Raw genomic sequence first — 55,822 nt, 5'->3', positions numbered from 1 at the left:
GTGAAGCGTAAATGCACTGAAATACCTACCCCGCCCTGCCGAAGTCCTCGGGAGTGATCGTGTCAAGGAACTCCCTGAACTTCTCCACCTCGTCCTCCTGGTCGTCAGGGATGATCACACCGGCCTCCTGGACCACCTCTTCGCTGGCGAAGATGCGCGCGCCGGTGCGCAGCGCCAGGGCGATCGAGTCGGAAGGGCGGGCGCTGACCTCCACGCCGTTGGAGAACACCAGGTCCGCGAAGAAGATGCCGTCACGCAGGGCCACGATGTTGACCGCGCGCAGCCCGACGCCGAGCGCGCTCAGCACGTCCCTGAACAGGTCGTGGGTGAGCGGCCGGGGCGGCGGCTCCTCGGCCTGCGCCAGGGCGATCGCGGTCGCCTCGGTCATGCCGATCCAGATCGGAAGGAACCGTTCCCCGTGTGCCTCCTTGAGCAAGACGATCGGCTGATTTGTGGGCATCTCAACTCGAACGCCCACGACCTCCATCTGCAACACGGGCTGCTCCGTATTCGGCCGGCCGGTCGCCCGGCACAGCTGTTGACTGGGTCGTTTCTGCTACACGCTTATGCATTTCAACGTAACACCCGGCAGGCCTGGAATGTGCCCCGGCCTTCCAGCTCTGTGCCCTCAGCGGCCCAGGACAGACCTGACGCCGAGGCGCACCAGGGAGGCGTGCAGGTCGAGCAGGAGCGTGGACAACTCCCTGGCGGCCTCGTCGGCCTCGCCGATGGCGCCGGGCGCGCGCCGCTTGAGTATGGGCGCGACGGTCTGCTCGACCAGCCCGCACTCCCGCTCGGCGGCGGCCTTGACCGCGCGCAGGTGGCGGGCGTGCAGGCCGAAGCGGGCCAGGGCGCCGACGCTGCGCGCGATCTTCAGCGCCTCCTCGTCGTAGCGCCTGGCCACGGGGGCCAGCAGGCCGTAGTCCTCCAGCTCGGCGAGGGTCTCCTCGTCGATGCCGGCCGCCTCCAGCAACTGGGCCCGGTCGTAGCGGATCTCCTGGGCCTGCTGCACCGCGCGCGGACGGCCGAAGCTCTCGGCCATCTTGTCCTTGATCACCCGCAGCGGCAGGTAGTGGTCGCGCTGCTCGGTCAGGATGAAACGCAACTGCTCGACGTGGAGATGGGTGAACTTGCGGTAGCCCGAGGGGCTGCGCTCGGGCTCGATCAGCCCCTCACCCTCCAAGAAGCGGATCTTGGACACGGTGACGTCGGGGAACTCGCCCTGCAGCAGGGCGAGCACCTCCCCGATGCTCATGTGCGAGCGTGCCGCCTGTGAGCTCATGCGCCGGCGTTGACCCTCATCAGGAAGACGAGGCGGAACTTGCCGATCTGCACCTCGTCTCCGGAGTGCAGGGGAACCTCCTCGATGCGCTCTCGGTTGACGTAGGTGCCGTTGAGGCTGCCCACGTCGCGTACGGAGAACTGGCCGCCGCGGTGGCGGTAGAACTCGACGTGGCGACGGGAGACGGTGATGTCGTCGAGGAAGATGTCGCTCTCCGGGTGGCGCCCGGTCGTGGTGAGGTCTTTGTCCAGCCGGAACCGGCTGCCCTGGTTGGGCCCCCTGGTGACCGTGAGCAACGCCGTGCCGGGCGGGAGCTGTTCGACCAGCGCCCGTTCGGCCAGGAGCATGTCGCCTGTCTCAGCCTCGTACGCCTCGATTCCCGCGACCGAGATCGTCGACGTGGTGTCCCCGGAGACCTCGGGTCTGGTCAGCGGTGACCCACAGCGGGAACAGAAACGGGCATCCTCGGGGTTGGCGTGCCCGCACTGCGTGCAGTAGACGCTCGGCATCGATCGGCTCGGCCTCCTACCGCGAAGACGCGGCGACGGTGCTGGGGACGCGCCTGCCTTCGCTCTTCAAGTTTGCGAATGCCGCAACTTACGCTGATCAGCGGCAAAGGTCAAGGCGGGGCGCTGGACTGCGGTTCGGACGCTGACAAAGTTACCGCCGCCCCCACCCCGTGGTCCATGCCGCCGCGCGTTTCTACATTACGATCTTGCGGCACTCCGCGCGCACATCTCGGGCGAAGGCTTTTCGGCTACTCTACGTGATCAGACGGCCGCCTGCTCGACCACGCGGGCCCACCGTTCGAGCAGTGCCTGCGCGCCGTCCATGTCGGGGGCCTCGGCCCACAGGTCGGTGACCGGCTCGGCGGCGGCGGGCAGGATCAGCACCCACGACCCGTCGTCGCGGGCGACGCGCACGCCGTCGGTGGTGTCCACGCGCCAGCCGTCGGGCTCGGCCTCGGCGGCCTCGATGACCGAGCGCATCACCGCGCCCTTGGCCGCCCACTGGGTCGGGACGCTCCGCCGCAGCAGCTTGACCTCGGGGATCCTGGCGTCGATCTGGCTGAGCGACAGCCGGGTGCGGGCCACCAGCCCCAGCAGGCGCATGAACGCGGCCAGGCCGTCGATGGCCGGGCTGAACTCCGGCACGACGAACCCGCCGCGCCCGTCGGCCGCGAAGATCATGTCGGGGCCCTGGGCGGCGGAGGTCAGGGCGTCGAGCGCGGTCGAGGTCCACTGCACCTGCACGCCGTGGAAGCGGCAGACCTGCTCGGCGACCCGCGTGGTGGTGACCGGCAGGGCCACCCGGCCGCCCCGGCGCTCGGCCGCCACCAGGTCCAGCACGACCAGCAGGGCGCGTTCCTCGCTGATGAGCTGGCCGGTCTCGTCCACCAGGGCGATGCGTTCGCCGACCGGGTCGAAGCGCACGCCGAAGGCCGCCCGCGAGGAGCTGACCAGCTCCGACAGGCGTTGCAGGTCGCGGCGGCGCTCGGCCAGCGTCTCGGTGGGCGAGACGTCGTCCAGCCGGGCGTTGACGGTGAGCACCTCGACGCCGGCGCGGCTGAGCAGCGTGGGCATCACCAGGGAGGAGGTGCCGCCGGCGCAGTCGACCACGACCTTCATGTCCTTGACGCCGGTGACGCCGATGGCCCGCATCAGCTCGTGCGTGTAGCCCTCGACGGCCCTGGCCGGGTAGTGCAGCTCGGCGATCTCGCCGGGGAAGGCCCGCCGGTACTCCTGGCGGGAGAAGACCCGCTCCAGCTTGCGCTGGGCGGCCGGGGGCAGGTCGGCGCCGCGGTCGTCCATGATGACGATGTCGACGCTCTGCGGGTCGCCGGGCGTGGTGCGCAGGGCGATGCCGCCGGCGGCCGACTCGCGCGCGGTGTGGAAGCGGGCCACCGGCAGCGGCGCGGCCTCCAGGTCCAGGACGTTGATCGCGGCGGCGGTCAGGGCGCCGATGACGGCCCGCTTGAGCGCCCTGGCGGCCAGGGAGCAGTCGCGGGAGGTGACGACGTAGGCGCCCTTGCGCAGGGTGGTGGCGTACGCGCCGGCCAGCCGGACGCACAGCTCGGCGGTGATCTCGACGTTGACCAGGCCGCTGACCCCGCGCGGGCCGAACAGGCTGCGCTGGCCGCGCGACTCCCAGATGACGCTGGTGTTGACGACCGCGCCGGCCTCGATGGTCTTGAACGGGTAGACCTTGACGCCGCTGGAGACGTACGCCTCGGCCTCGATGACGCACTCGTCGCCGATGACGGCGTTCTCCTCGACCCGGGCGCCGCCCATGACGTCGGTGCTCTTGCCGATGACGCAGCCGCGCAGATGGGCGCCGGGACCGACGTAGACGTTGTCGTGGACGACCGCGCGGTGCAGGAAGGCACCCTCGCGCACGACCGCGTTGTTGCCGAGCACGGTGTACTCGCGCAGTTCGGCGCCCGCCTCCACCTTGGCGTAGTCGCCGATCAGCAGCGGGCCCTTCAGGACGGCGTCGGGATCGACCGTGGCCGAGTCGGCCACCCAGACGCCCGGGGAGAGCTCGAAGCCGCCGATGTCGAGGCGGACCCGGCCGGACAGCGCGTCGGCCTGGGCCTTGAGGTAGCTGGCGTGGGTGCCGACGTCCTCCCAGTAGCCGCCCGCGACGTAGCCGTAGATGGGGGCGCCGCGTTCCAGGAGGGCGGGGAAGACGTCGGAGGACCAGTCGACCGGTTCGCCGTCGGCCACGGCGTCGAGGATCTCGGGCTCCATGACGTAGATGCCGGTGTTGACGGTGTCGGAGAAGACCTGGCCCCAGGTGGGCTTCTCCAGGAAGCGCTGAACGCGTCCGTTCTCGTCGAGGATGATGATCCCGAACTCGAGCGGGTTAGGAACGCGTTTCAGGCCGATGGTGACAAGAGCCGAATTTTCGCGATGAAAACGGATCATGTCGGATAAGTCGATATCTGTGAGGGCGTCGCCGGAGATGACCAGGAAGCGGTCGTCGCGCAGGCGGGCGGCGGCGTTCTTGACGCTGCCCGCGGTGCCGAGCGGCAGGTCCTCGGTGGCGTACTGGAGGTTCATGCCCAGCTCGTCGCCGTCGCCGAAGTAGTTGCGCACGAGGGCGGCCAGGAACTGCAGGGTGACCACCGTCTCGGTGATGCCGTGCCGTTTGAGCAGGCGCAGGACGTGTTCCATGATCGGGCGGTTGGCCACCGGGAGCAGAGGTTTGGGCTGGTTGGCGGTCATCGGACGCAGCCGAGTCCCCTCCCCGCCCGCCATGACGACCGCCTTCACCCGATCACTCCTTCGTGGTCGCGGTTACGAGTTGGCGCACCTGCACCACATACAGGATCCCTGCCCACCAATACAGGCCGGTGCCCCAGATCGCGAAGGCCCACCCGGCAATTCGCGCTATATCGGCATACCACCCGGTGTGGGAGGCAAGGAAGAGCAGCGGGAAGGCGTACATGAGGTTGAACATGGCGGCCTTGCCCAGGAAATGCACCTGAAGTGCCTTATATCCGTGTTTGCGAAGTACGGGGAACGAACAGGCGACGAAGAGCTCCCGCGCCACGATGACGGCCACCAGCCACCACGGGATGACCTCGCGCAGCAGCAACGCCAGGATCGTGGCGAAGACGTACAGCTTGTCGGCGGCCGGGTCGATCACCCGGCCGAGCTTGCTGGTCTGGTTGAACGCGCGAGCGATCTTGCCGTCGAGCCAGTCGGTGAACCCGGCCACGATGAGGATGGCGATGGCCCACCCGTCCGCCCTGGGCCCCAGAACCAACCAGAGGAACACGGGCACGCCGAGCAGGCGCAGGAAGCTCAGCAGGTTGGGAACCGTCCAGATCCGGTCCTCGGCGGAAGTTTCGCTCACGCAGAGACCCTACTGCGTGGAACTCCGGCACAGACGCCCCACCAGCGACCATTCCCCGCGGGGCCGGTGGGGGTTGATGGCGTTTCGCGGCATGTGGGGGCGGGAAAAGGCTGGATGATCGATCCCCCCGCGCTGCCGGCCTGCCTTGGGGGGATCGGATGTGGCCCTGGGAGTCCGGCGTGCTGCGGGACGCGCCGGAGATCGCCTTGTTCCTCTGCCTGGCCCTCGGGTTCGCCCTGGGCAGGCTCAGGTTCCGCGGGGTGGCACTCGGCGGCGCGGCCGGGACGCTGGCCGCCGCCCTCGCCGTCGGGCTGCTGACCGGCGGCGTCGAGGTCCACCGGCAGGTGCGGGTGATCGCCTTCTCGATCTTCGCCTTCACCCTCGGCTACACCCTCGGGCCCGCCTTCTTCGCCGCGTTCTCCGCGCGCAACCTGCGGTACCTGTGGTTCACGGTCGTCGAGGTCGTCGGGGCGCTGGCGGTCGCGGCGCTGGTCGCGGACGCGCTCGGGCTCGACCCGGGCACCACGGCCGGGCTGGTCGCCGGGGCGGCGGCCGGGCCGGTGGCCTTGGGCACGGCGGCCGACGCCCTGCGGGCCGCCGGGATCGCGCACCAGGCGCTCGGGCCCGCGTACGTCCTGTCCTACCTCCTCGCCCTGGTCACCGTCGCGCTGCTGACCGTGCGGGCCGCGCCCGCGGCGCTCCGGTTCGACCCACGGGAGGAGGCCGCGGCGCTGTGGCGGCGGCTGGACGGCGCGGAGGAGACGCCGCCGCCGGCGGTGCTGGGCCGGGCCCACCAGGTCACCACCGGCGAGGGCAGGACGGTCGGGCAGGCGGAGATCGCCATGGGCACCCGGGTCTCGGTGGAGCGGCTGCGCAGGAACGGCCGCCCGATCCCCTTCGGCCCCGACACGTTGCTGCAGCGGGACGACGAGGTCGTGGTGGTCGGCGTGCGGCAGGACGTCGTCAACGCCGGCGCGGTGGTCGGGCCCGAGGTGCCGGGCGGGCGGGAGCTCGACCTGGACCTGGAGGTGGCCGACGTCATGCTCGGGGGCCGGCCGCCGGCGACCGTGCGCGACCTGCGCGCCGGGCTGTCCGGCCAGGAGGTGCAGGACCTGCACGTGTGCGAGGTGCGGCGGGTGGGGTGCCGGTTGCCGGTCCGGCCCGGTACGCAGCTGTGCGCCGGTGACGTGGTGCGGGTGACCGGGCTGAAGCGGGACGTGGACCGGGCGGCGTCCTGGCTCGGGGCGCGGGCGGATGCCGGGCGGCGGGCCGACGTCGTCTACCTGGCCGCCGGGCTCGTGGCGGGGCTGGTGGCGGGCCTGGCGGGGGGCCTGACGGCGTCGCTCGGCTGCCTGGCGGCCGGGCTGGTGTTCGGCCGGGCACGGGCGGGACGGGCCGGCTTCGGGCAGTACGACGCCGGCGCCGCGCGGGTGGTGGGCGAGGTGGCGCTCGGCGTCTTCGTGGCGGCGCTCGGGCTGTCGGCCGGGCCGGCGGCGGTGGAACTGGTGGCGCGGCACGCCTGGCAGGTGGCCCTGGGCGCGGTCGCCACGGCCGCCGTGCCGGTGGTGATCTCGCTGGCCATGGGGGCCAAGCTGATGATGTCGCCGCCGCCGCTGGTGCTGGGCGCGGTGACCGGGCAGCACGGCCTGACGACCGTCCTGGGCGGGGTGCGCGCGATGTCGGGGAACGGGACGCCGCTGCTGGCGTACACGGTGGTGCACGCGTTGTCGGGAGCCGTGCTGGCCCTGCTGGGCCCCGCGGCGGTGGCCCTGGCCCGCTGGGTGGGCGCCTGAGCGCCACCGGCTCTTCGGGCCGGTCAGGTGCGCAGGAAGGCGTGGGTGTGGCCCACCGGCTCGAAGCCGAGGCGGGCGTAGAACTCGCGCGGCCAGTCGGCGGCGTCGGCGACCAGGAACGTCAGCTCGGCGCCGGCCGTGGCGGCCAGCAGCGCGGTCAGCAGGGCGCGGGCGAAGCCCTGGCCGCGGTGGCGCTCCAGGGTGTAGACGTTCTCGATCTGGGCGACGCCTTCGTGCACGTAGAGGTCGGCGTGGGCGGCGATCTGCCCGCCGGGGGCGCGTACGGCGTGGAACTCGACCCGGTCCGCGCCGGACACGCGGGCGGCGGCGCGGGCGGCGAGCCCGTCGACCACGCCCGGCGACGCCTGCGGCAGCGACTCGCGCCACTCCTCGCGCAGCACGGGCAGCAGCTCCTCCAGCGTGAGCGGCTCGGTGGCGACGGCGGGCACGGCCGGACGGGCGCCGCGGAAGGCCATGACGACGTTGGTCTCGTGGCCGTAGCCGGCGGCGGCGAAGGCGGGCCGGAACTCCTGGCCCAGCCGGTCGTCGTCGACGCACACCAGGCGGTGGCCGAGCCCGGCGAGCCGCTCCTCGGCGGCCGCGAGCACCGGCCCCGGGCGGCCGCTCCAGACCACGAGCTTGTTGTCGTCGTGGGACATCGGGTAGCGCTCGTCGAGCACCGCGAACCCGCCGGGAACCGGCGCCACGACGGGCGCCTTGCGCCGGGCGAAGCCGTGCACGAAGGAAAGGGCCCGCGCCAGCTCGTCAGCCACCGCGCGCGGCCCGCAGGAAGGCCCTGATCAGGGCGGAGTTCTTGACGCCCGGCGCGGTCTCGACGCCGCTGGACACGTCGACCCCCCACGCGCCGGCGGCCTCGGCGGCCTCGGCCACGTTGGCCGGGTCGAGCCCGCCGGCCAGCATCCACCGGCCGGACGGGCGGCCGCGCACCGCCGCCCAGTTCCACGGCTCCCCCGAGCCGGGACGCGGGGCGTCGACGATGAGCAGGTCTTCGTCGAAGGCGCCGCACCGCAGGTCGGCGGCGGCGTCGACGGCCCGCACGAGCGGCCGGCCGAGGTCTTTCAGCGCGGTGAAGTCGGCGTGGGGGTGGTGGCCGTGCAGCTGCACGGCGCGCACGCCCGAGGCCAGCGCGGCGGCCCGGACCTCCTCGTGGGTCTCGCCCCGGAAGACGCCCACGGTGAGCACGTGGGCCGGGATCGGCGCGGCCAGCTCGGCCGCCCGCTCGGGCGTGACCCTGCGCGGGCTCCGGGTGAGCACGAACCCGATGGCGTCGGCGCCCGCCTCGACGGCGGCCTCGACGTGCTCGGGCTCGCTCAACCCGCAGATCTTCACATACACACCTCAGACCTTAGCGGCGCCGCGAGGCCGACGGCGACCACGACCAGACCAGCAGCGCGCCGATGAGGCCGAACAGCAGCACCCCGTTGGGCAGGTGGGCGCCCAGCCAGAGCCAGGTGACGTGCTGGAGCCCGCCCACGACGAACAGCGCGACGCTGGCCCACACCGGCCAGCCGGCGCCGCGTCCTGGCCGCCAGACCAGGATCGCCAGCACGATCTGCACGAGCGCCACCAGGTGGACGACCATGCCCGCCATGACGTGCGTCTCGGCCACCGGGCCGCCGCCCGCCGACACGGCCTGCCCGGCGAACGAGGCGGCCACCAGCAGCGCGGCCGCCTGGGCGATGATGGCGACGCGCAGACTGTAGAGCAGCCCGGCCGACACCTGCCGGGTCGTGCCGGGACGCGGCATGACCTGTGTCTCCCCCATGATGTGGATCCTTTCTGCGAACGAGGACCCACATCGTGTCGAGGACGGCCACATGCGGTCGTCAGCCTGCGGGATGACCTCCCGGTCCCCCACGTGGCGGACGGACCGGGCGGAAGGCGGCGTCCACGAGACCGGAGCGGTGGGCGACCACGGCGGCCTGGATGCGGTTGCGCAGGCCGAGCTTGTCCATGGCGGCGGCGATGTGCGTCTTGACGGTGGTGACGCCGACGTGCAGCTCCTCGGCGATCTCGGCGTTGGACAGGCCGGTGCCGACCAGGGCGAGCACCTCCAGCTCCCGCTCGGTCAGCCCGGACGGCGGCGGCACGGCGGCCTGCTCCTCGGCGGCCAGGAACCGTTCCACGACCCGGCGCAGCACCGAGGGGGCCAGCAGCTGCTCCCCCGCGGCGGCCCTGCGCACGGCGTCGACCATGCGTTCCGGCTCGTCGTCCTTGACCAGGAAGCCGACGGCGCCGGCGCGCAGGGCGGCGTGCACGTCGGCGTCCTCGGCGAAGGTGGTGAGCACGACCACGCGGGCCGCCGGGCGGGCCGCCAGCACCCGCCGGGTCGCCTCCAGGCCGTCGACGCGGGGCATGCGCAGGTCCATCAGGATGACGTCGGGCACGTGGCGTTCGGCCAGGCGGACGGCCTCGGCGCCGTCCTCGGCCTCGCCGACGACCTCCATGTCCCCCGCGGCCTGCAGCAACATGCGCACGCCCACGCGGACCAGCGCCTGGTCGTCGGCCACCAGGACGCGGATCACGCGGCGCTCCTGGCGGGCAGGCTGGCCAGCAGCAGCCAGCCGCCGTCGCCGTCGGGGCCGGCGCTGAGGGTGCCCCCGAGGGCGCGCACCCGTTCGCGCATGCCGGCCAGGCCACGGCCGGAGGAGGGCAGCCGCTCGATGACGGTGGGCGGGCGGCCGTTGCGGATCTCGATGGACAACCCTTCCTGCGCGGGGGCCACGGTGACGCGGACCCGGGTGCCGGGTCCGGCGTGTTTGAGCACGTTGGTGAGACCTTCCTGGACGATGCGCGCGGCGGAGGCGCGGGCGATGAGCGGGGCTCGGTCGCTGGCCGGATCGAGGTCGAGGTCGACGACGAGGCCGGCGGCGGCCATGCGTTCGGCGGACTCGCGGACCACGTCGGCCGGGTTGGCCAGCAGGTCGGGGCCGCGGTCGGGGTCGCGCAGCAGGTCGAGCAGGTCGCGCAGGTCCTGCAGCACCTGGTGGCCGGTCTCGCGGATGTCGGACAACGCGTCGGCGACCGGCCCGTCGGGCGCGGTGTAGCGGGCGGCGCTGGCGCGCAGCACCATGGCGCCGACGTGGTGGGCCACGATGTCGTGCACGTCGCGGGCGATGCGCTCGCGCTCGGCGAGCTGGTCGGCGCGCACCTGGGCGACCGCGAGCCGGGCCGACTCCTCGGCGCGCAGGCGTTCGGCGGCGGCGGCGGCCTGCCGCATGCCGAGGTAGCGGCCGATCGCGATGGGCGTGGCCACCAGCGTCATCAGCACGCCGACGCGGAGCGGGGTGATCTCGGTGCCGTCGCCGACGACGGCGATGGCGGTCAGCAGGCAGCCGGTGAGGTACGCGGCCCCCGTCCAGGCCCAGGAGGCGACGCGCATGGAGAACACGCCGATCGCGATGAGCGTGAGGATCAGGCAGGTGTTGACGGCGTCGTTGAGATAGGTGTCGGCGGCGATCAGCAGCACGCCCTGCAGCAGCAGGACCAGGCCGGGCAGGCGCCGGGCGACGCCGAGCGACAGCCCGCCGACCACGGCCAGCAGGCCGATCACCCACACGGGCAGGGCGCCGCTGTGCCAGGAGGTCCAGGTGCTGAGCACGGTGATGGCCACGCCGCCGGCGGCCAGCAGCGCGTCGGGCGTGACGTCGCGCTCCTCCAGCCGCTCGGCCGAGCTGCGCAGGTAGGCCCCGAGCACGGTGGGGAAGACGGGCAGCAGCACCGAGTACATCCAGGTGTTGCCGGTCATCGCGATGCCGGGGTCGGCGATGTTGACCGCCGTGGCCAGGACGGTGGCGCCCACACCGGCCATGGCGGGCCGCCACGGGACGCGGAAGCCGACCACGCCGAGCGCGACGCAGATGAGGATCTGCGCGGTGTTGGAGGTGTAGGAGCCGAGCTGGTCGCTGAGCACGAGGAAGACGGCCAGGTAGAGGGTGACGGCCAGCGGCCACCGCCGTACGAGCCCCATGGGCAGGCCCACCAGGAGGGCCATGGGGATGTTCATCGCCGCCGGCAGGTACGCGGTGTCGCCCGCGTGGGCCGTCGTCAACAGATCCAGCCCCACGCCTGATGCCGCGAGCAGGACATCGAGCGGCACACCACGCCAACGCATGGCCTCACGCTATCCACCCTCGGCCGATACCTGATCCTCCGCGCGGAGGACCCCGTCTCCTCCTACTGGCCGCAGGTTCGTCCAGAGGAGGGAGCGCAGCGGGTGATCTTCCCGATACGTTCGGGGCCATGTCCAACGACACCGCGATGTTCCTCGGCCAGTTCCTGCGCGCCCCCGCCGTGATCGGCGCCGTCGCCCCGAGTTCGCGCCGGCTGGCCGCGGCCGTCTGCGCGCCGGTCCCGGAGCGCGGCGAGCCGACCGTGGTGGAGCTCGGGCCGGGCACGGGCCCGTTCACGGCGGAGATCCAGCAGCGGCTGGCCGGGCGCGGCCACCACCTGGCCGTCGAGGTGAACGAGCGGCTCGCGGTGCTGCTCGCGGCGCGCTTCCCCGCCGTGGACGTGGCCCACGCGGACGCGGCGCGCCTGGGCGAGCTGCTGGCCGGACGCGGGCTGAGCCACGCCGACGTCGTGGTGAGCGGCCTGCCGTGGGCGGCCTTCCCCACGGGGCTGCAGCACGAGCTGCTGGACGCGGTGACGTCGGTGATGAGCCCCGGCGCGGCCTTCACCACCTTCTCCTACATCCACGCCATCCCGCTCAGCTCGGCCCGGCGGTTCCGGGCGCTGCTGGCCGAGCGGTTCGAGGAGGTCGTGCCCGGACGCACGGTGTGGCGCAACACGCCGCCGGCCTTCGTCTTCCACGCCCGCAGACCTCGACCCTGAACAGAACGAACTTCTACGATGGCGTGATGGATTTCACCCTTCCCGAGAGCGCCCAGGCCGTCCAGCGCGGCGTCGCCGAGATCTGCGCCCGCTACGACCTCGACTACTGGCAGCGGTGCGAGAGCGACAAGCGCTGGCCGGAGGAGGTCTGGGCCGACCTGGCCAAGGGCGGCTGGCTGGGCCTGGCCGTGCCGGAGGAGTACGGCGGGGGCGGGCAGGGGCTGCTGGAGCTGGCGGTGGCCACCGAGACGCTGGCGAGCTCGGGCGCGGCGGGCGGCTCGGCCTTCACGTACGTGCTCACCCCCGGCTTCGGCGCGCTCACCCTGGCCCGGCACGGCACCGCCGAGCAGCGGGCGGAGCTGCTGCCCCGGCTGGCCACGGGCGAGGTCGAGACGTGCTTCGCCCTGACCGAGCCGGACGCCGGCTCCAACTCGCTGGCGATCACCACCTCGGCCCGCCGCGACGGCGGCGACTACGTGCTCAACGGCCAGAAGATCTGGATCACCGGCGTGCAGCGCGCCACCTGGATGCTGCTGGTGACCAGGACGGTCCCGGCGGCCGAGGCCAGGCCGCGCACCCATGGGCTGACCGTGTTCCTGGTGAACGTGCCCGAGGCGGTCGCCGCCGGGCAGCTGTCCTTCCGGCCGATCCCCAAGATGGGCGCCAACACCACGCCGTCCAACATGGTGTTCGTCGACGACCTGCGGGTGCCCGCCACGAGCGTGGTCGGCGAGGTGGACGGCGGCGCGGCCGTGCTGTGGGACATCCTCAACCCCGAGCGGGTGCTGCTGGCCGCCTCCGCGCTGGGCGGCGCCGAGGTGGCGCTGCGGGTGGCGGTCGGCTACGCCAAGGAGCGCGAGGTGTTCGGCCGTCCGATCGGCGCCAACCAGGCCATCGCGTTCCCGCTGGCGCAGGTCAAGGCCAAGATCGAGCTGGCGCGACTGATGCTCTACAAGGCTGCCTGGTCCTTCGACCGGCGGCTGCCGTGCGGCACCGAGGCCAACGTCGCCAAGCTGACCGCCTCCCAGGCCGCGTGGGAGGCGGCCGACGCCGCGTTCCAGACGCACGGCGGCATGGCGTACTCGCTGGAGTACCCGGTGGCCAGGCTGCTGGCCGACGCCCGTATCGGAAGGGTGGCACCCGTGACGGAGGAGCTTCTGCTCAACTACCTCGCGACACAGGTGCTCGGGTTGCCCCGGAGTTTCTGACGGCTCTCAGGCCCTGCCCGTCGCCTTGCGGATCACGTCACGGGCCCTGTCCATGATCGCGGCGGGCGGGCCCGCCAGCAGGTTCTTCGGCGCGGTCTCGACGCCGGCGTGCGGATGCGTGGGCGCGAGCGCCTCGGCGGCCTTGACGCCGATCGCCATCGCGTGCAGCTCCTTCTCACCGGCGGCCTGCCTCAGCCGGGGGAACTCCTCGCGTTCCTCGGCCTCGGCGTGCTCGACGACGGCCTTGCGCAGCGTGGCCAGGTTGGCCGCGAACTGCGGGTCGTCGACGCCCGCCCGCTCCATCTGGGTGAGCATGTCCTTGGCCGCGTTCTCCTCGGCCAGTCGCTCGTCCACCAGGTCGTCGCCGTCGTCGACGTGGCGGCGCGCGTACGGGTGGACGATCTCCTCCTCTGCTGTCTCGTGGACGGCCAGCAGGCGCACCAGCCTCTGGAAAGCCGCTGCTTTGTCCTCGGGGGCAGCGTTCTCGACCTCCGTGAACTGGCTCTTGATCTGCTCGTGCTGGCGCACCAACAGGTCGACCACATCGTTGTCCGTCATGAAAATGCGCCTACCCCGGGCCCGGACAAGCACACGCGCCCGGCTCAGCCGAAGGCGGGCGGCCGCTTCTCGCGCACCGCGCGCACGCCCTCGACCACGTCGGGGCCGGTGAAGCCGAGGAACTCCATCGCCAGCGAGGCGTCGAAGGACGGGCCGGCCAGGCGCAGCCAGTTGTTGAGCGAGTATTTGGTCAGCCGGATCGCCTCCTGGGAGCCCTGGGCGAGCCGGACCGCGATCTCCATCGCCTTGTCGTGCACCTGGTCGTCGTCGACGCACAGGCTGACCAGGCCCATGCGCTCGGCCTGCTCGCCGGTGACGGGCTCGCACAGCAGCAGGTGGTACTTGGCCTTGGCCATGCCGCACAGCAGCGGCCAGATGATCGCGGCGTGGTCGCCGGCGGCGACGCCGAGCCGGGTGTGGCCGTCGATGATGCGCGCGGTGCGGCCGGCGACCGAGACGTCGGCCAGCAGCGCCACCGCGAGCCCGGCGCCCACGGCCGGGCCCTGGACGGCCGAGACGATGGGCTTGGAGCAGTTGAGCACGTTGTAGACGATGTCGCGGGCCTCGGCGAACACGCGCATCCTGGTGGCGTGGTCGCGGGTCATCTCCTCGATCATCGACAGGTCGCCGCCGGCCGAGAACGCCGTGCCCTCGCCCCTGACCACGATCGCCCGGACGGAGTCGTCGCGGTCGGCCTCGCGCCAGATCTCGCTCAGCTCGCGGTGGCCGGTCATGTCGACGGCGTTGAGCCTGCCGGGCTCGCTGATCGTGACGCGCAGCACGCCCTCGGCCGCGGTGTCGAGCTTGAGCTTGGTGTAGGTCACAGGTGCTCCCGCAGGCGGTCGGCGATGTACTGCCTGGCCTCGGCCGCCTGGTCGAACAGGCCGGGCAGGCCGAAGAAGCCGTGGATCGCGCCGTCGAACCTGCGCGCCTCCACCGGCACGCCGGCCTCGGCCAGGCGGCGGGCGTAGTGTTCGCCCTCGTCCCTGAGCACGTCGCACTCGGCGGTGAGGACGGTGGCCGGCGGCAGGCCGGTCAGGTCGTCGATGCGCAGCGGGCTCAGCAGCGGGTCGGCGGGGTCGGCGCCGGGCGCGTAGCGCTCGGCGAACCAGGCCATCTCGGCGGCGTCGAGCCCGAAGCCCTTGGCGTAGGCGCGGTAGCTCGGGGTGTCCATGGCCGTGTCGAGCACCGGGTAGACCAGCGCCTGGTGGGCCAGCCGGATGCCGGACCCGGCGGCCCGCCAGGCGGCGACGGCGGCCAGGTTGCCGCCCGCGCTGTCGCCGACGACGGCCACGCTGCCGTTGCTCTGGTAGAAGGCGGGCCTGGCGAAGACGTCGCGCACGACGGTCCAGGCGTCGTCGGCGGCGGCCGGGAAGGGGTGTTCAGGGGCCAGCCGGTAGTCGGCCGAGACGACCACGGCCCCGGTGCGCAGGGCCAGGTCGCGGCCGAGCGCGTCGTTGCGCCTGACGCTGCCGAAGACCCAGCCGCCGCCGTGGAAGTAGACCACGACGGGCAGCAGGCCGTCGCCGGGGTCGGCGCGGTAGATGCGGATCGGCACGTCGCCGGCGAGCTCGTCGCGGACGAACGGGAGTTTGGTCAGCGGCCCCCGCTGGGCCGCGAAGCCGTCGTGCGCGCGCATCTCCTGGATCGTGGCCAGGTCGAGCGTGGCCAGGTCGGTGTTGAGGTCCGACGGGTAGAGGGCGACGTAGTCCCGCGCCTGGGGGTGCAGCGGCATGAGCGCAGCCTAGCGGGCCGCCTCGACGAACGCATCGAAGAGCCGATTGTCCCCGCCGCGTTCGGGATGCCACTGGACGCCGACGCAGAACCGGTGGCCCTGGAGCTCGACGCCCTCGACGATCTGGTCGTCGGCCCAGGCCACCGCGAGCAGGCCGCTGCCCAGGCGGCGCACGGACTGGTGGTGCGGCGCGACCGCCTCGACGTGGTCGCCGACCGCCTTGCCGAGCCTGCTGGACACGCTCACCTGGATGTCGTGCACCGCGCCCGGCTCGCCGTGCCGCTCGTGGCCGAGCACGTCGGGCAGCCACGGGATCAGCGTGCCGCCCTGGGCGACGTTGAGGACGTGCAGGCCGCGGGCGATGGCCAGGATCGGCAGGCCGGCCCGGACGGCGGCCCCGGCCAGGGCCAGCTCGTACCGGTCGCGGTGGGGCTGCGGCTCGGGCGCGCGCTCGTCGTGCTCGCCGCCGTAGGCCGCGGCGCCGAGGCCGGCGCCGCCGGCCAGCAGGACGCCGGACAGGCCGCCGACGTGGTCGCCGGCGACATGGGGGTCGAGCGGCGGCAGCAGCACCGGCGCGCCGCCGGCCCGCTCGACCGCCTTGGCGTAGGACGGCGGTGACAGGACGGCCTCGCGCACCCAGTCGCCCCAGCGGGCGGCCTCCAGGTAGGCGGTGATGCCGATGAGCGGTCGGGACATGCGGATCTCCAGGGGCGGGTCAGGGCAGGCGGGAGGCCGTCCCGGCGGTCAGCCGGGCCTCGCCGGGCCGGGGTGGAGGACCGCCATGGCGGGATGCTACGCCCCCGCCGCCCGGCGGGAAACACCGGAATCCGAAAGACGAAAATCACTTTTATTCATTTTCTCCGCCGGAAAAGCCCATATCGCAATTGGGGTGAATCGGTTGTGACGCATCAGAGGTGGTGTAAGACTCATTTCCGAGCGCGCCGGATGTGCCGGGGCACGCAGCGCGTTCACGACCCGGAGCCGTCAGGAGGTGGCCGACGCGGCCGGAATCGATTTTCCGGTCCAATGGGGTGGGGTTGAGTGCATGTCGTTGAATCCGCGACTGGTGAAGGAGAGCTTCTCACTCGTCGAGCCCGTGGCCGACAAGGCGACCGCGTACTTCTACGGACGGCTGTTCGCCGCGAGCCCGCACCTGCGGGGGATGTTCCCGCCCGCGATGGACGTCCAGCGCGACCGGCTGTTCGGCGCGCTGACCCGGATCGTGTGGAGCCTGGACAGCCCGGACGGCCTGGCCGCCTACCTCGGCCAGCTCGGCAGGGACCATCGCAAGTACGGGGTGCTCGCCGAGCACTACACGGCCGTCGGCACCGCCCTGCTGGCCACGATCCGGCGCTTCGCCGCCGAGGTGTGGAACGACGAGATCGAGGCGGCGTGGGTGTCGGCGTACACGGCGGCGGCCAACCTGATGATCGAGTCGGCCGAGTCGCAGGCGGGCGTCTCGCCGGCCTGGTGGCCGGCCGAGGTCGTCGACCACGAGCTGCGCCGTCCCGACATCGCGGTGATCACGCTGCGGCCCGCGCAGCGGCTGCCGTACACGGCGGGCCAGTACGTCACCGTCCAGACCGCGCGCTGGCCGCGGGTGTGGCGCACGTTCTCCATCGCCAACGCGCCGCGCCCGGACGACACGGTCACGCTGCACGTGCGCTCGGTGCCGGGCGGCTGGGTGTCCACGGCGCTGACCAGGCACACCAGCATCGGCGACACGGTCATGCTCGGGCCGCCGATGGGCACGATGACGCCGTGTGAGCACAGCGCCCGCGACCTGCTGTGCGTGGCCGGCGGCACGGGGCTGGCTCCGCTGAAGGCGATCGTCGAGCACGTCATCGCCTCGGGCCGCCGGCCGCGGATCCACCTGCTGCACGGCGTGCGCACCGCCGACGAGCTGTACGACCTGCCCGACCTGCTGGCGATGCAGGCGTCCTTCCCGTGGTTGCAGGTGCTGCCGGTGGTCTCCGGCGACCCGTCCTACGCCGGGATGCGCGGCCACCTGCCGGAGGTGACCGGGCGCTTCCACTCCTGGCGCGAGCACGACGTGTACGTCTGCGGCCCGGGCGGCATGGTGGACGGCACCGTGCGCCGCCTGCAGGCCGACGGCGTGCCACTGGCGCGCATCCACCGCGACGTCGTCACCGGTGAACGCTAGGACCGACCGTCCACGGTGGTCGTCAGGAGGCCGCCGGATCGCGGCGGAAGGCGGCGGCGGTCTCCTCGTCGGCCGGCCAGAACGTCTCGATGGCCAGCTCCGAGACGGTCACGTCCATCGGCGTGCCGAAGGTGGCGATGGTGGTGAACATCGACAACACGCGGTCGCCGTCGGCGATGCGCAGCGGCAGCAGGATGTCGCCCGGTCCCGGCACGTGGGCCACGTTGAGGTTGACGCCGGGGTAGGTGTAGGCGGCCAGCTCGTCGTGCAGCTCGGCCAGGCGGCCGTCGGCCGACGCCTCGGCCTGCCTGCGGAGCTGGTGCAGCAGGTACGCGCGGACCTCGGCCAGGTTCAGCAGCCTGCCGCCCATCGCGTCGGGGTGCAGCGACAGCCGCATCACGTTGACCGGCTCGGCCAGCAGCTCGGCGGGCACGCCGGCCATGAACATGGCGGCCGCCGAGTTGGCCGCCACCAGGTTCCACGCCGCGTCCACGACCAGCGCCGGGTACGGCTCGTGCCCGGCCAGGATCTTGTCCAGCGCCTGGCGGACGACGGCCATCTCCGGGGCGCGCACCTCGCGCTCGGGGAAGACCGGCGCGAACCCGGCGGCGACCAGCAGCCGGTTGCGGTGGCGCAGCGGCACGTCGAGCTCCTCGGCCAGCCGCATCACCATCTCGCGGCTGGGCCGGGCGCGGCCGGTCTCCAGGAAGCTGACGTGCCGGGAGGAGACGTCGGCCTCGATGGCCAGGTCGAGCTGGCTCACCCGGCGCCGCTGCCGCCACGACCGCAACAAATCACCAAAAGTCTCTTCTTGTATCGCTACTGCTCCCATGTCAGGAAATCTAGCGGGGAGAGGGAAGTATCACGATTACCTGTCGGGTAATGCCCGCGCCGTCCCGGCCGTCCGCGGGCGGCCGGGCGGCAGGCGTGCGGCAAATCTCCCAGTCCTCGGCACCGCCGCCGCGCGCGTGGCACGATGGCGGCAAGCGAACATGGGAGCGATGCTATGAGTGACGCAGTCCTCGCGATCGGCACCCGCAAGGGCCTGTTCCTCGCCCGTTCGGCGGGCGGCGGCCCGTTCGAGATCGAGCCGATCCGGTTCTCCACGGTCGCGGTGCCCTCGGTGGCCGTCGACACCCGGGGAGGCACCCCCCGGTTGCTGGCCGGCATCGAGTACGGCCATTTCGGCCCGTCCGTGATGTACTCCGATGATCTCGGCGAGTCCTGGGGCGAGGCGCCCCAGCCGCCCATCGCCTTCCCCGACAAGACCGACGCGACGCTGGCCCGGGTGTGGCAGCTCACGCCCTCGCCGTCGGAGCCGGGCGTGGTGTGGGCCGGCGTGGAGCCGGCCGCGCTGTTCCGCTCGGAGGACAACGGCGTGACCTACCGGCTGGTCGAGGGCCTGTGGGACCATCCCCACCGGCCGCGGTGGCAGCCGGGCGGCGGCGGGCTGTGCCTGCACACGATCGTCCCCCATCCCACCGACCCCGAGGTCATGGGCATCGCGGTCTCGGCGGCCGGCTTCTACCGCACCCGCGACGGCGGCATGTCGTGGGAGGCCGCCAACCAGGGCATCCGGGCACCGTTCCTGCCCGAAGGACAGCAGTATCCCGAGTTCGGGCAGTGCGTGCACAAGGTCTGCCGCGACCCCGCCCGGCCCGACCGGCTCTATCTCCAGCACCACTTCGGCGTCTACCGCAGCGACGACTTCGGCGGCAGCTGGCACGACATCGGCTCCGCGCTGCCCTCCGACTTCGGCTTCCCCATCGTGGTCCACCCCACCCGCCCCGACACGATCTTCGTGCTGCCGCTGACGGCCGACATCGACCGCACCCCGGTCGGCCACCGCTACCGGGTCTGCCGCAGCCAGGACGCCGGCGCCACCTGGCAGGAGCTGGGCGAGGGCCTGCCCGAGGGGCCCGTGCACGCCACCGTGCTGCGCGACGCGATGACCGCCTCCCCCGCCGGGCTGTTCTTCGGCACCCGCGACGGCGAGGTCTACTGCTCGCGCGACGACGGCGAGAGCTGGTCGCAGGTCGCCCGCCACCTGCCCGACGTGCTGAGCGTGCGCGCGGCGGTGCTCTGACCGATGGCCAGGTCATTCACCAAGCCCGTGACGATGGTCGTGTTCGTGCTGCCCAGCTCGCTGCGGCGGTGGGTGAGCGGGCGCACCGAGGTGAAGGTGTTCGCGGTCGGCGCCGACCGCGACTCCCCGCCCACGCTCGGCTCGGCGCTCGACATGCTGCGGCGCACCCATCCGCTGCTGGAGGAGCGGCTGCGCGACGACTACGGCCGCATCCGCCGGCACATCAGCATGATCGTGTGCGGGGAGAACGCCCGCGGGCTCGGCGACCTGGACTGCGCCCTGCCGCCGGGCGCCGAGGTCTACGTGCTGCCCGCGCTCGCCTGACGCCTCAGACCTTGCGCCAGCCCGGCACCCAGGCCCCGTCCTCGACGACGTAGTCGCCGAACAGGGCGGGCGCCTCCTTGCGCATGAGCTCGCCGATGCGCTGGAAGAGCAGGCGGATCTCCTCCTCCGCGCCGACGGCGGTGCGGGCCTCGATCGTGTGCCGCAGCGTGCGCACGTTGGCCGTCCAGACCAGGCCGGTGGCCAGGCCCTCGGGGGCGAAGCGGCGCATGAACGACGTGCGGTGCTTCTTCTCCGAGAACGGCACGCCCTCCTCGTCGAGCCCGAAGTGCCCGGCCATCCAGAGCTGGAACTGCTCCAGCTGCTCCAGCACGGCCGTGGCCCGCTTCATCAGCTCGGGGTCCTGCTGGGCCCACTCGGGGAACCAGAACGGCAGCTCGTCGAGCCGGACGAAGCGCAGCGACTCCTGGGAGATGGCCACGCCGGGCCGGTGGCGCACCAGCTCGTGCGTCAGGACGCGGCTGACGTTGTGCAGCACGAAGCTGAAGCTGACGTGTTCGAGGACCGAGCCGTGCGCGCTGGCCAGGATGTTGCGCAGGTAGTCGTCCTGGTTCTCCCTGATGCGCACCACGTTGGGGTTGAGGCCCGGCTCGAAGGAGCGGTAGCAGAGGCGGCCGGCGAACTCGGCGAGGTTCTGGGCGTCGAGGTCGCCGCGGTCGAGCCGCTCCAGCCAGCTCTCGCCGCCGACCTCGCCCAGGTATCGGGCGAGCTCGTCGTAGTCAAGCTCAGGACGGGCGACGATGAAGACCTCGGGTTCGACACTGCGCATAAGGGAGCCCCCCGCTCGGGTTCTGTGGTTTGTGACGGGCTCAAGCAAACCAGCTCGCGGGGCTGCGCGCGACTCGGCGCCCGCCGTCCCCCTCCGGAGGCACGGCGGGCGCCGGGCGGACGCCCTTGCCAGGTCAGCAGCGGTGCGCGGGCCTGTCGCGGGTCACCAGGTCGGTGTCGCCGGCGGTCCCGTCCAGCCACAGGACGCGACCCGCCGCGCCGGCGGCGAACAGCGCCTGCTCCCCGCGGTTGCAGGAGTAGCGCTCAAGGGCCCCGCCGGTGACCGGAACCTGGTAGATCTTGGTCAGGTTCGCGTTCTCCAGCGTGGTCCCGTCGGGCTGCACGCCGACGGTCACCCGCGACTCGCTCGCGTCGAGCCAGGTGGCGTACGGCGCCTGCGGCCCGTCCGGCACGACCGGCGTCTGGCCGGTGCCGTCCAGCGCGGCCCGCATGACGCCCATCCGGCCGTCGCGGTCGGCGTCGTAGAGCCAGACGACGTGCCCGGCCGTCAGCGCCGGGCGGATCGACAGCGACGGGATCGCGCCGGTCGGCGGCACCTCGGGCACCACGACCTCCTTGCCGGTCGCCAGGTCGTGCACGACGGGCGTGCTGTGGCTGCCGCCGGAGACGAAGCTCACCCGCACGTAGACCAGCCGGCCGCCGGTGACCGAGGGCATGTACCCGGCCACGCCCTTGTCGGCGGTGAGATTGACCGGGGCGGCGTTCCCGCGCTTGAGCCACAGCTCGACCTCGCCGGTCGCGGGGTCCTCGCCGGACCAGGCCACGGCGTCGCCCGAGACCGCGGCGGCGTAGACGTAGCCGGTGGTCTCGTGCAGGACGGTGGACGGCGCCGAGGCGTCGAGCGGCCGGGAGCGGACCTGGAAGCGGCCCGACTCGGGGTCGAGGGCGACCCACACCGCCCGCCTGCCGTCGGTGGCCGGCGTCCAGTCCCAGCGGCCGTCGTCGGAGACGGTGGTCGCGGGGCCGCCGCTCACGCGTCCGGTCCTGATGACGGTGGGGCCGTTCGCGTCGGGGGTGCTGTCGGTGACGGCGTACCGGTCACCGGCCAGGGCGGGCGGGTCGAGGGAGTCGGTGAGGCCGTCCAGGACGACGCGGCTGTCGGTGCGGATCAGCCGCTCCCAGCCGGGCCTGATGCCGTGCCGCTCGAAGGCCGCCGCGACCGCCAGCCGGTCGCGCCCCGACAGCCCGGCGGCGCGGGCGGCCGACTCGACGGCGCGGCGGCCGTCGGCGAAGTCGTCGAGCGGGGTCATGTACTCGGTCAGCGCCTTGTAGACGACTTTGTCGAAGCCGGCGCCGAGCTGCTCCCTGACGTCCCACAGGGCGCCGGAGAAGATCGTGGAGTTGAGGTGCACGCCGCCGGCGTCGATCGCGGTGGTGACGCCGAGGTAGTCCTTGGCGGCGTTGCGGTCGTCGTCGAGGTCGCGGGTGGCGCACTGGGCGGGCGGCAGGCTCTTGCACAGGTCCTCGCCGAGCAGGCTGGCGTCGGGGTCGCTCATCGGGATGCCGAGCGCGCCGGTCTGGATGGCGTTGCCGAAGTAGTCGGCCAGGCCCTCGTTCATCGCGCCCGACTGGCCCTGGTAGACCAGGTCGGCGCTGTGGGTGATGACGCCGTGGGTCATCTCGTGGCCGACGACGTCGAGGCTGGCGGCGAAGGAGTGCAGGTCGGCGCCGCCGCCGCCGTAGACCATCTTGGTGCCGTCCCAGAAGGCGTTCTCGAACGGGCTGCCGTAGTAGGTGACGTTGACGACCGAGTACATCGTGCCGCCCTTGCCGTCGAGCCCGTCGCGGCCGAGCCCCTTGTAGTACTCGTAGACCTTGCCCGCGCCCCACTGGGCGTCCACGGCGCCGCTCTCGGTGTGCTCGGGGCCGAAGGCGGGCGTGGGCGACTTGGCGAGCTCGGTGCCGGCCGGCACGCCGGGTTCGAGGAACTGCTGCACGTCGGCGCCGGCGGCGTCGTAGGTGAGGATCTCGCCGGTGGTGCCGTTCCACATCGGGCGGGCGCGGTCGCGCAGCTCGTACGCGCCGTCGGCCCGCTGGTAGACGTTGAGCGGGACGGTCCTGCCGTGCGCGGTCTGCCCGCTGCCGGTCGCCGGGCCCTCCATGCGCAGCCGGTCCAGCGCGAACAGCGGCCGGCCGGAGTGGGCGTCCACGTAGGCGTCCAGCAGGACGGGCCGCTTCCTGGCCGCGTCCGCGCCGGTCAGGGTGACGTGCCAGGCCAGCACGCCCTTGCCGCGCGGCAGCACGACGAGCTCACCGGGCGTGGCCTTGACCGTGGCGCGGACCTGGTCGTCCCGGACGAGCCGGGCGCGGGCCAGCCGGGCCGCCAGCGCGGGGGTGACCGTGGGCGTGGTGTTCACGTCGAGCTCGGTGAGGAAGCGGCCGCCGGCGCCGGTGACCTCGCGCTTCGCGCCGTCCTTGCGGAAGCGGACCAGGTACTGGGCGCCGAAGACGGGCAGGTTCCGGTACCGCTGGGCGAACCTGACGGTCTCGTCCTGGCCGTTCGCGACCGTGCGCAGCGGTACCAGGTCGGCGGGGTCGAGGTGGTAGCGCGGGTCGGCCAGGTGGGCCTTGGCCGCGGCGACGGGGTCCGCTGCGGCGGCGGGCTCGGCCAGCCCGCTCACCTCGGCGGGGGCCCGGGTGCCGGCCCGGGACTCCACCTGCGGCTGCGGCGGGTCGTCGGCCGCCGCGACACCGGGAACGGCCAGCGCGAGTGACAGGGCTGCGGCCGTGAGGACGAAGGGACGCCAGGACACGACACCTCCAGGTGTGGCGTAGGGGTTCTGGCGTCCACGATCATCACAGCAATATTGACAAATAGACAAATCACAATTTGATTACCGGAAATGTAAATTTCCGATTAGTGAGGGAAATGTCGTGAATTAATGGCATTCCGTTACGGCGACAACGCGCACCGCCGCCACCGGCGCGCATCGCCGCCGCCAACGGGTGCCCGCCGGGCGGCCCGCAGGCGCCGCCAGCGGGCGTCGCCCTGAGCCGCCACCGGCGCGGGCGGGCGTCAGAGGCGGTACACCCGGCGGGCGTTGCCCGAGCCGATCATGTGGGCGATCCGGGCCGCGTCGGCCGGGCTCCACTCCCCCGCCTCCAGCCTGGCCAGCAGGGCCGCGCCCAGCGCCTGCCGGTGGTACAGGGCGCCGAGGTAGCCGGTCTCGGCCACGCCCCGGCAGCCGGAGCTGAACAGCTGCTTGTGGAACGGCGCCAGCTCCAGCAGCTCGTCCATGACGCGGGCCGAGGCGGCGGCGGTGTGCGGCAGGGCCGGGCCGACGTCGACGTAGACGTGCGGGTAGACGCCCGCCAGGTAGGCGGCGGTGCGGTGGTAGGGGTAGCAGTGGAGCAGGATGACCGGCACGCCGAGGGGCTGCAACGCGTCCATGAGGGCGCTGAGCCTGGCCGGGTCCGTACGGTGCAGGTCGGGGCCGCGCCCGCCGAACCCGGCCTGGAACTGCACCGGCAGGCCCCGCTCGCGGGCCACGTCGATCGCGCTCCACAGCAGGTGGCGCAGCAGCACCGGGTCGGTCAGCGGCCGTTTGGGGTCGGCCAGCCGGCGGTTGGCACCGGCGATGACCGAGCCGGTGCTCGGCCTGGCCGGGTCGAAGTCGAGCCCGCAGCGGCCCGCGATGACCGTCTTGAGGCCGACCGCCCTGGCGGCCCTGGCCGACAGCTCGTCGGCCAGGCCGTCGAGGTAGTCGACGGCGAGCTGCGCCGACTCGGCGACGTCCTGCTCGATCTGCTCGATCCGGACGATCTCGTCGGCGGCGGCTCCGCCGTGGCGGCCCATCTCGGCCGCCGACAGCAGGTCGATGTCCTCGTCCCCGGTGTCCACCAGGAACGCCACCACCCCCGCCCCGGCCAGCAGGCGCCGGTTGACCTCGCCCGCGCCCAGCTCGGCCCGCCGGGCTAGGTAGACGGCCGGGGGCGCGTGCGGCTCCAGGCCGAGCAGCGGGGCGCACCAGCGGCGCAGGCTCATGCCGACCGGCGAGTCGAAATGCGTGGTGCCGGGCGGGGCCGGCGCGCCGCCGGCGTTGATCAGCGGCTCGAACTGGGCCCGGGTCAGGTCGTCCCGGCGAACCCCGTGACAGTGGTGGTCGACGAGCGGGGCGAGCAGCGCGTCACGCACCGTGTCGGGCAGGGCTACGGGGAGCATGCGGAGACTCTAGGGGAGCCCCGCACGCCCCCGCGGACGTTTTGCCCTACGACAGGAACACCCTGCCCCTTCCCAGACGAAACCGGCCCGGGTCAGCGCCGGGTGAGGCGCAGCACGTTCGCGATGATCTTCGCGCCCGCGCCGCCCTCCTGGGTGAGGATCGACTCGGGGTGGAACTGCACGGCGAAGCGCCGCCGCTCGACGTCCTCGATGGCCATGACGTTGCCGTCGGGCGTGAGCGCGGTCGGGGTGAAGCCGACCACGCCGGGCCGCTTGGCGTGCAGCGAGTGGTAGCGGGCCGCGGTGAACTCCTCGGGCAGCCCCTCCAGCAGCGCGCTGTCGCCCAGGCGGCTGACCTGGCCGCGCTTGCCGTGCTCGGGGTAGTCGAGCAGCTCCAGCGAGCCGCCGGCGTGCTCGACCATGGCCTGCAGGCCCAGGCACACGCCGAAGACGGGCAGGTCGCGGGCGTAGATCTCGTCGATGAGCGCCGCCATGCCGAAGTCGGACGGCCAGCCGGGGCCGGGCGAGAGCACGACCAGGTCGGGCGCGACGTCGTCGATGGTGTGGGCCGGGAAGCCGTGGCGCAGCGTCACCACGTCGGCCCCCTCCTGGCGGAAGTAGTCGGCCAGCGTGTTGACGAAGGAGTCCTCGTGGTCGACGAGCAGCACCTTCATGCCGGCCCCCGGCTGCTCCCTGACCACGGCGGGCGGGACGGCGTCGGGCTGGTTGACCGAGGCCAGGGCGCCGAGCAGGGCGCTGGCCTTGAGCTCGGTCTCGCGCTCCTCGGCCTCGGGGTCGGAGTCGAACAGCAGGGTCGCCCCAGCCCGGACGGTGGCCACGCCGTTCTTGATCTGGGCGGTGCGCAGGGTCAGGCCGGTGTTCATGGAGCCGTCGAAGCCGATGAAGCCGATGGCGCCGCCGTACCAGCGGCGGGTGGTGGCCTCGTGGTCCTCGATGAACTGCATGGCCCACGTCTTGGGGGCGCCGGTGACGGTGACGGCCCACATGTGGGTGAGGAAGGCGTCGAGGGCGTCGAACTCGGGACGCAGGCGGCCCTCGATGTGGTCGACGGTGTGGATCAGGCGCGAGTAGAGCTCGATCTGGCGGCGGCCGATGACCTTGACCGTGCCGGGGACGCAGATGCGCGACTTGTCGTTGCGGTCGACGTCGGTGCACATGGTCAGCTCCGACTCCTCCTTGACGCTGCTCAGGAGGGTGCGGATGGCCTCGGCGTCCTCGACCGGGTTGCTGCCGCGGGCGATGGTGCCGGAGATGGGGCAGGTCTCGACGCGGTCGCCGTTGACCCGGACGTACATCTCGGGCGAGGCGCCCACGAGGTGCTCGCCGTCGCCGAGGCTGATGATGAACTCGTACGGCGCCGGGTTGCTGTGGCGCAGGCCGCGGTAGAAGGCCGACGGGTCGGTGCAGACGGCGTGGAAGACCTGGCCGGGCACGACCTCGAACAGGTCGCCGCGCTTGAACCGCTCCTTGGCGGCGGCCACGACCTTGGCGTACTCGCCGCGCACCGGGTCCTTCGGCAGCTCGCCGGGGACCACCTGCGGGACGGAGCTGCCGGTGCGCTCCAGGCCGCGGGTGGTGGCGCCGTCGACGGTGAACTCGTAGCGGTACTCGACGCTGGTCTCGCGCTGGCGGTCGATGACGACGATCCGGTCGGGCAGGTGGAGCACCAGGTCGCGCTGGTCGTCGGGACGGGCCAGCTCCTGCCGGATGGGCTCGAACTGGAAGGCCAGGTCGTAGCCGAAGGAGCCGTAGAGGCCGAGGTGGGGGTCGTCGCCCGCGAAGGCGGCGATGACCTCGCGGATCGCGGTGAACACGGTGGGCCGGCGGCTGCGCATCTCCTCCGGCAGCAGGTCTTCGGACTCCGGGACGTGCACCTCGACGCGGTCGGGCGTCGGCTCGCTGACCGGCTTGCCCGCGGCGAGCAGGCAGGAGGCCACGGCGGGCAGCACGACCCTGCCGCGCTCGTTGAGCGCGGTCGCCGAGATGACCCGCCCCTTGGCGACCAGCTCCAGGCAGGGGTCGACGTAGCCGAAGGCCCATCGGCTGTAGCGGCCCGGGTAGTCCATGCCCGACGAGAAGGCGCCGCCGCGCCGTTCGCCGAGCGCGGTCACGATCTCTTCGAGCGCCTCTTCCGACACGTCGCGTGCCTCGCGCTCGACGCCGACGCCCCCGGCGGTGGTATATCCGCTGGTCTCCACTTGCTGCCCCTTACCACGTCACATCATGAGGCCCCGGGGGCGGACACGAGAAAGGCCGCCATCCGGGGCGGCCGTCCTTTGAGAGGAATGCGAAAACGCGCCGCCTAGGAGCGGCGCCACCACTGGATCTGAGGGCGATTTCGCATGCCCCCAGGTTAACCGCCGGACCAAGATCGCGCAACGCGACACCCGCTCAGGCAGTGACAAAGGGCGGGCAATGGATCTAGCCTCGACGTCCATGGAACGGCCCTGGGCGTGGCGTCCGGTGACGGTGACCGCGGTCCTGACCGCCGGCGTGGCCCTCGCACTGAGCCCCTGGTACGGCTACCACCGCGACGAGCTGTACTTCCGGGTCCTGGCCGGCCACCCGGCCTGGGGGTACGTCGACCAGCCCCCGCTGACGCCCATGCTGGGCAAGGCGGCGCTCGGGCTGTTCGGCGACACGGTGACGGCGCTGCGGGTGTTCCCCGCGCTGGCCGCGGCGGCCGTGGTCGTGCTGGTGGCGCTGGTGGCGCGGGAGCTGGGCGGCGACCGGCTCGCCCAGACGATGGCCGCCGTGGGCGCGGCGACCGGGGCGTACACGCTGATCGCGGCGCACACGCTGCTGACGGTCAGCTTCGACCTGCCGCTGTGGACGGCGGCGATCCTGTTCGCGCTCCGGGCGCTGCTGCGCGAGCAGCCGCGCTGGTGGCTCGCGGCGGGCGCGGTGATCGGGCTGGCCACCTACAACAAGCACCTCATCGCGCTGCTGGTGCTGGGCCTGGCGGCGGGCCTGCTGATCGCCGGGCCGCGGCGGGCGCTGGGCAGCCCGTGGTTGTGGGGCGGCGCGCTGGTGGCCGCCGCGCTGGCCGCGCCGAACCTGGTCTACCAGGCCACGCACGGCTGGCCGCAGCTGTCGATGGCCGCCGCGCTCAGCGCGGACAAGGGCGCCGAGATGCGGGTGATGTTCGTGCCGATGCAGCTCACGCTGTTCGGGCCGGTGGTCTCGGTGGTCGCGGCGCTGGGGTTCGTCCGGCTGTGGCGCGACCGGCGGGTGCGGGCGGTGGCGGTGGCCTATCCGGTGACGGCGGTGCTGACGCTGGTCAGCGGCGGGCGGTTCGACTACACCGCGGGGCTGATCGTGGCGCTGTTCGCGGCCGGGTGCGTGAGCGTGTCGCGGGCCGGGCGGGTGCGCGCGGCGTGGGCGTTCCTCGCGGTCAACGCGGCGGCCTGCGCGGTGCTCGCGCTGCCGCTCGTGCCGGTCGGCGCGCTGGCCGCCACGCCGGTGCCGGCGATCAACGAGGTGGCCCGCGAGTCGGTCGGCTGGCCGCGCTTCGCCGCCGCCGTCGGCGGCGTGCTGCGGGCGCTGCCGCCGGACGAGCGGGCCCGCGCGGTGGTCGTGACGGGCAACTACGGCGAGTACGGCGCCCTCGACCGGGCGGGCCTGACCCGGGTGTACTCCGGCCACAACCAGCTCTGGGCGTACGGCCCGCCGCCGGACGACGCGACCGTGGCGATCCTGGTGAACGCGGGCGGCCGGGCCCGCGCGCTGTTCGGCTCCTGCGAGCAGAAGGCCCTCGTGGACAACGGCGTGGACGTCGACAACGAGGAGCAGGGCCTGCCGGTGTGGCTCTGCCGGGATCCCGTCCGGCCGTGGTCCGCCACCTGGCCGATGTGGCGACATTTCAGCTGACCACATTACATTTCGGGACTTATCCGAGCTTGTTAGGATCAGCGCCCTTGCTTTCCCGACAGGATCTCTTCACCCTTCTCGACAGAGGCGGAAAGATCACCTCTTCCTCACCGTCGTGAACGTCGTGAAGGAGAGCACGTGCGCAACACCCTCACCTGGCGTGCGATCCTGACCGGGATCGTCACCGCCGCCGCCCTGGCCGTCCCCCAGGCCCCGGCGCACGCGGCGCCCGATCCCGGCAAGATCTCCCAGACCGTCCAGGCCGAGCTGGACAAGGACGGCAAGGCCACCTTCTGGGTCCGGATGAAGGGCACCGCCGACCTCGGCGCCGCCCGCCGGGCCGCCACCAAACGGGCCAGGACGCAGCTGGTCTACCAGGCCAAGACCGAGCGGGCCAAGACCTCGCAGGCCGGGCTGGTCAAGCTGCTGGACGCCCAGAAGGCCGACTACACCTCGTACTGGATCGTCGACGCCGTACGGGTGACCGCGGACGCCAAGCTGGCGTCGGCGATCAGCGAGCTGCCCGAGGTGGACCGGATCGACCCGGTCACCGTCGTCGCGCTGCCCAAGCCGGTGACCGGCCGGGCCGAGCCCAGGGCCGGCGCGGTCGAGTGGAACGTCGACCGGATCGGCGCCCCGCGGGTGTGGAGCGAGCTGGGCGACCGGGGCGAGGGCATCGTGGTCGCCTCCATCGACTCCGGCGTCCAGTACGACCACCCCGACCTGGCCGCGAGCTACCGGGGCAGGAACCCCGACGGCTCCTACACCCACGACTACAACTGGTTCGACCCGGCGCGCATCTGCCCGTCGGCGGCGCCGTGCGACAACAACGGCCACGGCACGCACGTCATGGGCACGATGGCGGGCGCGAACGGCATCGGCGTGGCGCCCGGCGTGCGCTGGATCGCCGCCAAGGGCTGCGAGGTCAACACCTGCACGGACGCCTCGCTGCTGGCCGCCGGCCAGTGGGTGCTGGCCCCGACCGACCTGAACGGCCGCAACCCGCGTCCCGACCTCGCGCCGGACATCGTCAACAACTCCTGGGGCGGCAACGGGTTCGACCCCTGGTACGTCGAGACCGTCCAGGCGTGGGTGGCGGCGGGCATCTTCCCCGCCTTCGCCAACGGCAACGAGGGCCCGGCCTGCCGCACCAGCGGCTCCCCCGGCCAGTACGCGATCAGCTACAGCGCGGGCGGCTTCGACGTCGACAACGTGCTGTACAGCAGGTCGAGCAAGGGCGAGGGCCAGGACGGCGAGATCAAGCCGAACATCGCGGCCCCCGCGGTGAACGTGCGCTCCTCGGTCCCGGACGACGACTACGACTCCTACACCGGCACCTCGATGGCCTCGCCGCACGTGGCCGCCACGGTGGCGCTGATCTGGTCGGCCGCGCCCCGGCTGCAGGGCGACGTGGCCGCGACCCGGCCGCTGCTGGACCGCACGGCGATCGACGTGGCCGACACGAGCTGCGGCGGCACCGCGGGCGACAACAACGTCTGGGGCGAGGGCCGGCTGGACGCCTACGCCGCCGTCCAGGCCGCGCCGGACGAGGGGCTGGGCGAGCTGCGCGGCACGGTCACGGCGGCCGGCGAGCCGGTGCCGGGCGTGACGGTCAAGGTGACCGGGCCGCTGGCGCGCGCGGTCGTCACCGGGCAGGACGGCTCGTACACGATCCCGCGCCTGCTGCCCGGCGAGTACGCGCTGACGGCGGAGAAGTTCGGCTACGACCGCGGGACCGCCACCGCCACGGTGACCGCCGAGCAGGTCACGACCGGCGACGTGACGCTCGTCCGGCAGCCGTCCGGCACGCTGTCGGGCACGGTCAGCACGGCCGGCGTGCCCGAGCCGGGCGCGACCGTGGCCGCCGGCGGCACGCCGGTGAGCGCGGTCACCGACGCCTCCGGCCGGTACACGATGACGCTGCCGCGCGGGACGTACACGCTGACGGTCACCCCGGTCTCGCGCTGCTCCAGCGGCGCGAGCGCGCAGGTCACCGTGGACGGGGACGACGGGAGCACGGTCAGGGACGTGGAGCTGCCGCTGCGCGGCGACGGCTTCGGCTACACCTGCCGGGCCGCGGCGCAGCCGTACGTCGCCGGGACCGAGAAGCTGGCGCTGACCGGCGACGACGAGGCCGTGCAGGTGACGCTGCCGTTCGCGGTCCCGTTCTACGGCACCGGGCAGTCCAGGGCGTGGATCAGCACGAACGGGTTCGTCACCTTCGCCGCCGACCGGGTCACCACGGGCAGCAACAGCCGCCTGCCGGGCACGGGCACGCCGAACAACGCGGTCTACCCGTACTGGGACGACCTGAAGGTGGACGCCGAGGCGGGCGTCTACACCGGCGTGGCAGGCACGGCCCCGCACCGCCAGTACGTCGTGGAGTGGCGCAACGTCACCTTCTACAGCGGGACCGGCGAGCGGGTGTCGTTCGCGGCGCTGCTGGGCGAGGACGGCTCGATCTCCTTCCGGTACAAGGACGTCGAGAGCGAGCGCGACCAGGGCTCCAGCGCCACCGTCGGCATCGAGAACGCGGCCGGCACGGACGCGCTGCTCTACTCCTACGAGGAGGCCGCGCTGGCCACCGGCCGCGGCGTGACGTTCACCGCGAGCCGGCACGGCCTGGTGACCGGCGTGGTCACCGACGCCAACGACGGCGAGCCGCTGGCCGGGGCGTCGGTGAAGCTGGGCGACGTGGCCTCGTTCACGACCGGCGCGGACGGGTCGTTCTTCGGGCAGGTCCCGGCGGGCGACCACGACGTGGTGGTGGCCAAGGAGAACTACGGCACCTTCACCAAGCCGGTCACGGTCGCGCCCGGCACGCTGACCAGGATCGACACCGCCCTGGTCACCGGCCGGGTGAGCGCCTCGGCCGCCGAGCTGACCGCGGTCATGCCCGCCGGGGCGACCAGGACGCGCACGCTGGAGCTGACGAACCTGGGCTCCCCCACCGCCTACACGGTGACGAGCGACGCCGACTGGGCGTCGGTCACGCCGCAGGCGGGCGAGCTGGCCAAGGGTCAGAAGGCGACGCTGCGGGTGACGCTCTCCGGCGCCGGGGTGACGCCCGGCGGGATGCGCACCGGCAAGCTGGTCGTCAAGTCGGCCAGCGGGCGGCAGCCGGCCATCGAGATCAAGGTGACCGTGGTGGTGCCCAAGTTCCAGGTGGCCGTCGACGCCGGCGGGACGAAGGCGCTGACCGACGCCGACGGCGACGCCTGGGCGCCCGACCGCCGCTGGGCCCAGGGCGGGTACGGCTACGTGGCGACCTCGACCAAGACGGCGAGCACGTCCAGGACCATCGCGGGCACCGCCGACCAGGCGCTGTTCCGGACGGCCAGGGAGGGCATGCTGGAGTACCGGTTCGACGGCGTGCCCGCCGGGACGTACACGGTGGAGCTGGACTTCGCCGAGGTGAAGAGCACGCAGATGGGCAAACGGGTCTTCGACGTGCTCGTCGAGGGCCAGCTCGCGATCCCGGCGCTGGACCTGGCGCTGGAAGCGGGCACGTACACGGCGGTGGCCAGGCAGTACACGGTGAAGGTGACCGACGGTCAGCTCAACGTGCGCTTCGCCGCCCGGCAGGGGGCCACGCTGGTCAACGGCGTGCGCGTCTCCGAGCGCCCGGACAAGGCGCTGCCCTGACCGTCCGGGGTCCCGCCGTTCCTGGTGCGGCGGGACCCCGGGCCGGGCCGGGATCGGCGGCGGGGATCGGCGGCGGGGATCGGCGGCGGGGATCGGCGGCGGGGATCGGCGGCGGGCCGGGAAGCGGGCCGGGGCCGGGAGCGGGGTCAGCGGCCGGCGGTCGGCAGCGGGGCGAGGTCGGGGCGCTTGGGCGCGACGCCGTCGCCCGAGGAGCGCCGGTTGATGCGCCTGCCGATCCACGGGCCGAGGTAGGTCCTGGCCCAGCGCAGGTCCTCGCGGCGGGCGGCCGTCCAGACCGGCGGCCGCCTGGCCGGGTACGCCTCGCGCCAGTCCTCCGCCACCGGCACGCCGAGCACCTCGGCGGCCCGCAGCGCCACCCGGCGGTGGCCGTCGGGGCTGAGGTGCAGGCGGTCGGCGTTCCAGGCGCGCGGGTCGCGCAGGACCGGCATCGGCCACAGGTCCACCAGCAGCGCGTCGTAGCGGCGGGCGATGTCGTGGATGTGCAGGTTGTAGACCTCGATCTTGGAGTGGGCCAGCCGCATCACCGGCACGTGCCGCAGGTCGAAGCCGGTGAACATGAGCACCCGGCTGCCCGCCTCGGTGAGCGTCCTGACGCCCTCCTCCAGCCGCCTGGCCACGGACGCCGGTCCGCTGCCCGGCCGCAGGATGTCGTTGCCCCCGGCGCACAGCGAGACCAGGTCGGCGCCGAGCTCGACCGCCTTCGGCACCTGCTCCGACACGATCTGCTCGATCAGCCGGCCGCGGACGGCGAGGTTGGCGTACCGCAGTCCGGGCTCCCCGGCCTGGCGGCGGTCGGCCTCGATGTGCTCGGCCAGCCGGTCGGCCCAGCCGCGGAAACCGTGGTCGGCCGGGTCCTCAAGTCCTTCGGTGAAACTGTCCCCTAGGGCGACATACGAAGTGATTCGTCCCATGACCGGATAGTTTGCCAAGGACCTTTGTCCCTACGCGACCGTAACCCCCGGCTACCACCCGTCCCGCCCGATCTGTTACTGGTTAGGACATGAGACGCGTGCGGCTCCGGCGGGACATCCCCGTCCCGATGCCCGACGGTGTGACGCTGCTGGCCGACCACTACGCCCCGGCTCATGGGCGGCCGGGCCCGGCGGTGCTGATCCGTTCGCCGTACGGCCGGCGCGGCCTGTTCGGCTGGATGTACGGCCGCGGCTTCGCCAGGAACGGCTTCCACGTGCTGATCCAGAGCTGCCGGGGCGGCTTCGGCTCCGGCGGCAGCCTCGACCCGCTCGGCGACGAGCACGACGACGGCCTGGCCACCATCGCCTGGCTGCGCGAACAGCCCTGGTACGGCGGCTCGTTCGCCATGTTCGGCCCCTCCTACCTCGGCTACGCCCAGTGGGCCGTCGCCGCCGAGGCCGGGCCCGAGCTCAAGGCCATGGCCACGCAGATCACCGCCTCCCAGTTCAGGGACGCCGCCTACGTGGGCGGCGCGTTCGCGCTGGAGTCGACGCTGAGCTGGACCACGCTGACCGACACCATGACGCGCCGCTTCGTCGGCGGGGCCGCGATGCTGACCGCCCCCAGGGTGACCCGCCGGGCCGTGTTGTCGGGGCGGCCGGTGGCCGAGCTGGACGTGGCCTCGGCGGGGCGGCCGCTGCGGTTCTTCCGCGACCTGCTGGCCCACCACGCCGACCCGGCCGTGCCGTACTGGCACAAGCGCGACTTCTCGCTCAAGGTCGGCGAGGTGGAGGCGGCGGTCACCATGCTCGGCGGCTGGTACGACGTCTTCCTGCCCTGGCAGCTCAAGGACTACGCGGCGATGCGGGCGGCCGGGCGGCGGCCGTACCTGACGATCGGGCCCTGGTACCACGTCGACTCCCGGCACGGGAGGCCCTCGAAGGCCGAGGCGCTGGCCTGGTTCCGCGCCCACCTCATGGACGACCCGTCCGGCCTGCGGACGGACCCGGTGCGGCTCTACGTCACGGGGGCCGGCGAGTGGCGCGACTACCCCGACTGGCCGGTGCCGGGCGTGCGGGAGCAGCGCTGGCACCTGCGGCCGGGCGGCGGGCTGGACCCGCGCGAGCCCGAGGAGGCCGGGTCCGACCGGTTCCGCTACCACCCCGCCCATCCGACGCCGGCGATCGGCGGGCCCGTGCTGCTGGCCGACTCCAGGCCGCGTGACCAGCGGCGCCTGGAGGCCCGGCGCGACGTGCTGGTCTACAGCTCCGCGGCGCTGGAGGCCGACGTGGAGATGATCGGCCCGGTGCACGCCGACGTCTACGTCCGGTCCAGCACGCCGTACGTGGACGTCGTGGTCCGGGTCTGCGACGTGCACCCCGACGGGCGCTCGCTCAACCTGTGCGAGGGGGTGCGCCGGCTGGGCCCGCACACCGCCGATGACGGGAACGGTGAAGGGAACGGCGACGGTGTGCGCCGGGTACGGGTGGAGTTGTGGCCGATCGGCCACCGGTTCCGCCGCGACCACCGGATCCGGGTGCACGTGGCGGCCGGCGCGTACCCGACGATCGCCCGCAACCCGGGCACCGGCGAGCCGGTGGGCGCGCCCGGCGGCCCGATGATGCCGGCCGACGTCGAGGTGTTCCACTCCCCCGCCCGCCCCTCAGCCGTGGTGCTGCCGCTGTGCGCGCCGCGCGGCTGATGTCGCTGGTCCTGCTGCTGCAGGCCAGGGGCGGGATGACGGCGGCCGAGCTGGCCAGGGAGCTGGAGGTCTCCGAGCGCACGGTGCACCGCGACGTGCTGGCGCTGTCGGAGGCGGGCGTGCCGGTCTACGCCGACCGCGGGCGCGGCGGCGGCTACCGCCTGCTGGACGGCTACCGCACCCGGCTGACCGGGCTGGACCGGGCCGAGGCCGAGGCGCTGTTCCTGTCGGGGGTGCCCGCGGCGCTGCGCGAGATGGGGTTGCAGGAGGTGGCCGCGACGGCCCGGCTCAAGGCCGCCGCGGCGCTGTCGCCCTCGCTGCGCGACGCGCCCGCCACGGCCGCGCAGCGTTTCCACCTGGACGCGCCCGGCTGGTACGCCGCCGACGCGCCGCCGCCCCCGGCGCTGGCCCCGCTGGCCAGGGCCGTGTGGAACGACCTGCCGGTCACGGTGGTCTACAAGGAGCGCACGCGGGAGCTGGAGCCGTACGGGCTGGTGCTGAAGGCGGGCGCCTGGTACCTGGTGGCCCGCCTGCGCGAGCGGTTCCTGATCTTCCGGGTGGACCGCATGGGGGACGTCCGCGCGCGCGAGCCGCGTTTCGAGCGGGACGCGGACTTCGACCTGGCCGCGTTCTGGGCCGGGCAGGCGGCCGAGTTCAGCCGCTCCCTGCTCAGGGACGTGATCACGTTGCGGCTGACCCCGGCCGGCCGGCGCATGCTGCGGTACGTCGCCGACCCGGCGGCCCTGGACGACGCGCTGGCCTCGCTCCAGCCGGACGGGACCGTGCGGCTGGCCGTGGAGTCGACGCGGGTGGCCTTCACCCAGGTGCTGCGGTTCGGCCCGGAGGCCGAGGTGCTGGCGCCGGAGGAGCTGCGCGCCCAGGTCGCCGACGCCGCCGCCCGCATGGCCGAGCTCTACCGGCGCTGAGGACGCCCGCGTGACCGGGCTCCACCTGCTTTGAGAACGGCCCGGCCGCGCGGCGGGTGTCAGCGGTAGTCCTCCCAGCCGCCCTCGCCGCCCTTCTCCATGACCTCGGCGATGTAGCGCCACACCTGCGGCCGGCTGCCGTCCACGTCGGTGACGCCGTACGCCTCGGCCAGCTCGCCGCTGGTCACCGAGGACCCCGACCACCGGTGCCGGTCGGGGTCCTGGGCGAGGGCGGCCACGCCGCGACCGGCGTAGGCGGGGGTCTCGGAGACCCTCCACGCGCTGTCCGCCTTCGCCTCGCGCCAGTTCTCCTCGGTGACGCCGAAGCCGTCCAGCATCGCCTCCGAGCGCAGGAACCCGGGCGTGACGGCCACCGCCGTCCCGCCGTACGGGCGCAGCTCGTGGGACCAGGCGAAGGCCAGCCGGTTGACCGACAGCTTGGCCAGGTCGAAGTAGACGTTCTCGCGGTAGCGGGTCCGGTGGAACTCCCAGGTGCCGTCGGTGACCTCCACGACCAGTCCGCCCTCGTGCCGGATCAGCAGCGGCAGCAGGTGGCGGGCGCTGATGAGGTGGGTGTCGACGGCCAGCCTGAGCAGGCGCAGCCCGTCGTCCAGGTCCTGCTCCCAGACGGGGGTCTCCCACTTCCACAGGTGGTCGCCGCCCCACACGTCGTTGACCAGCACGTCCAGGCGGCCCTGTTCCCGTTCGACGCGGGCGGCCAGCCCGGCCACCGCCGCCGGGTCCAGGAAGTCGACGGGGACCGCGATGCCCGTCCCGCCGGCCGCGCTCACCAGCTCGGCGGTCTCCTCGATCGTCTCCGGACGGTTCATCTCCGAACGGCTCTCGCGCGTGCTCCGTCCGGCGCAGTAGACCGTCGCTCCGGCCGCCCCCAGGGCGACCGCCATTCCTCGTCCCGTTCCGCGGGTCGCGCCCGCCACCACAACAATCACGGGCACGATCGTGGCCCGGATACCCGCCACCTCCTGTCATGTTTTCCGCAGGAACGCTGTGATAAGTAGTTGATTACCATGAACAGCGAATTCGAGCTCCGCGGGGTCAACCACATCGCGCTGGTCTGCTCGGACATGAAGCAGACCGTCGACTTCTACTCCGGCGTGCTGGGCATGCCGCTGATCAAGACGATCGAGCTGCCCCTGGGCTGGGGCCAGCACTTCTTCTTCGACTGCGGCGGCGGCAACGCGCTGGCCTTCTTCTGGTTCCCCGACGCGCCCGAGGGCGTGCCGGGGGTCTCGGCGCCGAAGAACCTGCCGGACCGGGGCGAGCTGCTGTCGGCGGTCGGCTCGATGAACCACATCGCCTTCGACGTGCCGCCCGAGCGCATCGAGGAGTACCGCGACCGGCTGGTGGCCAAGGGCATCGACGTGGGCGTGCTGCTCAACCACGACGACAGCGAGTTCGGCGTGGCGCCCGCGATGCACGAGGGCGTCTTCGTCCGGTCCATCTACTTCAAGGACCCCGACGGGATCCTGGTGGAGTTCGCCGCCTGGACGCGGCCGGTCGGGCAGCCGGGCGACGTCCGGCACGAGCCCAAGACGGCCGCCGATCGGACCGTCTGATGCCGCGGCTGCGGCGGGTGCCGCCCGAGGAGGTGACCGACCCCGTCGTCCGGTTCTTCCACGACCGGCTGCTGTCCCCCGACGGCACGGGGACCGCGACCGGCTCGCCGGGCGACTGGTGGACGGTCTTCGCCCTCGATCCCAAGATCTTCCGCCACTGCGTCAAGGGCTTCCAGATCTACCGGGAGTCGCGGCTGGACCCGGTGCTGCGCGAGCTGGGGCAGACCAGGGCAGGCTGGGCGCGGCAGAGCCAGTTCGTCTACTCCCAGCACTGCAAGCAGCTCAGGGCGCTCGGCGTGTCCGAGGAGAAGGTGCGGGCGGTGGCCTCCTGGCAGGTCAGCGACCAGTTCGCCGAGCTGGAGCGGGCGGTGCTGGCCTACACCGACGGCCTGGTGCTCGACGGCGGCCGGGTGCACGACGAGGTGTTCGCCGTGCTGCGCGCCCACCTGCCCGACGAGCAGATCCTGGAGCTGACCTACATCGTCTGCCTGTACGAGATGCACGCCACCATGGCGCGGGCGCTGCGGCTGGAGTTCGACGACCGCCCCGACCCGATCACCGAGGTGCCCGCCCCCGAGGGGTACGGGACGCGCGACATCGCCGACGAAGTGACCGTTCGTCGCGAGTAGCCGACCATTCGCCGCTCGCCCGGTTCCGCGCGGCGCGCGAGCGACTTAACGTGCCGTTGGCGAGGGGTGGCTTGGTCTCACATATTGAGATTTCATCTCGACATTTAGGCCAAACCGTAATGTTCCGGACATTGGGTTTAATACCCCCGGAAAGCTAATCTCCCTCCATTGACGACGTTGTCAGGAGCCGGTCAACACGCCGCTCCTGATCCCCCAATCGGAGGGCCGATGACTACCGGGGAATCCGGGCAGCCGCCGCGTACCGACCGCAGCCCGTGGAACTGGCTGCTGGTCGTGCCGATCGTGCTGCCGCTGCTGACGTTCCTGTTCAACTCCGACGAGCCGCGCCTGCTCGGCTTCCCGCTGTTCTACTGGCTGCAGCTCGCCTTCATCGTGGTCGGCGTCGGCTGCACCACGATCGTCTACAGGATGACCAAATGAGCGGGCACGTGACCGAGCTGGTCGTCTTCGGGCTGCTGTTCGTCCTGGTCAGCGGCATGGGCTTCGTGGCGGCCCGCTGGCGGCGGCCCACCGACCTGGCCAGCCTCAACGAGTGGGGCCTCGGCGGCCGCAGCTTCGGCTCCTGGGTCACCTGGTTCCTGGTCGGCGGCGACCTCTACACCGCCTACACGTTCGTGGCCGTGCCCGCGCTGGTGTTCAGCTCCGGCGCGCTCGGCTTCTACGCGCTGCCCTACACCGTGGTGGTCTACCCGCTGGTGTTCCTGGTGCTGGCGCGGATGTGGTCGGTCTCGCACGTGCACGGGTTCGTCACGCCCGCCGACTTCGTCCGGGCCCGGTTCGGGTCGCCGACGCTGGCGCTGCTGATCGCCATCACCGGGCTGGTGGCCACGATGCCGTACATCGCGCTGCAGCTCGTCGGCATCGAGGCCGTGCTGAAGTCGATGGGCATCACCGGGCACCTGCCGATCATCATCGCCTTCGCGATCCTGGCGGCCTACACCTACCAGTCGGGCCTGCGGGCGCCCGCGCTGATCGCCTTCGTCAAGGACGCGCTGATCTACATCGTGATCCTGGCCGCGGTCATCTACATCCCGGCCAAGCTGGGCGGCTGGGGCAACATCTTCGACATGGCGCAGGCCAAGTTCGACAAGACCCCCGCGCCGGGCGACGGCATCCTGCTCAACGGCGCCAACCAGCTCCAGTACGTCACGCTGGCCTTCGGCTCGGCCCTGGCGCTGTTCCTCTACCCGCACAGCCTCACCGGCGTGCTGGCCTCCAAGAACCGCAACGTCATCAAGCGCAACATGTCGGCGCTGCCCGCCTACAGCTTCGTGCTCGGACTGATCGCGCTGCTGGGCTTCATGGCCATCGCGGCCGGCACCAAGCCGGTCGGCGGCGACCCGAACACGATCGTGCCGAACCTGTTCGACCAGCTCTTCCCCGACTGGTTCGCCGGCGTGGCGTTCGCGGCCATCGGCATCGGCGCGCTGGTGCCGGCGGCGATCATGTCGATCGCGGCGGCGAACCTGTTCACCCGCAACATCTACCGCGAGTACATCAACAAGCAGGCCACCGACGCCCAGGAGGCCAACGTCTCCAAGGTCGTCTCGCTGGTGGTCAAGGTGGGCGCGGTGCTGTGCATCCTGCTGCTCGACCCGCAGTTCTCGATCGACCTGCAGCTCATCGGCGGCGTGATCATCCTGCAGACGCTGCCGTCGGTGGCGCTCGGCCTGTACACCCGCTGGTTCCACAAGGGCGGCCTGATGGCCGGCTGGGCCGCGGGCCTGGCGGCGGGCATGTGGATGCTCTACCTCATCCCCAACCCGGCCAAGGGCAAGGAGCACTTCGGCGGCTCGGCCTTCGGCCTGTCGAACCTGGGCCTGGACACCAAGATGACCCTCTACGCGGGCTTCCTCGCGCTGATCGTCAACCTGGTCGTGGCCGCGGTCGCCACGCTGATCTTCCGGGCGGCCAAGGTGGCCGACGGCGCGGACGCCACCCGGCGCGGCGACTACTTCGCCGACGAGGGCGACCCGGACGTCAAGGACCTGGACCTGGCCGGCTCCCACTGACGCTCACGGCCGCTGGAGGTAGCCGGGATCGGCCACCTCCAGCTTGGCCCGGACGGCCTGGACCAGGGCGGCGGTGAGCGCGTCGTCGCCGTCGAAGCGGCCCGCGCGGACGGCGGCGGCCAGCTCGGCGTCGTCGGCCACGCCCAGCGCCGCCAGCCGCGCGGCGTGCTCGGCGGCCTGGTCCTGGCCCAGCTCCATCTCCCGTTCGACCATGGCGAGCACGTTGATCGCCACCCGCGTGTGGAAACGCACCCGCCCCTCGACCGCGGGCAGCACGTCGTCCCGCAGGAACCCGCGGACGGCCGCGACGAGCTGCGCGGCGGTGGGCACGTCATGGGGCTGCGCCATCGGCGGCACTCCCGTCACCTCGGCTCCGGAGCCGTACGCCCGCGCACGGCCAGTCGTGAGCCCAGGCATATGGATCACCGCCCCGCCTGTCAAGGCCCCCGGCCCACGGATGACCTTTCTCCACCCCCGGGACGACAGACCTCCGCCCACGATCGGCGTGTCTCTACCGAGCCGCCCGTACCGGCGGTGGCGGGCCCCCGCGCGACGATGGCACGCTTCCCGAGCGGCCCGGCCCTCCGGGGTCACGCGGACGGCCCGGACGGCTGGGAAAGTCGCCCGGCGCAGCTCCCGGCCCCCGGCCTCCCGGGCCGCTCAGCCGCAGTCAACACCCGAGGGAGCGCAGCATGAACGACGACGTACGCGTCAAGGCCTGCCGCATCAACGACCACGTGGAGCTCATCCACGACTCCTCCCCGGACGTCGTCCTGGAGATCCCGCGCCGCGACTGGCAGCACTTCCTGGAGGCGGTCAGGTCGGGCGCGTTCGAGCTGGAGGTCCTGCCCCGCAAGGCCGAGGAGAACGCGGCCTGACCCCGTCCCCTCCGAAGGGCCCGGCGGCCGCGGATGCCCTGCGGCCGCCGGGCCCTTTCCCGTGCCGCGGCGCGTCCGCGCGGGCCGGGCGGCCGCGGGCGGCACGACGGGAGCCGGTTCTGTCGGTGGGCACGCGTACGGTCGGTCCAACCGGACGGTGGGTGATGTCGGTGACCGAGGAGCAGGCCGCGGTGCTCGCCCTGACCAGGGCCACCGCCGGGCCGTGGCACCACACCGCGCGGGTCGTGGAGGCCCGGGGCAGCGCGCTGCGGCTGGCCCGCGGCGACCTCGGCGGGCTCGGCGAGCATGACAGGGCGCACGCGGCGCGGGTCGTCGCGCGGCTGCGGCCGGGCGACCTCGGCCGGGCCGAGGCGCTCATCGCCGCCTGCCCCGCCGCGCTGGTGACCGTGCTCGACGACGGCTATCCGGGCAACCTGGCCTGCGCCCACAACCTCCAGCCGTTCCTGTGGGTGCGCGGCCGGCTGGGGATCGGCGACCACCGGTCGGTGGCGGTCACCGGCGACGCCCCCGGCGCCCGCGCCGCGGCCCGCGCGCTGGCCGCGGCCGGCCTGACCGTCGTGTGCGACGCGCCACGCACCGCCGGTGCGGCGGCGACGGCCGGCGGCCGCGCGATCGTGGTCGGCCCGGACGACGGGCGGCCGGAGGCCCTCGTGGGCGGTCCGGACGGCGGGCGGCCGGGGGCCGGCGGGCCGACGGCCGTCGTGGCGGTGTCGCCGTTCTGGCCCGGCACGGCCGCGACGGCCCGGACGCGGGCGGTGACCGGGCTGGTGACCAGCGGGCTGGCCGCCGCGCTCTACGTCACCGGCGACGGCGACGGCGAGCGGGCGGCGATGGCGCTGTCCCAGGGCAAGCACGTCTTCGCCGCGCCCGGCCTGCCCTGGACGCCCCGGCTGGCCTACCGGGGAGGAGTCACTGTCGTAGCGGGCATTGACGAGCTGGCGCGCCAGGCGGTCAATCTTGTAGATGTGACCCGGCTGACGACCGTCTTCTGACCATGGGCGACGCCCGCGCGGTGACCGAGGCGTACCTGCAGATCTTCCGCAACGTCCCGGCCGCCGGCCCCGGCGTCTGCCGGATCTGCCACACCGGCGCCGGCGGGCCGTCCGGGCTCTGCGTCACCTGCGCGGTCACCACCCAGGGCCTGTACCGCCACACCGAGCACGTCGTGCCGGTCTCGCTGTGCGTGCGCGACGGCGACGGCGCCCAGCTGCACGCGATCGTGACCCGCCGCAGGGACCCGCCGGGCAGCGTGCGCCGGGTGCCCTTCCTGGCCGCCACCGTGGCGCGTTTCCACCGGGCCCACGCGACCTGCCTGACCCGGCTGGCCGGCGGCCCCTTCACGATGGTCACCACGCTGCCCGGCACCCGGCTCGACCGGCCCGTCGAGGTCTTCGGCCCGATGCCGCGGATCGTGGACATGGTGGGCGACCTGCGCGGGCTGCACCGTCCCGTGCTGATGGCGGGGTCGGCGCAGGCGGCCGAGAACCTCGCGCGGCGGCGTTCGGACGAGCGGGCCTTCCAGGTGCTGGGCCGCGTCGACGGCGCGCGGGTGTTGCTGGTGGACGACCTGTTCGTCTCCGGCGCGCACGTCCAGAGCGCGGCCTCGGCGCTCTACCTGGCCGGGGCGCGGGCGGTGGTCGCGCTGGTGATCGCGCGGCTGGTCTTCCCGCGCGCCGGCGGCGACACCGCCCGGCTGTGGGAGCGGGCCTGCGCCGAGCGGTTCGACTTCGATCGCTGCTGCCGCGCGGGCGCGCCGACCGTTGACCGCGCAACGGATTTCGGTTGAGATCACCCCATGAGCTTCGCCGTACCCGAGCACGTCCGGCCGATCCGCGACGCCGTGCGCGCGTTCATGACCGAGCGCGTCGAACCGGCCGAGGAGGTGCTGCACGAGGGCGGGCCGCAAGCCGCCGCCACCATGGCCGGGCTGCGGGACGAGGCCAGGAAGGAGGGCCTGTGGGCCCTCGGCCACCCGAGCGAGCTGGGCGGCGGCGGGCTGCCGTTCCTCGACTACGTCTACGTCAACGAGGTCCAGGGCCGCAGCGAGTACGGGCAGCTCGCCCTCGGCACGTTCACCCTGCAGGACTCCCTCATGCTGCACGAGCACGCCTCCCCCGAGCAGCGCGAGCGCTACCTGGAGCCGCTGGTGCGCGGCGACATCTCGCCCAGCTTCGCGATGACCGAGCCGGAGGTCTCCAGCAGCGACCCCACCCAGCTCACCACCTCCGCCGTGCTCGACGGCGACGAATGGGTGATCAACGGGCACAAGTGGTTCACGACGGGCGCGTCGGTGGCGGCGTACACGACCGTGATGTGCCGGACCGAACGGGACGCGCCGCCCCACCGGGCCTTCTCCATGATCCTCGTGCCGACGGACACGCCCGGCTACACGATCGTGCGTGAGACCCCCGTGCTCGGCCTCGGCGGCGCGCACTGCGAGGTGCGCTACGAGGACGTGCGGGTGCCGGCCGCGAACCTGCTGGGCGAGCGCGGGCACGGCTTCGTCATCGCCCAGCGGCGTCTCGGGCCCGGCCGGATCTTCCACTGCATGCGCTGGCTCGGGCAGGCGCAGCGGGCCTTCGACCTGATGTGCCGGCGGCTGCACGCGCGCACCGCCTTCGGCGAGCCGCTGGCGGCCAAACAGCTCATGCGGCAGCACGTGTTCGACTCCTACACCGAGATCCAGGCCGCCCGCCTGCTCACGCTCCAGGCCGCCGAGGCCGTGGACGCCGGCTCGCAGGCCCGCGTCGAGATCGGCGCGATCAAGGTGGTGGGGGCGCGCATGCTGCACAACGTCATCGACCGGGCCGTCCAGGTGTACGGCGCGGCCGGCCTGACCCCCGACACGCCGTTGGACCGCATGTACCGGCACGCCCGCGCCGCGCGCGTCTACGACGGCCCCGACGAGGTGCACGTCGACGCGGTCGGCCGCCGCCTCCTGGGCGCGTACGCGGCCGGCGGCGCCTGGGAGTTCGGCCCCCGATGAACCGGGTCGAGACGATCGTCCGCGAGGTGTACGGCCCGGACGCGGCCGTCCCGTACGCGGTCAGGCTGCCCGGCGGGGCCTCCAGGGAGACCTGGGCCCTGGACGTGGTCGTCCCCGGCGGCGACCGGCACGAGCTGGTGCTCCGGCTCGACGGGCCGGGGGCCGCCCTGGAGGCGGGGACGGGGCTGGCCGAGGAGGCGCGGCTGATGCGGGCGGCGGCCGACGCCGGGGTCCCTGTCCCGCACGTCGTGGCCGCCGCCGGACCGCCCACCGGACCGCCCACCGGCCCACCCACCGACTCGCCCACCGGCCGGCCCCCTGGGCCGCCCGCGCGACCGCTGGCCGAACCGCCCGCCGGACCGTCCGCCCCGCCGTCCGCCCCGCCGCCCGCCCGGCCGCCCGCCGGGCCGTACGTCCTGATGAGCCGGGTCCCCGGCGAGACCATCCCGCGCCGGATCCTGCGGGACGAGGCGTACCGGGAGGCCAGGCCGAAACTGGCCGCCCAGTGCGGGCGGGCGCTGGCGGCCATCCACCGCATGCCGCTGTCCTGCCTGCCCGAGACCGGACCCGCGACCGAACCCGAGACCGGACCCGAGACCGGACCCGAACCCGCGACCGCGCCGCAGGCCGTGCCCGCCGACCCGCTGCGCTTCTGGCGTGACGTGCTCGACCTGACCGGCCAGCCGCACCCGGTGTTCGAGCTGGCCCTGCGCAGGCTGGAGGCCGACCGGCCGCCCGCCGTCCCGGCGAGCGTCGTGCACGGCGACTTCCGCAACGGCAACCTGATCGTCGGCCCGGAGGGCGTCAGGGCCGTGCTCGACTGGGAGCTGGCCCACGCCGGCGACCCGCTGGAGGACCTGGGCTGGCTGTGCGTCAAGGCGTGGCGGTTCGGCTCGCCGCTGCCCGTGGGCGGGTTCGGCGGCTACGCCGAGCTGACCGCCGCCTACGAGGAGGCCGGCGGCCGGCCCGTCGACCTGGACGCGCTGCGCTGGTGGGAGACGTTCGGGGTGCTGAAGTGGGGGATCATCTGCGTCATGCAGACCATGCGGCACCTGCGCGGCGGCGCCTCCTCGGTGGAGCTGGCCGCCCTCGGCCGCCGCGCCTGCCAGAACGAGTGAGACCTGCTCGGCCTGCTGACCTGACCTGACCTGACCTGACCTGACACGGCCGCCCGCCGGTCGGCCCGCCGGAGCCCTCAGCCCCCGGCGACGGCCGCCGCGATCACGTCCACCAGCCCCTCCACCACCTGCGATCGGTCGACCTCCGGATGCTCCAGCCACCAGTCGCCCGTCGTCTGCACCATGCCGACGAACGCGTGGCCGAGCACCTGCGCCCGCACCGGGTCGGCCACCACCCGCTCGTCGGCCAGCACCCGGCCCAGCTCCTCGCCCAGGCCGCGCACGAGCGAGGTCATGTGGGAGCGGATGCGGGTGTCCTCGGCGCTGGCCCGGTGGAACAGGAAGCGGTAGAGGTCGAGGTTGGCCGAGATCAGGTCGAGATAGACGCCGATGGCGGCGCGGGCACGGGCCCGCAGGTCGGTGCCGGGCCCGGCGAACTGCGGGCGGAGCTGGGCGATGACCGTGCGCACGTGGCGGTCGGCCAGCGCCTGGTACAGGCCGCTCTTGTCGCCGAAGTGGCGGTAGAGGACGGGTTTGGTGATGCCGGCCTCGGCGGCGATGGCCGCCATCGACACCTCGGGGCCCTCGGCCAGGATGGCCCGGTCGGCGGCGTCGAGCAGCGCCCTGCGCCGGTCGGGGTCCCGTCTGCTCATCTGCTCAGGATAGATCGCAGACGACGCGGCAGCAGCGCCGAGAAGACCAGTAACGCGCCGGTGTAGGCGTACAGGCCGGTCGCCCCGGCGAGGGTGCCGGGCGGCTCGGCCCACGGCGGCTCCCACAGGCCGGGCAGCGCGCCCGCCAGGCCGATCGCGGCCCGCAGGTCGAGGGCGAACAGCACGCCCGCCACCGCCAGCGGCACCCCGCAGGCCAGCGCCGCGGCGGGCCAGGCGGCCAGCACCGCGACGATCAGGGCCGCCGCCGCCAGCATGCCCACCCCGGCGGGGGCCGGGGCGAAGGCCGCCTGCCCGGCCCGCAGCGCTCTGGCGCCCGCCTCGGTCAGGTAGTAGACGGGGGGAACGGCGGCCAGGCCCACGCCGACGCCGATCAGAACTCGTACCTCACCGGTCACAGAGGCCATCGTCCCCCGCTCACGGACGGCTCACGCGGCGGTTAGGTTTTTGGGCATGAAGAACACCGGCACAGGCCCAGGCGCCATCACCCCCGACGGATCCCCGGTCGAGTTCTACACCCTCCTCCAGCCCGGCCGCGACGCCGACGTCGTCATCCAGGAGACCCCGCCGGGCGGGTCCGTCCTGGAGCTCGGCGCCGGCGTCGGCAGGGTCACCCACGCGCTCGTCGAGGCCGGGTTACAGGTCGTGGCCGTGGACGAGTCCACCGAGATGCTGGCGCACGTGCGCGGGGCCGAGACCGTGCACGCGCGGCTCCAGGACCTGCGGCTCGACCGGCGCTTCGACACCGTCACGCTGGCCTCCCAGCTCGTCAACGTCGTCGACGTGGAGGTCAGGCGATCCTTCCTGGCGGCGTGCGCGCGGCACGTCAAGCCGGGCGGGGCGGTGCTCGTCCAGTGGATGACGGCCGAGCGGCACGACGGCTGGCGGGCCGGCTCGGGCAGGAAGGACGGCGACGTCACGATCACCCTGGCGGAGGTCGAGGAGATCTCCCCCGGCGTGTTCGCCGCGACCATGCGCTACGAGCACGGCGACCGGGTCTGGACCCAGTCGTTCACCTCGCGGCGCATGACCGACGACGAGCTGGCCGACGCCCTGGCCGCCGAGGGGCTGCGGCTGGAGCGGTTCGTCACCGAGGACCGCATGTGGTTCCTGGCCCGCCCCTTTACATCGTAGATTTCGGTGTAAATACTGGGAAATACTGGAACTGTTGATACCCTCGCGCCATGAGTGACCCGCTGGACGAGCTGGAGCGGCGGATCGACGGGCTCCGGGCCGGCGTGCGCAAGGCCATGCGCGTCAGGGACGGCGCGACGGCCCGCGTCCTGCGTGCCGAGCTGCGCGCCGCCGAGCGGGCCTGGGACGCCCTGGTGAGCGGCGAGCAGCCGCGCGCCAAGGCGGAAGGGCCCCGGCTGGTCACCGTGCGCGAGCAGGTCCACCAGGCGCTCGCGCTGCTCGGGGCCGCCGCGCAGCCGCGCCTGGTGGTGGCGGTCAGCGGCGCGTTCTTCGCCGGCACCATCCGCAGCGCCCAGCTCACCAGCCTGCGCCGCGACGAGGAGCGCTCGTTCCGGTCCACGCCCCACGGCAGGCCGTACTACCTGTGCGCGGCGCTGACCGACCGCCTCTCCCCCGCCCGCGGCCTGCTGACGCTCAGCACCTGGCCGCTGGAGCGGCGGGTGGTCGGCCCGCTCAGCCCCCGCGTCGACTTCCTGACCTGCGCCATCGCGGTGGCCTCGCACGACGGCGAGGACGAGCGGGCCCTGCGCTTACTGGCGCGGATGGCCAGGAACGTGCCCGGCGCCACGGCCACCGACCTCGGGCCGCCCGACCGCCGGCGGATCGCCGAGGCGGCCAGGGCCGAGCTGGCGGTGCACGCAGAACGCGACACGCGCGACCGCGCCGAGCTGGCACGACGCGCCACATCCCAGCTCGGTGACGTGGCCAGGCTCTTCGGCGCCGCTACGCTGGGCACGATCAAGGAGGAGACAGCGACGTGAGCGGCTTGAGACGCGAGGACGGCCCGGCCCACCGGCTCGACGCGCTGCGCGGCACGACGCCGCCCAAGCCGCACGACGCCAGAGCGATCGCGGCCCTGGCCGCCAACCCCGGCTGCACCCGCCGGGCCCTCATGGACGGCGCCGGCGTCGACAAGGACGCCGCCGCCCGCCACCTGGGCTTCCCGGCGCCGTTCGGCCAGTCGCCGTTCGCGATCACCCGCGGGAACGCGTTCGAGGCGCTGGTCAAGGCCGACGGCTGCGCCGAGCTGCTGCGCCTGCTGCGCGAGGTGCTGGACCTGCCGGTCGCCGAGGTGGCCTACCACGACGTGGAGAACGTCGGCGCCCACCTGCGCCACACCCACACCCGCGCGCTGTTCGACCGGGCGGCGCGCGGCGACCAGGACGCCGGCACGCTGTTCGACCACCCGCTGCTCAGCCTGGAGATCGCCGGCCACACCGCGTTCCTCGAACCCGACGTGGTGGCCTTCCAGCTCGGCGGGCGCTTCCACGTGGTGGAGATCAAGTCGTTCGCGGTGGTCGACGGGCAGGCCGAGCCGGCCGCGGTGGCCGCCGCCGCCCGCCAGGCCGCCGTCTACGTGCTGGCGCTGCGCACGATGCTGGCGGAGCTGGGGCACGACCCGCTCACCGTCTCCCACGACGTGGTGCTGGTGTGCCCCGAGAACTTCGCCAACCGGCCGGTGGCGACCCTGGTCGACGTGCGCAGGCAGCTGGCCGTGCTGCGCCGTCAGCTCACCCGGATGACCGGCCTGGACCGGCTGCTCGCCGCGCTGCCCGAGGACCTAAGCTTCGACCTGCGGCCGGGCGAGGACGGCCGGCCCACCCGTCCGGCGGCCGAGCTGGCCGACGCGCTGCGCAGGACCACCGCCCGCTACGCGCCCGACTGCCTGTCCGCGTGCGACCTGTGCTTCTTCTGCCGCGACGAGGCCCGCCAGGAGGGCGCCTCCGACCTGCTCGGCCGCCAGGTGCGCGACGAGCTGGGCGGGGTCGCCTCGGTCGCCGAGGCGCTGGGCCTGGCCGACGGCCTGCGCGACCCGGCCGACGGCCAGGAGGAGATCGCCGGCCTGCTCCGCAACGCCGAACGCCTGCGCAGGGAGTGCCTCAGTTGAGCCTGCTCACCTCGCTCGCCCGGCTGCGCGCCCTGCGGGAGGGCATCGCCCAGCCCGTCGCCACGGTCCGCCACTGCCACGTGGGCGCGCGGCCGATGGTGTTCATCCCGCTCAAGCTGTCGGGCGAGGCCGCCGCGCCGCTGGCCGCCATGCTCGGCACCGACCGCGACCGGCCGCGCCTGCTCGTCGTCACCCAGCCGCGCAACCGTGAGCTGCGCTTCGCCTGGGCCGCCGAGCTGGCCGGGGTGCTGCTGCCGTACGTCGAGGGGTTCACCGCCGACACCGAGACGGTGGAGCGCAAGAACGCAGACCCCTACGAGCGGGCGCTCGACGCGCCGCAGCTCGTCCTGCCGAACCAGGCGGGCGTCGGCTTCACGAGGCTGCTCGGCCGCTCCACGCGCTTCCGCAGGCCCGACGGGCCCTACCCGGTGCCGCCCGAGGTGCCGCTGCTGGGGCGGTGGCTGACGTACTTCGCCGAGCGGGCGGCCTACCCGGGATCGTCGCTGACGCTGGCCGCGACCGAGGAGCTGGGCCGCCACTGGGCCAGCGGGCAGAGCGCGCTGGAGGACGCCAACCTGGCCGCGCTGCTGTCCTGGATCACCCAGGGCCCTTCCGACGACGCCGAGGACCCGCTGATCTGGCCGCCCGCCGGGCCCGCGACCGATCCGGGCTTCGACGCCGAGGTGCTCGCGCCGGCCATCGACAGCGAGTCGCCCGAGCGGGTCGCCGAGGCGCTGCGCACCCAGCTCGAACCCACCTGGCGGCTGATGTGGCAGGCGCTCGACCTGCTGGCCGGGCTGGAGCCGGGCGCGAGCGTGGCCCAGCGCTGGGAGCAGGACCGCGGCTCGTTCAGCGCCATGGCCGCCCACATCGCCGAGGGCGCGCCGCCGCAGGCCAGGCGCGACGGCGCGGTGGCGGCCGCGGCCAAGCTGTCCCGCATGGAACGTGCCCAGGCCGCCTACGACGTGCAGCGCGCCTACGACGACCCGCTGGTGATGGCCGAGTACCGGCTGACCGGCGAGGCGTTCGCCGGCGAGGTGGTCGAGACCGTCCCCGACAACATCGAGGGCGAGGGCCGCTCGCGCAAGCTGCGTCCGCTGGTGGTGCTGAAGACCGACGACCCGGTACGCCTGCCGCCCGGGGCCGCGCTCGGCACCCCGCAGCGCCGCGGCCAGGGCGCCGAGCTGGTGGAGGCGCACGGCGGGCTGATCACCCTGAAGATCACCAAGGGCATGGGCCGGGGGAAGACGCCCGCCCCCGGCGCCGTGCCGGAGATCGGCGAGCGGGTCTGCTACACCTCGCTGACCGACGACTTCCAGGGCTCGCCGGCGCTGCCCGAGGCCGAGGCCACGCCGTGGACGCACGGCGGGCCGCCGCAGGAGTACATCCCCGACGACGAGGACGCCCAGGAGGAATGGTCGTGAGCGAGAGCCCGGAGCAGGTGATCGCGAACGTCCTGGCCGACCTGCCCAGGAACCGCGGCGTCGTGGTCGACTCCCCGCCGGGCGCCGGCAAGTCCACGCTGGTCGTGCGAGCCGCCGCGCACATCGCCGCCACCGGCGAGCCGCTGATGATCGTCGCCCAGACGAACGAGCAGGTCGACGACCTGGTGGCCCGCATCTCCGACAAACACCCGCACCTGAAGGTCGGACGGCTGTCGGCCGGCGGGTACGTGCCCCACCCGCGCATGCTGGAGCTGGCCGGCGTCACGATCGGCACCAGGATCCAGGACCTCGGCGACCCCGACATCGTCATCGCCACGGCCGACAAGTGGGCGTGGATCTCCGGCCGGGTGTGGCCGTGGGCGATCGTGGACGAGGCGTACCAGATGCGCTCGGACAAGCTGCTGCGCATCGCGGGGCTGTTCGAGCGGGCGCTGTTCGTGGGCGACCCCGGGCAGCTCGACCCCTTCTCGATCGTCGACGGCGACCGCTGGTCGGGGTTGTCGTGGGACCCGTTGCAGAGCGCGGTGGCGGTGCTGCTGCGGCACAACCCGGAGCTGCCGGTCCATCGGCTGCCGGTGTCCTGGCGGCTGCCCGCCTCGGCCGCGCCGGTGGTGTCGAAGGCGTTCTACCCGTTCACCGGGTTCCGGTCGGGCACCTCGGCGGGCGACCGGCGGCTCGAACTGACCGCGGGCGGCATGGGCACCGTGCACGACCGCGCGCTGGAGGAGGCCGCCCGGTCGGGGTGGGCGCTGCTGGAGCTGCCCGAACGGCACACCGTGCGCACCGACGGCGAGGCCGTGCAGGCCGTGGCGCTGCTGGCGGCGCGGCTGCTGCAGCGCGGCGCCGTGGCCGCCTCCGAGCAGGGCGAGCGGCCGGTGACCGCCGACCGGATCGCGGTCGGGGCGGCCCACCGCGACCAGGTGGCCGCGATCAGGAACGCCGGGCTGCCGCCGGAGATCACCGTGGACACCGCCAACCGCCTCCAGGGCCGCGAGTACGACGTGACGATCGTGCTGCACCCGCTGTCGGGCCGCCGCGACGCCACCGCCTTCCACCTGGAGTCGGGGCGGCTGTGCGTGCTGGCCTCCCGCCACCGGCACGCCTGCGTGATGGTGGCGCGGGCGGGCATCGCCGAGCTGCTGGACGCCCACCCGTCGGCCGAGCCGGTGCAGCTCGGGGTGCCGGTGAAGTTCCCCGACGGCTGGGAGGCCAACCAGTCGGTGCTGGAGCACCTGGCCCGCCACCGGGTCTAGCGGGAGCCGGTGACGGGACGGCGTCAGAGGCGGCGCCGCCAGACGTCGATGGCCAGCACGCGGCGCATGCCCGCCGACTCGTACAGGCCCAGGGCGGGGGTGGTGTTGTTGCTGTCCACGTGCAGGATCGTGCCCTTGCGGCCTCTGGCGGCGTCGGCGGCGAAGGCGTGCCGGAGCAGGAAGCGGCCCAGGCCCCGGCCGCGGAAGCGCGGGTGCACGGCGAGCGTGGCGACGTAGCCGCAGTCTTCGTCGGGGACGAACTGGTTGTTGCCGATCAGCACGCCGGCGGGCTCCCCGTCGATCCTGGCCAGGGTGAGCTGGCTCCAGTCGGTGACGCTCATGGCCTGGCGGCGCTCGTACCAGTGGTCGTAGTCGACCGAGATGAAGCCGAAGTGCTCGGCGAAGCCGATCTGGTGCACCTCGTGCGCGGCGCGGCGGGTCTCCTCGTCCTCGCCCGTGTGCAGGGTGAGGCCGGGCGGCGGGGCGGGCGCCTCGACGGGGGCCGTGTGGTCGGCGCGCATGCGGTGGAAGCTGGTACCGGGCTCGAAGCCCTGCTCCTTGGCGTAGGACTGCTTGTCCTGGTCGGCGCGGTAGATGCCGATGTCGAGGGTGACGCCGTCGTGGCCGCGCTCGGCGCCGAGCTCGCGGGCGCGGGCGGTGACCGTGCGCCACAGCTCCTGCCGCAGGTCGTCCAGGCCGGGCAGGCCGGGGCGGGTGATGACCTCGATGTTGACCAGGTCGCTGTCGCCCACCCGGCAGGCCCAGGCCCAACCGGTCAGGCGGCCGGTCTCGTCGTGGGCCAGCCAGCCGTCCCTGTCGAGGTCGAAGCCCGGCTCGGCCAGCTCGTCGGCGATGTCGTCGAGCGTCATGTCGGGCGAGCCGATGACGTCGGTGTCGTGGGCCGCGACCAGCTCGTGGATGGCCGCGGCGTCGTCGACCCGGGGGCGGCGCAAGATGTGCATGGGGAGGATTGTGCACACTTCGCCCACCCCGGCGCCTCCCATTTTTCCCGGGGTGGCTAGGCTGGCCGGGTGGTCGACAGGAAGCCGCTGCACATCGAGGTCGCCACCCCCGGCGCGACGACCGTCGCGCTCGCCCTGTCCGGCGACCTCGACTACGAGTCCGTCAGCCGGCTGGGCGACCTCCCCGTCCCCGCGGGCTGCACCGCGATCGACGTCGACCTGTCCCGGCTGACCTTCGTCGACTCCTCCGGCCTGGCCGGGCTCGTCCGCCTCCAGCTGCGGGCCGCGGACGCCGGCGCCGTGGTGCGGGTGGTGGCGCTGACGCCCTATCTGCGCAGCCTGTTCCAGCTGACGGCGATCGACCGGCTGTTCAGCCTGCCGCCGGGCTGACCGCCTCCTGCGGGGCCGCCTCCGCGGGAGCGCCGCCACGCAGCGGGATCTCCTTGATGAAGGCCGCCAGCAGCGGCACCACGACGGCGAAGGCGATGGCCCACCAGAACACGCCGGAGATCGAGGTCGCCAGCGACTCCAGGATCCCGGTGCGCATCTGCACGGGGAGCTGTTCGAGCTGCTTGGGGTCCATCCTGGCGCCGCCGCCCGAGGTCATGCGCTCGGCCGCCTGCGCGCCGAACCGGCCGGTCAGCTCCGACAGGTAGTGGTTGTTGAAGATCGCGCCGAACAGCGAGACGCCGAACGAGCCGCCGATCGACCGGAAGAACGTGGTGGCGCTGCTGGAGACGCCGAGGTCCTTCTGCTCGACGCTGTTCTGCGCGATGAGCATGGTGGTCTGCATGAGGAAGCCCATGCCGAGGCCGAGCACGGCGATGTAGAGGCCGGTCTGCCAGGAGGCCGTGTCGACGCCCATCGTGGACAGCAGCCACATGCCGGCGGCCATGCCGACGCCGCCGACGATCGGGTAGATCTTGTACTTGCCGGTGCTGGTGATGGCCTTGCCGACGAACAGCGACACGACCATGGCCGCGGCCATCATGGGCAGCAGCAGCAGGCCGGAGTTCGTCGCCGTGGCGCCCTGGACGGTCTGCTGGAACAGCGGCAGGAAGTTGATCGCGCCGAACATGGCGAAGCCGAGCAGGAAGCCGATGCCCGAGATCAGGGTGAAGTTGCGGTTGCGGAACAGCTGCAGCGGCATGATGGGCTCGGCCACGCGGCGCTCGACCACGATGAAGCCGGCCAGGAAGACCACGGCGACCGCGATCAGGGTGAGGATCTGCCAGGAGCCCCAGGTGTACTCGTTGCCGCCCCAGGTGGTGATGAGCACCATCGCGGTGATGCTGACCGACAGCAGGACCGCGCCCGCCCAGTCGATGCGCACCTTGTTGTGCGTGCGCGGCAGGTGGAGGTTGAGCACGAGCAGGACCAGCGCGACCGCGCCGACCGGCAGGTTCACGTAGAAGGCCCAGCGCCAGTCGAGGTGGTCGGTGATGAAGCCGCCGACCAGCGGGCCGGCGATCATCGCCAGCGACATGACGCCGGCCATGATGCCCTGGTACTGGCCGCGCTCGCGGGGCGGCACCAGGTCGCCGATGATGGCCATGACGTTGACCATGAGACCGCCGGCGCCGAGGCCCTGGATCGCGCGGAAGGCGATCAGCTCGGTCATGCCGTCGGCCGGGCCGCCCAGCATGGAGGAGCCGGCCATGCCGCACAGCGCGGAGCCGATCATGAAGATGACGACCGAGGTGATGAAGATGGTCTTGCGGCCGTACAGGTCGCCGATCTTGCCCCAGATCGGCGTCGAGACCGTCGTGCCCAGGACGTAGGCGGTCACCACCCACGACAGATGGGTCAGACCCCCTAACTCGCCCACGATGCGCGGCATGGCCGTGCCCACGATCATGTTGTCCAGCATGGCCAGCACCATGGCCAGCATCAGGCCCGGCAGGACGACCATGACCTCGCGGCGCCGTCCGACTGCCTCCGCCACTGCACACCCCCAGTTGTGATCTTGCTTACTTGCCGACCGGCAAGCTTAGAATAAGCTAGATACTTACTTGCCGACCGTCAAGTCGAAATCAAGGTGCAAAGTGCGGGAAGACACGCGGGCGCGGATCCAGGAGATCGCGCTGAAACTCTTCACGGAGCAGGGTTACGAGGCGACCTCGCTGCGCGAGATCGCGGAAGAGCTGGGCGTGACCAAGGCCGCGCTGTACTACCACTTCAAGACCAAGGAGGACATCATCGGCAGCTTGGTCGACCTCCGGGTCGCCGAGCTGCAGGAGCTGCTGGAGTGGGCCAGGAACGCGCCGAAGACCCCCGAAACCCGCCGCGAGCTGCTCGAACGCTACGCCGAACGGCTGCGCCAGCCCCGCTACCTGGCCGTCGCCCGCTTCCTGGAGAGCAACCAGACGGCGATGCGCAACCACCCCCAGCTCGCCAAGATGCGCGACACGATGATGGAGCTCACCGCCGAGATGAGCGACCCCGGCGCCACGCCCACCGAGCGCATCAGCCGCTCGCTGGCGCTGTTCGCGCTGCACGCGGGCAAGTGGCTGTCGATGGCCGGCGAGGGGCTGACCGAGGAGGAGATCGACAAGGCGTGCATGGAGGTGGCGCTGCGGCTCGTGGAGCAGTAGCGACCTCTGTGGCACTTCGGCGGCGCGACGGACGATTGGTGCGCGGGATCCGGGGCAGAAGGCTCGCACGCATCCAGACGGGAGGAGACGCAGTGGAGGCGACGATAGCGCTCCGACTGCCCAGGGATGCGGCGAGCGTCCCGCTGATCAGGCAGATGCTGGACGGCACGCTGCGGTCGCTCGGCGTCGAGGCCCAGATTCGCGACGACATCGAGTTGATGCTGACCGAGGCGTGCGCGAACGTGGTCAAGCACGCGACGCCCAGCGACGACTACACCGTCAGCGCCTGCGTGCACGACGACCTGTGCGTCATCAAGGTCGTCGACACGGGGGGCGGTTTCGATCCGAACAAGGTGATCGAACCCGGCCCGGGGGCCGAGCACGGCCGCGGACTGCAGATCATGCGCGCGCTCGCCGACGACATCCGGTTCACCAACGTGCGCGAGAACGGGGCGATGGTCTGCCTGGAGAAGAAGCTGCGCTTCACCCCCGGGGCGGCGGGACAGCATCTCATCGCCAGGTGACCCGCACACCGGGGCCGGGGGGGGGGGGGGGGGGGGGGGGGGGGGGCGCGCCGGGGGGGGGGGGGCGGGGGGTGTGGGGGCGGGTGGTGGGGGGGGGGGGTGGGTGTGGGATTTGGTG

General features: G+C 73.1%; 53 protein-coding genes. 27 read left to right on the top strand and 26 right to left on the bottom strand.

Annotation, left to right across the window (positions count from 1 at the left end):
- Positions 1-25: 25 nt before the first annotated feature.
- From ACIBQ6_RS11010 to ACIBQ6_RS10990, 5 genes are all read right to left on the bottom strand, one after another.
- Entirely contained in the window at positions 26-496 is a 471-nt protein-coding gene (locus ACIBQ6_RS11010; protein ID WP_090771501.1) for a bifunctional nuclease family protein, read from the bottom strand.
- Positions 497-628: 132 nt separating this feature from the next.
- Positions 629-1,255: a MerR family transcriptional regulator gene (locus ACIBQ6_RS11005; protein ID WP_397211266.1), complete on the bottom strand. Its 627-nt coding sequence runs from the start codon at positions 1,253-1,255 to the stop codon at positions 629-631.
- Positions 1,256-1,278: 23 nt separating this feature from the next.
- Complete coding sequence (locus tag ACIBQ6_RS11000) at positions 1,279-1,791, bottom strand: FHA domain-containing protein (protein WP_352325615.1); 513 nt, start codon at positions 1,789-1,791, stop codon at positions 1,279-1,281.
- Between the two features lie 261 nt (positions 1,792-2,052).
- Positions 2,053-4,557, bottom strand: a complete 2,505-nt coding sequence (locus tag ACIBQ6_RS10995) for a sugar phosphate nucleotidyltransferase (protein WP_397211264.1) — start codon at positions 4,555-4,557, stop codon at positions 2,053-2,055.
- 4 nt (positions 4,558-4,561) lie between these two features.
- Positions 4,562-5,143: a CDP-alcohol phosphatidyltransferase family protein gene (locus ACIBQ6_RS10990; protein WP_352350843.1), complete on the bottom strand. Its 582-nt coding sequence runs from the start codon at positions 5,141-5,143 to the stop codon at positions 4,562-4,564.
- 158 nt (positions 5,144-5,301) lie between these two features.
- On the opposite strand from ACIBQ6_RS10990, the gene ACIBQ6_RS10985 reads away from it, so the two are divergent.
- Complete coding sequence (locus tag ACIBQ6_RS10985) at positions 5,302-6,936, top strand: hypothetical protein (RefSeq protein ID WP_397211262.1); 1,635 nt, start codon at positions 5,302-5,304, stop codon at positions 6,934-6,936.
- 23 nt (positions 6,937-6,959) lie between these two features.
- Here ACIBQ6_RS10985 and ACIBQ6_RS10980 read toward each other — a convergent pair whose 3' ends face one another.
- The 5 genes from ACIBQ6_RS10980 to ACIBQ6_RS10960 all read right to left on the bottom strand — a co-directional run bounded on the left by ACIBQ6_RS10980 (position 6,960) and on the right by ACIBQ6_RS10960 (position 11,071).
- Positions 6,960-7,709, bottom strand: coding sequence for a GNAT family N-acetyltransferase (locus tag ACIBQ6_RS10980; protein ID WP_397211260.1), 750 nt, complete (start codon positions 7,707-7,709; stop codon positions 6,960-6,962).
- Positions 7,702-8,292, bottom strand: a complete 591-nt coding sequence (locus ACIBQ6_RS10975; RefSeq protein WP_397211258.1) for a phosphoribosylanthranilate isomerase — start codon at positions 8,290-8,292, stop codon at positions 7,702-7,704. Before ACIBQ6_RS10975 ends, ACIBQ6_RS10980 begins: the two co-directional genes overlap by 8 nt.
- Positions 8,293-8,302: 10 nt before the next feature.
- Positions 8,303-8,722, bottom strand: coding sequence for a hypothetical protein (locus ACIBQ6_RS10970; RefSeq protein WP_397211256.1), 420 nt, complete (start codon positions 8,720-8,722; stop codon positions 8,303-8,305).
- Between the two features lie 61 nt (positions 8,723-8,783).
- Positions 8,784-9,482: a response regulator gene (locus ACIBQ6_RS10965; protein WP_397211254.1), complete on the bottom strand. Its 699-nt coding sequence runs from the start codon at positions 9,480-9,482 to the stop codon at positions 8,784-8,786.
- On the bottom strand, positions 9,479-11,071 hold the full coding sequence (locus tag ACIBQ6_RS10960; RefSeq protein WP_358286514.1) for a histidine kinase: 1,593 nt from the start codon (positions 11,069-11,071) through the stop codon (positions 9,479-9,481). Before ACIBQ6_RS10960 ends, ACIBQ6_RS10965 begins: the two co-directional genes overlap by 4 nt.
- 128 nt (positions 11,072-11,199) lie before the next feature.
- On the opposite strand from ACIBQ6_RS10960, the gene ACIBQ6_RS10955 reads away from it, so the two are divergent.
- A complete protein-coding gene (locus tag ACIBQ6_RS10955) occupies positions 11,200-11,790 on the top strand; it encodes an SAM-dependent methyltransferase (RefSeq protein WP_358286512.1) in 591 nt (196 codons plus the stop codon).
- Between the two features lie 26 nt (positions 11,791-11,816).
- Complete coding sequence (locus ACIBQ6_RS10950; protein WP_358286510.1) at positions 11,817-12,998, top strand: acyl-CoA dehydrogenase family protein; 1,182 nt, start codon at positions 11,817-11,819, stop codon at positions 12,996-12,998.
- Positions 12,999-13,004: 6 nt separating this feature from the next.
- Here ACIBQ6_RS10950 and ACIBQ6_RS10945 read toward each other — a convergent pair whose 3' ends face one another.
- From ACIBQ6_RS10945 to ACIBQ6_RS10930, 4 genes are read right to left on the bottom strand one after another with little or no spacing between them, the layout of a single operon-like run.
- Positions 13,005-13,556, bottom strand: coding sequence for a hemerythrin domain-containing protein (locus ACIBQ6_RS10945; protein ID WP_358286508.1), 552 nt, complete (start codon positions 13,554-13,556; stop codon positions 13,005-13,007).
- A 44-nt stretch (positions 13,557-13,600) separates the two neighbouring features.
- Entirely contained in the window at positions 13,601-14,380 is a 780-nt protein-coding gene (locus ACIBQ6_RS10940; RefSeq protein ID WP_397211252.1) for an enoyl-CoA hydratase/isomerase family protein, read from the bottom strand.
- Positions 14,377-15,291 carry an alpha/beta hydrolase gene (locus ACIBQ6_RS10935; protein WP_358286504.1) on the bottom strand — a complete coding sequence of 305 codons (915 nt, stop codon included), beginning with the start codon at positions 15,289-15,291 and terminating at the stop codon, positions 14,377-14,379. Before ACIBQ6_RS10935 ends, ACIBQ6_RS10940 begins: the two co-directional genes overlap by 4 nt.
- A gap of 9 nt (positions 15,292-15,300) precedes the next feature.
- Positions 15,301-15,987, bottom strand: coding sequence for a gamma-glutamyl-gamma-aminobutyrate hydrolase family protein (locus ACIBQ6_RS10930; protein ID WP_397211249.1), 687 nt, complete (start codon positions 15,985-15,987; stop codon positions 15,301-15,303).
- Positions 15,988-16,336: 349 nt separating this feature from the next.
- On the opposite strand from ACIBQ6_RS10930, the gene ACIBQ6_RS10925 reads away from it, so the two are divergent.
- The gene (locus tag ACIBQ6_RS10925; RefSeq protein ID WP_397211247.1) at positions 16,337-17,455 is read left to right on the top strand and encodes a globin domain-containing protein; all 1,119 of its coding nucleotides are present in this window, start codon (positions 16,337-16,339) and stop codon (positions 17,453-17,455) included.
- 22 nt (positions 17,456-17,477) lie between these two features.
- On the opposite strand, the gene ACIBQ6_RS10920 is transcribed toward ACIBQ6_RS10925, so the two are convergent.
- Positions 17,478-18,287: a helix-turn-helix transcriptional regulator gene (locus tag ACIBQ6_RS10920; protein ID WP_358286498.1), complete on the bottom strand. Its 810-nt coding sequence runs from the start codon at positions 18,285-18,287 to the stop codon at positions 17,478-17,480.
- A gap of 174 nt (positions 18,288-18,461) precedes the next feature.
- Here ACIBQ6_RS10920 and ACIBQ6_RS10915 point away from each other — a divergent pair, with 174 nt between their 5' ends.
- Positions 18,462-19,541 carry a WD40/YVTN/BNR-like repeat-containing protein gene (locus tag ACIBQ6_RS10915; protein WP_397211245.1) on the top strand — a complete coding sequence of 360 codons (1,080 nt, stop codon included), beginning with the start codon at positions 18,462-18,464 and terminating at the stop codon, positions 19,539-19,541.
- 3 nt (positions 19,542-19,544) lie between these two features.
- Positions 19,545-19,865: a hypothetical protein gene (locus tag ACIBQ6_RS10910; RefSeq protein WP_357975558.1), complete on the top strand. Its 321-nt coding sequence runs from the start codon at positions 19,545-19,547 to the stop codon at positions 19,863-19,865.
- A gap of 4 nt (positions 19,866-19,869) precedes the next feature.
- On the opposite strand, the gene thyX is transcribed toward ACIBQ6_RS10910, so the two are convergent.
- The 4 genes from thyX to ACIBQ6_RS10890 form a co-directional block, all read right to left on the bottom strand.
- Positions 19,870-20,652: an FAD-dependent thymidylate synthase gene (gene thyX, locus ACIBQ6_RS10905; RefSeq protein WP_352350875.1), complete on the bottom strand. Its 783-nt coding sequence runs from the start codon at positions 20,650-20,652 to the stop codon at positions 19,870-19,872.
- Positions 20,653-20,785: 133 nt separating this feature from the next.
- A complete protein-coding gene (locus ACIBQ6_RS10900; protein WP_397211243.1) occupies positions 20,786-23,425 on the bottom strand; it encodes a M4 family metallopeptidase in 2,640 nt (879 codons plus the stop codon).
- Between the two features lie 263 nt (positions 23,426-23,688).
- On the bottom strand, positions 23,689-24,834 hold the full coding sequence (locus ACIBQ6_RS10895) for an amidohydrolase family protein (protein ID WP_358286492.1): 1,146 nt from the start codon (positions 24,832-24,834) through the stop codon (positions 23,689-23,691).
- A gap of 92 nt (positions 24,835-24,926) precedes the next feature.
- Positions 24,927-27,053 (bottom strand): anthranilate synthase component I, encoded by a 2,127-nt coding sequence (locus tag ACIBQ6_RS10890; protein WP_358286490.1) that lies wholly within the window; start codon positions 27,051-27,053, stop codon positions 24,927-24,929.
- Positions 27,054-27,291: 238 nt separating this feature from the next.
- On the opposite strand from ACIBQ6_RS10890, the gene ACIBQ6_RS10885 reads away from it, so the two are divergent.
- Complete coding sequence (locus ACIBQ6_RS10885) at positions 27,292-28,725, top strand: glycosyltransferase family 39 protein (protein ID WP_397211241.1); 1,434 nt, start codon at positions 27,292-27,294, stop codon at positions 28,723-28,725.
- A 138-nt stretch (positions 28,726-28,863) separates the two neighbouring features.
- Positions 28,864-32,370, top strand: coding sequence for a S8 family serine peptidase (locus ACIBQ6_RS10880; RefSeq protein ID WP_397211239.1), 3,507 nt, complete (start codon positions 28,864-28,866; stop codon positions 32,368-32,370).
- Positions 32,371-32,516: 146 nt separating this feature from the next.
- On the opposite strand, the gene ACIBQ6_RS10875 is transcribed toward ACIBQ6_RS10880, so the two are convergent.
- On the bottom strand, positions 32,517-33,302 hold the full coding sequence (locus ACIBQ6_RS10875) for an SGNH/GDSL hydrolase family protein (protein WP_358286484.1): 786 nt from the start codon (positions 33,300-33,302) through the stop codon (positions 32,517-32,519).
- Between the two features lie 89 nt (positions 33,303-33,391).
- Here ACIBQ6_RS10875 and ACIBQ6_RS10870 point away from each other — a divergent pair, with 89 nt between their 5' ends.
- Together ACIBQ6_RS10870 and ACIBQ6_RS10865 are read left to right on the top strand one after the other, a co-directional pair.
- The gene (locus tag ACIBQ6_RS10870) at positions 33,392-35,005 is read left to right on the top strand and encodes a CocE/NonD family hydrolase (RefSeq protein WP_397211237.1); all 1,614 of its coding nucleotides are present in this window, start codon (positions 33,392-33,394) and stop codon (positions 35,003-35,005) included.
- Positions 34,987-35,931, top strand: coding sequence for a WYL domain-containing protein (locus tag ACIBQ6_RS10865; RefSeq protein WP_358286481.1), 945 nt, complete (start codon positions 34,987-34,989; stop codon positions 35,929-35,931). The genes ACIBQ6_RS10870 and ACIBQ6_RS10865 overlap by 19 nt, the downstream gene beginning before the upstream one ends.
- Before the next feature lie 59 nt (positions 35,932-35,990).
- On the opposite strand, the gene ACIBQ6_RS10860 is transcribed toward ACIBQ6_RS10865, so the two are convergent.
- Positions 35,991-36,881 carry an SDR family oxidoreductase gene (locus tag ACIBQ6_RS10860; RefSeq protein ID WP_397211235.1) on the bottom strand — a complete coding sequence of 297 codons (891 nt, stop codon included), beginning with the start codon at positions 36,879-36,881 and terminating at the stop codon, positions 35,991-35,993.
- A gap of 78 nt (positions 36,882-36,959) precedes the next feature.
- Here ACIBQ6_RS10860 and ACIBQ6_RS10855 point away from each other — a divergent pair, with 78 nt between their 5' ends.
- The 4 genes from ACIBQ6_RS10855 (at position 36,960) to mctP (ending at position 40,170) form a co-directional block, all read left to right on the top strand.
- Positions 36,960-37,508, top strand: coding sequence for a VOC family protein (locus ACIBQ6_RS10855; RefSeq protein WP_397156548.1), 549 nt, complete (start codon positions 36,960-36,962; stop codon positions 37,506-37,508).
- Positions 37,508-38,137 carry a carboxymuconolactone decarboxylase family protein gene (locus tag ACIBQ6_RS10850; RefSeq protein WP_397211233.1) on the top strand — a complete coding sequence of 210 codons (630 nt, stop codon included), beginning with the start codon at positions 37,508-37,510 and terminating at the stop codon, positions 38,135-38,137. Before ACIBQ6_RS10855 ends, ACIBQ6_RS10850 begins: the two co-directional genes overlap by 1 nt.
- A 228-nt stretch (positions 38,138-38,365) precedes the next feature.
- The gene (locus tag ACIBQ6_RS10845; protein ID WP_352329975.1) at positions 38,366-38,578 is read left to right on the top strand and encodes a DUF3311 domain-containing protein; all 213 of its coding nucleotides are present in this window, start codon (positions 38,366-38,368) and stop codon (positions 38,576-38,578) included.
- Positions 38,575-40,170 (top strand): monocarboxylate uptake permease MctP, encoded by a 1,596-nt coding sequence (mctP, locus tag ACIBQ6_RS10840; RefSeq protein WP_358286474.1) that lies wholly within the window; start codon positions 38,575-38,577, stop codon positions 40,168-40,170. Before ACIBQ6_RS10845 ends, mctP begins: the two co-directional genes overlap by 4 nt.
- Before the next feature lie 3 nt (positions 40,171-40,173).
- Here mctP and ACIBQ6_RS10835 read toward each other — a convergent pair whose 3' ends face one another.
- Positions 40,174-40,518 carry a DUF6285 domain-containing protein gene (locus ACIBQ6_RS10835; protein ID WP_364337380.1) on the bottom strand — a complete coding sequence of 115 codons (345 nt, stop codon included), beginning with the start codon at positions 40,516-40,518 and terminating at the stop codon, positions 40,174-40,176.
- Between the two features lie 344 nt (positions 40,519-40,862).
- Here ACIBQ6_RS10835 and ACIBQ6_RS10830 point away from each other — a divergent pair, with 344 nt between their 5' ends.
- The 5 genes from ACIBQ6_RS10830 to ACIBQ6_RS10810 all read left to right on the top strand — a co-directional run bounded on the left by ACIBQ6_RS10830 (position 40,863) and on the right by ACIBQ6_RS10810 (position 45,173).
- Positions 40,863-41,048, top strand: coding sequence for a hypothetical protein (locus ACIBQ6_RS10830; protein ID WP_352350903.1), 186 nt, complete (start codon positions 40,863-40,865; stop codon positions 41,046-41,048).
- A gap of 164 nt (positions 41,049-41,212) precedes the next feature.
- On the top strand, positions 41,213-42,061 hold the full coding sequence (locus ACIBQ6_RS10825) for a hypothetical protein (RefSeq protein ID WP_397211231.1): 849 nt from the start codon (positions 41,213-41,215) through the stop codon (positions 42,059-42,061).
- A 2-nt stretch (positions 42,062-42,063) separates the two neighbouring features.
- A complete protein-coding gene (locus tag ACIBQ6_RS10820; protein WP_397211230.1) occupies positions 42,064-42,855 on the top strand; it encodes a hypothetical protein in 792 nt (263 codons plus the stop codon).
- Positions 42,856-42,864: 9 nt separating this feature from the next.
- Positions 42,865-44,055: an acyl-CoA dehydrogenase family protein gene (locus ACIBQ6_RS10815; protein ID WP_397211228.1), complete on the top strand. Its 1,191-nt coding sequence runs from the start codon at positions 42,865-42,867 to the stop codon at positions 44,053-44,055.
- A complete protein-coding gene (locus ACIBQ6_RS10810) occupies positions 44,052-45,173 on the top strand; it encodes a phosphotransferase family protein (RefSeq protein ID WP_397211226.1) in 1,122 nt (373 codons plus the stop codon). The genes ACIBQ6_RS10815 and ACIBQ6_RS10810 overlap by 4 nt, the downstream gene beginning before the upstream one ends.
- A 77-nt stretch (positions 45,174-45,250) precedes the next feature.
- Here the strand turns inward: ACIBQ6_RS10810 and ACIBQ6_RS10805 are convergent, their stop codons facing one another.
- Complete coding sequence (locus tag ACIBQ6_RS10805; protein ID WP_357975501.1) at positions 45,251-45,826, bottom strand: TetR/AcrR family transcriptional regulator; 576 nt, start codon at positions 45,824-45,826, stop codon at positions 45,251-45,253.
- Positions 45,823-46,242: a hypothetical protein gene (locus tag ACIBQ6_RS10800; RefSeq protein ID WP_397211224.1), complete on the bottom strand. Its 420-nt coding sequence runs from the start codon at positions 46,240-46,242 to the stop codon at positions 45,823-45,825. The genes ACIBQ6_RS10805 and ACIBQ6_RS10800 overlap by 4 nt, the downstream gene beginning before the upstream one ends.
- 55 nt (positions 46,243-46,297) lie before the next feature.
- Between ACIBQ6_RS10800 and ACIBQ6_RS10795 the strand changes: the two genes are divergently transcribed.
- The 5 genes from ACIBQ6_RS10795 to ACIBQ6_RS10775 are packed head-to-tail and all read left to right on the top strand — an operon-like array spanning position 46,298 to position 51,624.
- Positions 46,298-46,978: a class I SAM-dependent methyltransferase gene (locus ACIBQ6_RS10795; protein ID WP_358286461.1), complete on the top strand. Its 681-nt coding sequence runs from the start codon at positions 46,298-46,300 to the stop codon at positions 46,976-46,978.
- Positions 46,979-47,028: 50 nt separating this feature from the next.
- Positions 47,029-47,799: a hypothetical protein gene (locus ACIBQ6_RS10790; RefSeq protein WP_364337391.1), complete on the top strand. Its 771-nt coding sequence runs from the start codon at positions 47,029-47,031 to the stop codon at positions 47,797-47,799.
- The gene (locus tag ACIBQ6_RS10785) at positions 47,796-48,926 is read left to right on the top strand and encodes a hypothetical protein (RefSeq protein WP_358286457.1); all 1,131 of its coding nucleotides are present in this window, start codon (positions 47,796-47,798) and stop codon (positions 48,924-48,926) included. The genes ACIBQ6_RS10790 and ACIBQ6_RS10785 overlap by 4 nt, the downstream gene beginning before the upstream one ends.
- Entirely contained in the window at positions 48,923-50,350 is a 1,428-nt protein-coding gene (locus ACIBQ6_RS10780; RefSeq protein WP_397211222.1) for a hypothetical protein, read from the top strand. The genes ACIBQ6_RS10785 and ACIBQ6_RS10780 overlap by 4 nt, the downstream gene beginning before the upstream one ends.
- On the top strand, positions 50,341-51,624 hold the full coding sequence (locus tag ACIBQ6_RS10775; protein ID WP_358286454.1) for an AAA family ATPase: 1,284 nt from the start codon (positions 50,341-50,343) through the stop codon (positions 51,622-51,624). Before ACIBQ6_RS10780 ends, ACIBQ6_RS10775 begins: the two co-directional genes overlap by 10 nt.
- Before the next feature lie 23 nt (positions 51,625-51,647).
- Here the strand turns inward: ACIBQ6_RS10775 and ACIBQ6_RS10770 are convergent, their stop codons facing one another.
- The gene (locus tag ACIBQ6_RS10770; RefSeq protein ID WP_397211220.1) at positions 51,648-52,586 is read right to left on the bottom strand and encodes a GNAT family N-acetyltransferase; all 939 of its coding nucleotides are present in this window, start codon (positions 52,584-52,586) and stop codon (positions 51,648-51,650) included.
- A gap of 69 nt (positions 52,587-52,655) precedes the next feature.
- Here ACIBQ6_RS10770 and ACIBQ6_RS10765 point away from each other — a divergent pair, with 69 nt between their 5' ends.
- Complete coding sequence (locus ACIBQ6_RS10765) at positions 52,656-52,976, top strand: STAS domain-containing protein (protein WP_358286451.1); 321 nt, start codon at positions 52,656-52,658, stop codon at positions 52,974-52,976.
- Here ACIBQ6_RS10765 and ACIBQ6_RS10760 read toward each other — a convergent pair.
- Entirely contained in the window at positions 52,957-54,531 is a 1,575-nt protein-coding gene (locus ACIBQ6_RS10760; protein WP_358286449.1) for an MDR family MFS transporter, read from the bottom strand. The two genes, ACIBQ6_RS10765 and ACIBQ6_RS10760, sit on opposite strands and share 20 nt — an antisense overlap.
- Before the next feature lie 100 nt (positions 54,532-54,631).
- Between ACIBQ6_RS10760 and ACIBQ6_RS10755 the strand changes: the two genes are divergently transcribed.
- Together ACIBQ6_RS10755 and ACIBQ6_RS10750 are read left to right on the top strand one after the other, a co-directional pair.
- Positions 54,632-55,180 carry a TetR/AcrR family transcriptional regulator gene (locus tag ACIBQ6_RS10755; RefSeq protein ID WP_397156527.1) on the top strand — a complete coding sequence of 183 codons (549 nt, stop codon included), beginning with the start codon at positions 54,632-54,634 and terminating at the stop codon, positions 55,178-55,180.
- Between the two features lie 92 nt (positions 55,181-55,272).
- A complete protein-coding gene (locus ACIBQ6_RS10750; RefSeq protein ID WP_352350930.1) occupies positions 55,273-55,704 on the top strand; it encodes an ATP-binding protein in 432 nt (143 codons plus the stop codon).
- Positions 55,705-55,822: the final 118 nt, after the last annotated feature.

It is taken from the genome of Nonomuraea sp. NPDC049655 (assembly GCF_044465465.1).
Lineage (GTDB): Bacteria > Actinomycetota > Actinomycetes > Streptosporangiales > Streptosporangiaceae > Nonomuraea.
Note: the sequence above shows the minus strand (reverse complement) of the source record. Positions and strands in the feature narration are given on the sequence as shown.

Excerpts from the sequence above, each read along its gene's own strand:
- ACIBQ6_RS11005 (WP_397211266.1), bottom strand. The coding sequence starts at position 1,255 with ATGAGCATCGGGGAGGTGCTCGCCCTGCTGCAGGGCGAGTTCCCCGAC.
- ACIBQ6_RS11000 (WP_352325615.1), bottom strand. The coding sequence starts at position 1,791 with ATGCCGAGCGTCTACTGCACGCAGTGCGGGCACGCCAACCCCGAGGAT.
- ACIBQ6_RS10985 (WP_397211262.1), top strand. The coding sequence starts at position 5,302 with ATGTGGCCCTGGGAGTCCGGCGTGCTGCGGGACGCGCCGGAGATCGCC.
- ACIBQ6_RS10970 (WP_397211256.1), bottom strand. The coding sequence starts at position 8,722 with ATGGGGGAGACACAGGTCATGCCGCGTCCCGGCACGACCCGGCAGGTG.
- ACIBQ6_RS10960 (WP_358286514.1), bottom strand. The coding sequence starts at position 11,071 with ATGCGTTGGCGTGGTGTGCCGCTCGATGTCCTGCTCGCGGCATCAGGC.
- ACIBQ6_RS10955 (WP_358286512.1), top strand. The coding sequence starts at position 11,200 with ATGTCCAACGACACCGCGATGTTCCTCGGCCAGTTCCTGCGCGCCCCC.
- ACIBQ6_RS10950 (WP_358286510.1), top strand. The coding sequence starts at position 11,817 with ATGGATTTCACCCTTCCCGAGAGCGCCCAGGCCGTCCAGCGCGGCGTC.
- ACIBQ6_RS10945 (WP_358286508.1), bottom strand. The coding sequence starts at position 13,556 with ATGACGGACAACGATGTGGTCGACCTGTTGGTGCGCCAGCACGAGCAG.
- ACIBQ6_RS10935 (WP_358286504.1), bottom strand. The coding sequence starts at position 15,291 with ATGCCGCTGCACCCCCAGGCGCGGGACTACGTCGCCCTCTACCCGTCG.
- ACIBQ6_RS10930 (WP_397211249.1), bottom strand. The coding sequence starts at position 15,987 with ATGTCCCGACCGCTCATCGGCATCACCGCCTACCTGGAGGCCGCCCGC.
- ACIBQ6_RS10925 (WP_397211247.1), top strand. The coding sequence starts at position 16,337 with ATGTCGTTGAATCCGCGACTGGTGAAGGAGAGCTTCTCACTCGTCGAG.
- ACIBQ6_RS10920 (WP_358286498.1), bottom strand. The coding sequence starts at position 18,287 with ATGGGAGCAGTAGCGATACAAGAAGAGACTTTTGGTGATTTGTTGCGG.
- ACIBQ6_RS10915 (WP_397211245.1), top strand. The coding sequence starts at position 18,462 with ATGAGTGACGCAGTCCTCGCGATCGGCACCCGCAAGGGCCTGTTCCTC.
- ACIBQ6_RS10910 (WP_357975558.1), top strand. The coding sequence starts at position 19,545 with ATGGCCAGGTCATTCACCAAGCCCGTGACGATGGTCGTGTTCGTGCTG.
- thyX (WP_352350875.1), bottom strand. The coding sequence starts at position 20,652 with ATGCGCAGTGTCGAACCCGAGGTCTTCATCGTCGCCCGTCCTGAGCTT.
- ACIBQ6_RS10895 (WP_358286492.1), bottom strand. The coding sequence starts at position 24,834 with ATGCTCCCCGTAGCCCTGCCCGACACGGTGCGTGACGCGCTGCTCGCC.
- ACIBQ6_RS10885 (WP_397211241.1), top strand. The coding sequence starts at position 27,292 with ATGGAACGGCCCTGGGCGTGGCGTCCGGTGACGGTGACCGCGGTCCTG.
- ACIBQ6_RS10875 (WP_358286484.1), bottom strand. The coding sequence starts at position 33,302 with ATGGGACGAATCACTTCGTATGTCGCCCTAGGGGACAGTTTCACCGAA.
- ACIBQ6_RS10870 (WP_397211237.1), top strand. The coding sequence starts at position 33,392 with ATGAGACGCGTGCGGCTCCGGCGGGACATCCCCGTCCCGATGCCCGAC.
- ACIBQ6_RS10855 (WP_397156548.1), top strand. The coding sequence starts at position 36,960 with ATGAACAGCGAATTCGAGCTCCGCGGGGTCAACCACATCGCGCTGGTC.
- ACIBQ6_RS10850 (WP_397211233.1), top strand. The coding sequence starts at position 37,508 with ATGCCGCGGCTGCGGCGGGTGCCGCCCGAGGAGGTGACCGACCCCGTC.
- ACIBQ6_RS10845 (WP_352329975.1), top strand. The coding sequence starts at position 38,366 with ATGACTACCGGGGAATCCGGGCAGCCGCCGCGTACCGACCGCAGCCCG.
- mctP (WP_358286474.1), top strand. The coding sequence starts at position 38,575 with ATGAGCGGGCACGTGACCGAGCTGGTCGTCTTCGGGCTGCTGTTCGTC.
- ACIBQ6_RS10835 (WP_364337380.1), bottom strand. The coding sequence starts at position 40,518 with ATGGCGCAGCCCCATGACGTGCCCACCGCCGCGCAGCTCGTCGCGGCC.
- ACIBQ6_RS10830 (WP_352350903.1), top strand. The coding sequence starts at position 40,863 with ATGAACGACGACGTACGCGTCAAGGCCTGCCGCATCAACGACCACGTG.
- ACIBQ6_RS10825 (WP_397211231.1), top strand. The coding sequence starts at position 41,213 with ATGTCGGTGACCGAGGAGCAGGCCGCGGTGCTCGCCCTGACCAGGGCC.
- ACIBQ6_RS10820 (WP_397211230.1), top strand. The coding sequence starts at position 42,064 with ATGGGCGACGCCCGCGCGGTGACCGAGGCGTACCTGCAGATCTTCCGC.
- ACIBQ6_RS10815 (WP_397211228.1), top strand. The coding sequence starts at position 42,865 with ATGAGCTTCGCCGTACCCGAGCACGTCCGGCCGATCCGCGACGCCGTG.
- ACIBQ6_RS10810 (WP_397211226.1), top strand. The coding sequence starts at position 44,052 with ATGAACCGGGTCGAGACGATCGTCCGCGAGGTGTACGGCCCGGACGCG.
- ACIBQ6_RS10805 (WP_357975501.1), bottom strand. The coding sequence starts at position 45,826 with ATGAGCAGACGGGACCCCGACCGGCGCAGGGCGCTGCTCGACGCCGCC.
- ACIBQ6_RS10795 (WP_358286461.1), top strand. The coding sequence starts at position 46,298 with ATGAAGAACACCGGCACAGGCCCAGGCGCCATCACCCCCGACGGATCC.
- ACIBQ6_RS10790 (WP_364337391.1), top strand. The coding sequence starts at position 47,029 with ATGAGTGACCCGCTGGACGAGCTGGAGCGGCGGATCGACGGGCTCCGG.
- ACIBQ6_RS10775 (WP_358286454.1), top strand. The coding sequence starts at position 50,341 with ATGGTCGTGAGCGAGAGCCCGGAGCAGGTGATCGCGAACGTCCTGGCC.
- ACIBQ6_RS10770 (WP_397211220.1), bottom strand. The coding sequence starts at position 52,586 with ATGCACATCTTGCGCCGCCCCCGGGTCGACGACGCCGCGGCCATCCAC.